General features: G+C 55.8%; 49 protein-coding genes, 1 pseudogene and 1 riboswitch (2 of these 51 running past the window's edge). Of the genes and pseudogenes, 33 read left to right on the top strand and 17 right to left on the bottom strand.

Annotation, left to right across the window (positions count from 1 at the left end; all coding sequences use genetic code 11):
- Both O3C79_RS16215 and O3C79_RS16220 read right to left on the bottom strand, forming a co-directional pair.
- On the bottom strand, positions 1-889 hold the 5' portion of the coding sequence (locus tag O3C79_RS16215) for a nitrite/sulfite reductase (RefSeq protein ID WP_494383940.1). It extends 791 nt beyond the left edge of the window; only the first 889 of its 1680 coding nucleotides appear in the window; it begins with the start codon at positions 887-889; the stop codon falls past the left edge of the window.
- Between the two features lie 94 nt (positions 890-983).
- Positions 984-2390 carry an aminotransferase-like domain-containing protein gene (locus tag O3C79_RS16220; protein WP_494383941.1) on the bottom strand — a complete coding sequence of 469 codons (1407 nt, stop codon included), beginning with the start codon at positions 2388-2390 and terminating at the stop codon, positions 984-986.
- A 215-nt stretch (positions 2391-2605) separates the two neighbouring features.
- Between O3C79_RS16220 and O3C79_RS16225 the strand changes: the two genes are divergently transcribed.
- The 5 genes from O3C79_RS16225 to O3C79_RS16245 all read left to right on the top strand — a co-directional run bounded on the left by O3C79_RS16225 (position 2606) and on the right by O3C79_RS16245 (position 8967).
- Entirely contained in the window at positions 2606-3988 is a 1383-nt protein-coding gene (locus O3C79_RS16225; protein ID WP_494383942.1) for a cytochrome ubiquinol oxidase subunit I, read from the top strand.
- A 1-nt stretch (position 3989) separates the two neighbouring features.
- Entirely contained in the window at positions 3990-4994 is a 1005-nt protein-coding gene (gene cydB, locus O3C79_RS16230) for a cytochrome d ubiquinol oxidase subunit II (RefSeq protein ID WP_494383943.1), read from the top strand.
- Positions 4995-5168: 174 nt separating this feature from the next.
- Positions 5169-6557, top strand: coding sequence for a cytochrome c oxidase accessory protein CcoG (ccoG, locus tag O3C79_RS16235; RefSeq protein WP_494383944.1), 1389 nt, complete (start codon positions 5169-5171; stop codon positions 6555-6557).
- A 302-nt stretch (positions 6558-6859) separates the two neighbouring features.
- Entirely contained in the window at positions 6860-7465 is a 606-nt protein-coding gene (locus O3C79_RS16240) for a DUF6436 domain-containing protein (protein WP_494383945.1), read from the top strand.
- A complete protein-coding gene (locus O3C79_RS16245; protein WP_494383946.1) occupies positions 7462-8967 on the top strand; it encodes a methyl-accepting chemotaxis protein in 1506 nt (501 codons plus the stop codon). Before O3C79_RS16240 ends, O3C79_RS16245 begins: the two co-directional genes overlap by 4 nt.
- A 59-nt stretch (positions 8968-9026) precedes the next feature.
- Here the strand turns inward: O3C79_RS16245 and O3C79_RS16250 are convergent, their stop codons facing one another.
- From O3C79_RS16250 to pdxR, 4 genes are all read right to left on the bottom strand, one after another.
- Entirely contained in the window at positions 9027-10406 is a 1380-nt protein-coding gene (locus tag O3C79_RS16250) for an aminotransferase family protein (protein ID WP_494383947.1), read from the bottom strand.
- A gap of 28 nt (positions 10407-10434) precedes the next feature.
- Positions 10435-11196: an SDR family NAD(P)-dependent oxidoreductase gene (locus O3C79_RS16255; RefSeq protein ID WP_494383948.1), complete on the bottom strand. Its 762-nt coding sequence runs from the start codon at positions 11194-11196 to the stop codon at positions 10435-10437.
- A 23-nt stretch (positions 11197-11219) separates the two neighbouring features.
- Positions 11220-11981, bottom strand: coding sequence for a sulfite exporter TauE/SafE family protein (locus O3C79_RS16260; RefSeq protein ID WP_494383949.1), 762 nt, complete (start codon positions 11979-11981; stop codon positions 11220-11222).
- A 113-nt stretch (positions 11982-12094) separates the two neighbouring features.
- A complete protein-coding gene (pdxR, locus tag O3C79_RS16265) occupies positions 12095-13573 on the bottom strand; it encodes a MocR-like pyridoxine biosynthesis transcription factor PdxR (protein ID WP_494383950.1) in 1479 nt (492 codons plus the stop codon).
- A 191-nt stretch (positions 13574-13764) separates the two neighbouring features.
- Here pdxR and tauA point away from each other — a divergent pair, with 191 nt between their 5' ends.
- The 6 genes and pseudogenes from tauA (at position 13765) to O3C79_RS16295 (ending at position 20168) form a co-directional block, all read left to right on the top strand.
- Positions 13765-14796 carry a taurine ABC transporter substrate-binding protein gene (gene tauA / locus O3C79_RS16270; RefSeq protein WP_494383951.1) on the top strand — a complete coding sequence of 344 codons (1032 nt, stop codon included), beginning with the start codon at positions 13765-13767 and terminating at the stop codon, positions 14794-14796.
- A 133-nt stretch (positions 14797-14929) separates the two neighbouring features.
- Positions 14930-15775, top strand: a complete 846-nt coding sequence (locus tag O3C79_RS16275; RefSeq protein ID WP_494383952.1) for a taurine ABC transporter ATP-binding protein — start codon at positions 14930-14932, stop codon at positions 15773-15775.
- Positions 15775-16749, top strand: coding sequence for an ABC transporter permease subunit (locus O3C79_RS16280; RefSeq protein WP_494383953.1), 975 nt, complete (start codon positions 15775-15777; stop codon positions 16747-16749). The genes O3C79_RS16275 and O3C79_RS16280 overlap by 1 nt, the downstream gene beginning before the upstream one ends.
- Positions 16750-17173: 424 nt before the next feature.
- Positions 17174-17461 (top strand): hypothetical protein, encoded by a 288-nt coding sequence (locus tag O3C79_RS16285; RefSeq protein ID WP_010324110.1) that lies wholly within the window; start codon positions 17174-17176, stop codon positions 17459-17461.
- 215 nt (positions 17462-17676) lie between these two features.
- A pseudogene (hglS, locus tag O3C79_RS16290) lies at positions 17677-18963 on the top strand (2-oxoadipate dioxygenase/decarboxylase HglS); the annotation flags it as partial.
- A 662-nt stretch (positions 18964-19625) separates the two neighbouring features.
- A complete protein-coding gene (locus O3C79_RS16295) occupies positions 19626-20168 on the top strand; it encodes a hypothetical protein (RefSeq protein WP_494383954.1) in 543 nt (180 codons plus the stop codon).
- A 117-nt stretch (positions 20169-20285) separates the two neighbouring features.
- Here O3C79_RS16295 and O3C79_RS16300 read toward each other — a convergent pair whose 3' ends face one another.
- Together O3C79_RS16300 and O3C79_RS16305 are read right to left on the bottom strand one after the other, a co-directional pair.
- Positions 20286-20804: a DUF411 domain-containing protein gene (locus O3C79_RS16300; RefSeq protein ID WP_076460590.1), complete on the bottom strand. Its 519-nt coding sequence runs from the start codon at positions 20802-20804 to the stop codon at positions 20286-20288.
- 74 nt (positions 20805-20878) lie between these two features.
- Positions 20879-21262, bottom strand: a complete 384-nt coding sequence (locus tag O3C79_RS16305; RefSeq protein ID WP_139044302.1) for a hypothetical protein — start codon at positions 21260-21262, stop codon at positions 20879-20881.
- Positions 21263-21407: 145 nt separating this feature from the next.
- Here O3C79_RS16305 and O3C79_RS16310 point away from each other — a divergent pair, with 145 nt between their 5' ends.
- The 5 genes from O3C79_RS16310 to O3C79_RS16330 all read left to right on the top strand — a co-directional run bounded on the left by O3C79_RS16310 (position 21408) and on the right by O3C79_RS16330 (position 26729).
- Positions 21408-22061, top strand: a complete 654-nt coding sequence (locus tag O3C79_RS16310; RefSeq protein WP_494383955.1) for a cupin domain-containing protein — start codon at positions 21408-21410, stop codon at positions 22059-22061.
- Between the two features lie 245 nt (positions 22062-22306).
- The gene (locus O3C79_RS16315) at positions 22307-24136 is read left to right on the top strand and encodes a sensor domain-containing phosphodiesterase (protein WP_494383956.1); all 1830 of its coding nucleotides are present in this window, start codon (positions 22307-22309) and stop codon (positions 24134-24136) included.
- A 343-nt stretch (positions 24137-24479) separates the two neighbouring features.
- Positions 24480-25238 (top strand): transporter substrate-binding domain-containing protein, encoded by a 759-nt coding sequence (locus tag O3C79_RS16320; protein ID WP_010323250.1) that lies wholly within the window; start codon positions 24480-24482, stop codon positions 25236-25238.
- Between the two features lie 60 nt (positions 25239-25298).
- Positions 25299-25970: an amino acid ABC transporter permease gene (locus tag O3C79_RS16325; protein ID WP_029511104.1), complete on the top strand. Its 672-nt coding sequence runs from the start codon at positions 25299-25301 to the stop codon at positions 25968-25970.
- Positions 25971-25982: 12 nt separating this feature from the next.
- Positions 25983-26729: an amino acid ABC transporter ATP-binding protein gene (locus O3C79_RS16330; protein ID WP_010323248.1), complete on the top strand. Its 747-nt coding sequence runs from the start codon at positions 25983-25985 to the stop codon at positions 26727-26729.
- Positions 26730-27254: 525 nt separating this feature from the next.
- Here the strand turns inward: O3C79_RS16330 and O3C79_RS16335 are convergent.
- The 4 genes from O3C79_RS16335 to O3C79_RS16350 all read right to left on the bottom strand — a co-directional run bounded on the left by O3C79_RS16335 (position 27255) and on the right by O3C79_RS16350 (position 33214).
- Positions 27255-27566 (bottom strand): hypothetical protein, encoded by a 312-nt coding sequence (locus O3C79_RS16335; protein ID WP_494383957.1) that lies wholly within the window; start codon positions 27564-27566, stop codon positions 27255-27257.
- Between the two features lie 10 nt (positions 27567-27576).
- Positions 27577-28902, bottom strand: a complete 1326-nt coding sequence (locus O3C79_RS16340; protein WP_494383958.1) for an NAD(P)/FAD-dependent oxidoreductase — start codon at positions 28900-28902, stop codon at positions 27577-27579.
- Between the two features lie 78 nt (positions 28903-28980).
- On the bottom strand, positions 28981-29874 hold the full coding sequence (locus tag O3C79_RS16345) for a response regulator (protein ID WP_158217769.1): 894 nt from the start codon (positions 29872-29874) through the stop codon (positions 28981-28983).
- A gap of 4 nt (positions 29875-29878) precedes the next feature.
- Positions 29879-33214 carry an ATP-binding protein gene (locus O3C79_RS16350; protein ID WP_494383959.1) on the bottom strand — a complete coding sequence of 1112 codons (3336 nt, stop codon included), beginning with the start codon at positions 33212-33214 and terminating at the stop codon, positions 29879-29881.
- A 286-nt stretch (positions 33215-33500) separates the two neighbouring features.
- On the opposite strand from O3C79_RS16350, the gene urtA reads away from it, so the two are divergent.
- From urtA to O3C79_RS16395, 9 genes are all read left to right on the top strand, one after another.
- Positions 33501-34760 carry an urea ABC transporter substrate-binding protein gene (gene urtA / locus O3C79_RS16355; RefSeq protein WP_494383960.1) on the top strand — a complete coding sequence of 420 codons (1260 nt, stop codon included), beginning with the start codon at positions 33501-33503 and terminating at the stop codon, positions 34758-34760.
- A 79-nt stretch (positions 34761-34839) separates the two neighbouring features.
- On the top strand, positions 34840-35766 hold the full coding sequence (gene urtB / locus O3C79_RS16360) for an urea ABC transporter permease subunit UrtB (RefSeq protein ID WP_494383961.1): 927 nt from the start codon (positions 34840-34842) through the stop codon (positions 35764-35766).
- 10 nt (positions 35767-35776) lie between these two features.
- On the top strand, positions 35777-36946 hold the full coding sequence (gene urtC / locus O3C79_RS16365) for an urea ABC transporter permease subunit UrtC (RefSeq protein WP_494383962.1): 1170 nt from the start codon (positions 35777-35779) through the stop codon (positions 36944-36946).
- A 10-nt stretch (positions 36947-36956) separates the two neighbouring features.
- Positions 36957-37700 carry an urea ABC transporter ATP-binding protein UrtD gene (urtD, locus tag O3C79_RS16370; protein WP_175611955.1) on the top strand — a complete coding sequence of 248 codons (744 nt, stop codon included), beginning with the start codon at positions 36957-36959 and terminating at the stop codon, positions 37698-37700.
- A gap of 10 nt (positions 37701-37710) precedes the next feature.
- Positions 37711-38400, top strand: coding sequence for an urea ABC transporter ATP-binding subunit UrtE (gene urtE / locus O3C79_RS16375; RefSeq protein WP_076460606.1), 690 nt, complete (start codon positions 37711-37713; stop codon positions 38398-38400).
- An 18-nt stretch (positions 38401-38418) separates the two neighbouring features.
- Positions 38419-39462 (top strand): aliphatic amidase, encoded by a 1044-nt coding sequence (locus O3C79_RS16380; protein WP_494383963.1) that lies wholly within the window; start codon positions 38419-38421, stop codon positions 39460-39462.
- A gap of 23 nt (positions 39463-39485) precedes the next feature.
- Positions 39486-40646 (top strand): AAA family ATPase, encoded by a 1161-nt coding sequence (locus O3C79_RS16385; protein ID WP_494383964.1) that lies wholly within the window; start codon positions 39486-39488, stop codon positions 40644-40646.
- 2 nt (positions 40647-40648) lie between these two features.
- Positions 40649-41881, top strand: a complete 1233-nt coding sequence (gene fmdA / locus O3C79_RS16390; protein ID WP_010323235.1) for a formamidase — start codon at positions 40649-40651, stop codon at positions 41879-41881.
- Between the two features lie 10 nt (positions 41882-41891).
- Positions 41892-42266 (top strand): FmdB family zinc ribbon protein, encoded by a 375-nt coding sequence (locus tag O3C79_RS16395; RefSeq protein ID WP_010323234.1) that lies wholly within the window; start codon positions 41892-41894, stop codon positions 42264-42266.
- A 73-nt stretch (positions 42267-42339) separates the two neighbouring features.
- Here the strand turns inward: O3C79_RS16395 and putA are convergent, their stop codons facing one another.
- Positions 42340-45969 carry a bifunctional proline dehydrogenase/L-glutamate gamma-semialdehyde dehydrogenase PutA gene (gene putA / locus O3C79_RS16400; protein ID WP_494383965.1) on the bottom strand — a complete coding sequence of 1210 codons (3630 nt, stop codon included), beginning with the start codon at positions 45967-45969 and terminating at the stop codon, positions 42340-42342.
- A gap of 294 nt (positions 45970-46263) precedes the next feature.
- Complete coding sequence (locus O3C79_RS16405) at positions 46264-49740, bottom strand: NAD-glutamate dehydrogenase (RefSeq protein ID WP_494383966.1); 3477 nt, start codon at positions 49738-49740, stop codon at positions 46264-46266.
- Between the two features lie 284 nt (positions 49741-50024).
- Between O3C79_RS16405 and O3C79_RS16410 the strand changes: the two genes are divergently transcribed.
- From O3C79_RS16410 to O3C79_RS16420, 3 genes are all read left to right on the top strand, one after another.
- Positions 50025-50486, top strand: a complete 462-nt coding sequence (locus O3C79_RS16410; RefSeq protein ID WP_494383967.1) for an Lrp/AsnC family transcriptional regulator — start codon at positions 50025-50027, stop codon at positions 50484-50486.
- 33 nt (positions 50487-50519) lie between these two features.
- Positions 50520-50990 (top strand): Cd(II)/Pb(II)-responsive transcriptional regulator, encoded by a 471-nt coding sequence (gene cadR / locus O3C79_RS16415; RefSeq protein WP_494383968.1) that lies wholly within the window; start codon positions 50520-50522, stop codon positions 50988-50990.
- An 83-nt stretch (positions 50991-51073) separates the two neighbouring features.
- Entirely contained in the window at positions 51074-51712 is a 639-nt protein-coding gene (locus O3C79_RS16420; RefSeq protein WP_494383969.1) for a cation efflux transmembrane domain-containing protein, read from the top strand.
- Here the strand turns inward: O3C79_RS16420 and O3C79_RS16425 are convergent.
- A complete protein-coding gene (locus tag O3C79_RS16425) occupies positions 51698-52255 on the bottom strand; it encodes an HD-GYP domain-containing protein (RefSeq protein WP_494383970.1) in 558 nt (185 codons plus the stop codon). The genes O3C79_RS16420 and O3C79_RS16425 overlap by 15 nt on opposite strands.
- Before the next feature lie 267 nt (positions 52256-52522).
- Positions 52523-52622: riboswitch (purine riboswitch) on the top strand.
- An 81-nt stretch (positions 52623-52703) separates the two neighbouring features.
- Between O3C79_RS16425 and O3C79_RS16430 the strand changes: the two genes are divergently transcribed.
- Complete coding sequence (locus O3C79_RS16430) at positions 52704-53708, top strand: adenosine deaminase (protein WP_494383971.1); 1005 nt, start codon at positions 52704-52706, stop codon at positions 53706-53708.
- A 434-nt stretch (positions 53709-54142) separates the two neighbouring features.
- Here O3C79_RS16430 and O3C79_RS16435 read toward each other — a convergent pair whose 3' ends face one another.
- Positions 54143-54673, bottom strand: a complete 531-nt coding sequence (locus tag O3C79_RS16435) for a TetR/AcrR family transcriptional regulator (RefSeq protein WP_494383972.1) — start codon at positions 54671-54673, stop codon at positions 54143-54145.
- Between the two features lie 120 nt (positions 54674-54793).
- Between O3C79_RS16435 and O3C79_RS16440 the strand changes: the two genes are divergently transcribed.
- The 4 genes from O3C79_RS16440 (at position 54794) to O3C79_RS16455 (ending at position 57135) form a co-directional block, all read left to right on the top strand.
- Positions 54794-55876: an alcohol dehydrogenase family protein gene (locus O3C79_RS16440; RefSeq protein ID WP_494383973.1), complete on the top strand. Its 1083-nt coding sequence runs from the start codon at positions 54794-54796 to the stop codon at positions 55874-55876.
- Between the two features lie 130 nt (positions 55877-56006).
- The gene (locus O3C79_RS16445) at positions 56007-56243 is read left to right on the top strand and encodes a helix-hairpin-helix domain-containing protein (RefSeq protein ID WP_494383974.1); all 237 of its coding nucleotides are present in this window, start codon (positions 56007-56009) and stop codon (positions 56241-56243) included.
- Positions 56244-56292: 49 nt separating this feature from the next.
- Positions 56293-56721 (top strand): N-acetyltransferase, encoded by a 429-nt coding sequence (locus tag O3C79_RS16450; protein ID WP_494383975.1) that lies wholly within the window; start codon positions 56293-56295, stop codon positions 56719-56721.
- Positions 56722-56739: 18 nt separating this feature from the next.
- A complete protein-coding gene (locus O3C79_RS16455; RefSeq protein WP_494383976.1) occupies positions 56740-57135 on the top strand; it encodes a hypothetical protein in 396 nt (131 codons plus the stop codon).
- Between the two features lie 91 nt (positions 57136-57226).
- On the opposite strand, the gene codB is transcribed toward O3C79_RS16455, so the two are convergent.
- Positions 57227-57671 carry the final stretch of a cytosine permease gene (gene codB, locus O3C79_RS16460; RefSeq protein ID WP_494383977.1) on the bottom strand. The gene runs 857 nt beyond the window's last position, so the window shows 445 of its 1302 coding nt (coding positions 858-1302); its start codon lies beyond the right edge, outside the window — the gene reads right to left on this strand; the stop codon is at positions 57227-57229.

The raw sequence follows: 57671 nt of genomic DNA on the forward strand, positions 1-57671 counted from the left end.
CAGGCGGTGCAAAGGCAGCCGATACCCGTTCCAGCTCGGCCAGGGTCAGCTCCGCCGCGCCTTCGCGGATCTGCTCCCATTCACGCTCCACTTCACTGGCAAAGGCTTCGATCCCCAGGGCTTTGACGAGAATCTTGATACGGGCCTTGTACTTGTTGTCACGACGACCGTGGCGGTTATACACCCGCAACACGGCTTCGACGTACGTCAGCAGGTGTTGCCAGGGCAGATCCTCTCGTAATGTCTGGTTGAGGATAGGCGTTCGTCCCAAGCCACCACCGACCATCACTCGAAGCAAGGGCTCGCCCTGTGCGCCCGGATACAGATACAGGCCGATATCGTGCGCACGCACGGCGGCACGATCCTGCTCAGACGACGAGATGGCAATCTTGAATTTGCGCGGCAAAAACAGGAACTCGGGATTCACGGTAGACCACTGACGCAGAATCTCCGCCAGCGGGCGCGGGTCAATCAGCTCATCGGCGGCAACACCAGCATAGGCTTCCGTGGTGATATTGCGCACGCAGTTGCCTGAGGTCTGGATGGCATGCATCTCGTTGTCGGCCAACAACTGGAGTATATCCACTACCTGTTCCAGCTGAATCCAGTTGAACTGGATGTTCTGACGCGTGGTGAAATGGCCATAGCCCCGATCAAACTGGTCCGCGATTCTGGCCAGGGTTCGTAACTGCTGCGACGACAGGGTGCCATAGGGAATGGCCACCCTCAGCATATAGGCGTGCTTTTGCAGATAGAGCCCATTCTGCAGACGCAGGGGCAAAAACTCCTCTTCACTCAGCTCGCCGCTGAGAAGGCGCGCCACCTGATCCCGAAATTGCGCCACTCGCGCCTGCACCAGAGCATGGTCATATTCATCGTATCGATACACGCATCTGCCTCGTCAGTTTCAACAAATGACAGAGGTTAGCGGTGCCGGCCCTCGCTGAGGCAGGCTCAATTCCGAGAATATGGATAGGGACAGATCAGTCGCGCAGCAGCAACTCGGGCAACTGGTTCAAGGCGCGGGTACGACGTTCATCCCAGGGGTGAGCAAAACTGAGCCGCAGGCAGTTACTGAACTGACCCGATACGGAAAACAGTGGCCCGGGCGTAATCACTACTCCCTGTTCCAGCGCTTTCGGATAGCTGGCAAGGGTATCCACCCCCTCGGGTAGCTCTACCCAGACAGCCAGCCCACCGGCAGGGACACTCACCCGCAGTTCGGTGGACCAGGCTTGCAGAAAAGCGATCAACCGATCCCGTCGGTCCCGCAACTCATGCCGCTGGCGGCGCAGATGGGTGGCAAAGCTACCATCCTGGATGAAGTCCGCCACTCCCTGCTGCAGGTACCGACTGCTGGCCAGCTGCGAGACCAGCTTCAGGTGCAAAATGCGCTGATGCCAACGCGCCCCGGCGATCCAGCCCAGGCGCAGATCTCGCGACAGACTTTTGGAGAAGGAGCTGCAGAGAATGACCCGCTCGTTGCGATCCAGTGCCTTCAACGGATCGGGCAAAGCCCCCAGTGCAGTATCGGCGTAGATATCATCTTCTATCACGGCCAGATCATGCTGCTCTGCCAACGCCAGGAGTTGTTGCCGTGACTCCAGCGGCATCAATGCTCCACTGGGCGTGGCAAAAGCCGGCGAAACGATACAGGCACGCACCGGCCAGCGCGCCAGCACTTCCTCCAGTGCCGCCATATCCATGCCAGTATCAGGCGAGGTCGGTACCTCAACCACCTGCAATTCCAGTTGCTCCAGCAACTGCAGCACACCATAGAAGCCGGGAGATTCCACCGCCACTACATCGCCTCGCTTACAACAGGCCTGGAGCGCCAGAAACAGGGCGTGCTGACAGCCGGATGTGATACACAACTGCTCGGGCACGGCTGCCCAGCCACGCCGTGCCAGGTGCAGCGATAACTGTTCACGCAAGCCTGCATCCCCGGCGGGCTCATCGTAGTAGAGGTAGTCTTCACCGCGCTGACGCCTCAGCGCCCGTCCAATCGAGCGGTTCAGCGCCAGAATTCCGGCCGGCAGATCCCCGGCACGAAACTCGGGAATCAAATCAAAGGCGGCGCTGCGGCGCATGATATCCAGCAGCACCTCGCTGACATTCACCGGGCGTGGCGCTTCTATACTCACCCGGCTTTGTGGCTGTCGCACGGTGCGCGGCTGCAGGGAAACGAAATACCCAGCCTTGGGCCGGGCTTCCAGCAGCCCCTGAGCCTCCAGCCGTTGCAAGGCATGCTGAACCGTGGCCTTAGAAAGGCCGTGCCCTTTGCACAAGGCCCTGATAGAGGGCAAACGCTCACCCAGTCGCCAGCGCTGTTCTTCTATTCCACGCAGCAACCACTGCTCCAGTTGTTGATACCTATATTCCGAACTCAAACTGTGCCCCTGACCCATCTGTACCTATTACTTATTACTTTTTTATACCTGAACCCATCGTTTGTACAGGCGTAATCTGCGTCCCACACAGCACCAGCCTCCCTCTTCCTGGCTAACCGCCCTGACACCAATGGCCCGTCCAGTTCGAATGAGACCCGGCTTCTTGTGCTGTTAATCCGATACCTGAACACACTGATTTCACCTCGAGGTGTCCCATGTATGACACGGCCCTGATGCTGGCTCGGATACAGTTTGGCTTTACTGTCTCCTTCCACATCATATTTCCCGCAATCACCATCGGCCTGGCCAGCTACCTGGCCGTTCTGGAAGGTTGCTGGCTGCGCAGTCGCAACCCGGTCTTCAAGCAACTTTACGAATTCTGGAGCCGCATTTTTGCCCTTAACTTTGGCATGGGCGTGGTCTCCGGCGTGGTGATGGCCTATGAATTCGGCACCAACTGGCCCGAGTTTTCGCGCTTTGCCGGCAGCATCACCGGCCCACTGCTGACCTATGAAGTGCTGACCGCGTTCTTCCTCGAAGCCGGCTTTCTGGGTGTCATGCTGTTCGGCTGGAAACGCGTGGGCGACCGCCTGCACTTTTTTGCCACGGTCATGGTCGCATTGGGCACGCTGGTGTCAGCCACCTGGATTCTGGCATCCAACAGCTGGATGCAAACACCTGCCGGATACGAAATTGTGGACAACCACGTCATCCCCACCGACTGGATGGCGATCATATTCAATCCATCCTTTCCCTACCGGTTGGTGCATATGGTGCTGGCCGCTTTTCTCAGTACCGCTTTGATGGTCGCCGCCAGCGCCGCCTGGCATTTGCTCAAGGGCAACGACACCCCAGCCATTCGCAAGATGCTGACCATGGCCATCGGCATGCTGGTGGCCACCGCACCACTGCAGATGCTGGCCGGAGATGTTCATGGCCTGAACACGCTGGAGCATCAACCAGCCAAGGTCGCCGCCATGGAAGGGCACTGGCGTAACGATGAGCCGGGCGCAGGCGTTCCCCTGTTACTCTTTGGCTGGCCGGATAACGACGCCGAAACCACCCACTTTGCCGTTGGCATTCCTCGGTTGGCCAGCCTGATCCTGACTCACAGCTGGGACGGCACCTTTCCCGGTCTGTCGGAGTTTCCACCTGACGAACGCCCCAATGCCGCTGCCGTTTTCTGGTCTTTCCGCATCATGGTCGGGCTGGGCTTGTTGATGTTTGTGCTGGGTATATGGGGTATCTGGGCCTGGTTACGAGGGCAACTGTTTCACAACCGTACTCTGCTTCGCTTTGCTCTCCTGATGGGCCCCTCCGGCCTGATGGCACTGCTGGCCGGTTGGTTCACTACCGAACTGGGGCGCCAGCCCTGGGTGATCTACGGCCTGATGAAAACCGCCGATGCCGGCAGCAATCACAGCACCTCAACCATGGTGTTCTCGCTGGTATTGCTGGTAGTCGTATACGGCCTGGTCTTCGGAACCGGCATCCGCTACCTGCTCCGCCTGATCAGCCAAGGCCCTGATCAGAACATTGATACAACCCTTTCCACTATCCGTCCGACCTCCCCGTCGGATATGCATCCGGGAGACTGACATGGGTATCGATACTGCTTTGATTTGGGCCGTCATCATCCTGTTTGGCGTGCTGCTTTATGTAATGGCGGATGGTTTTGACCTGGGCGTGGGGCTGCTGTTTCCATTGGCGCCCGCCAAAGAAGACCGCGATCGCATGATGGCCAGCATCGCCCCCGTCTGGGATGGCAACGAAACCTGGCTGATTCTGGGTGGTGCCGGGCTGATGGCGGCATTTCCATTGGCCTATGCCGTTATTCTGAACGCCCTGTATATACCGGTGCTGATGATGCTGATCGGACTGATTTTGCGCGGTGTGGCCTTTGAAGCCCGCGCCAAGGCCAGCAGCAACAGCCGGCACTGGTGGGACAAGGCGTTTTTCACAGGCTCGCTTTTGGCTACGTTTTTCCAGGGCGTCATTTTGGGCGCGTATATTTCGGGATTACCGGTAGAAAACGGAACATTCAGTGGCCACGCTCTCAGCTGGGTGAGCCCCTTCGCACTCTTTTGTGGCCTCTCGCTGACTCCGGCTTACGCCTTGCTGGGCAGCACCTGGCTGATCATGAAATCCGAAAACTCGTTACAGCAAGAGATGCGCCGACTCAGTAAGCCTTTGATCTGGCTATTGATGGGCTTCATCCTGCTGGTATCCCTGTGGACACCGCTGGCCCATGAGTCCATTGCCGAGCGCTGGTTCAGCCTGCCGAACCTGTTTTGGCTGGCACCCTTGCCGATCTTTACCGCCCTGGCATGTCTTGGCCTGCTGAAAATGGTTGATCGTGGAGAAGCCGGGCCATTCGTGATGACCCTGATCATAATGTCACTGGGTTTTCTGGGACTGGGCATCAGCCTCTGGCCCAATGTAATTCCACCGGCCATCAGCATCTGGCAAGCATCGGCACCTGTCGCCAGCCAGGGCTTTGCCCTGGTCGGAGCCCTACTCATCATTCCGGTCATCCTGACCTACTCGGCTTGGTCCTACTATGTATTTCGGGGCAAGGTCGATATGGAAGACGGCTACCATTGATCTCGATACAGGCAGGCGCTTCTTACCCGGGAGCAGCCTGCTTGCCCCTTCTGTTGTCCGCGCCGCCCTCAATCTGTCCCTATTAATATTTATTTTTTTAGACCTGAACCGATATTGGCGACAGGCGTAATCTGCCGGCATCAAAAACCAGCAGAACCCCCAGCGGAAAATGCCATGGAAAAAATACCTGTCGCCCAGATCCCCGATGAGCAATCTCCCATTGTGGAGGAGTACATCCCCTTTGCCCGTGAGGGCAAGTTTCACGTTCGCTTGACTACTGGCCTGTTTCAAAACCTGAGACGCCTGACCACCTGGCCCCTGATCGCCCTGTTTTTCGGCCTGGTCTGGGTTCAGGTCGATGGCCAGCCCTGGCTGCTGTTTTCCTTCTCTCAACGCAGCATCTTCCTGTTTGGCCATACCCTGTCCTGGCACGACCTGCCGCTGCTGGCCGGCTTGATGATCGCTGGTGCCTGCCTGCTGTTTTTCATGGCCGTCGCCTGGGGCCGGGTCTGGTGCGGCTTTGCCTGCCCACAGAGCATCTGGACCTGGCTGTTTATCCGCATTGAAGACCTGACGGAAGGCCGCGCCAGCCTGCGTGCCCGTCAGGAAGGTAAAGCCCTGCGGGGGCTGCCGTTGATGCGACGCCTGCTCAAGCACCTGCTGTGGATACTGCTGGCTACAGTGACCGCGCTGACGTTTACCGGTTATTTCATCCCCATTCGCGACATTCTGGGCGATGCCAGTCAATTACAGCTGTCTGCCGGCATTACCGGCTGGATTGTGATTATGGCCGGGCTGACATACGCCAATGCCGGTCTGGTGCGGGAGAAAATTTGCCTGCACGCCTGTCCCTACTCCCGTTTCCAGGGCGTGATGTTTGATCGCGATACGCTGACGGTCAGCTACGACAAGGCCCGTGGCGAACCTCGCGCCAACCGTCGCAATGCCGATGCCAACAGCGGTGACTGTGTGGACTGTGGTCTCTGTGTTCAGGTGTGCCCGACCGGTATCGATATCCGTGATGGCCTTCAAGCTGCATGCATTGACTGCGGCGCCTGTATCGACGCCTGCGACGGGGTGATGAAAAAACTGGACCGGGATACCGGACTCATCCGCTTTGCCTCCGAAGCCCAGTTGCAAAAACAGCCCTCCCGCCTGCTGCGCCCACGCCTTGCGGGCTATGCCGCCGTGATGGCCTGCGCCTTTGGCGCGGTACTCTTTGGCTTTACCCAGACCACCGACCTGCTGGTGGAAATCCGCCGTGACCGGGGCGCCCTGTTCGTACAGCTGGATGAAGAAACCTACTGCAACAACTATCGCGTCAAGGTGGAAGGCTTTGCTGATACCGCTGCGCTGATCCGGGTTGCCGTATCCGGCCTGGCAGACTACCAGCTGTTTGGCCCTGCGCAGCTGGACTTGAACGAGCATAACTCCACCTGGTTACCCTACCGTGTGTGTACGCAAAGCCCGGATCAGCCTCGTGCAGACCTCAGCTTCCAGTTCTTTGCCGGAGGCATACAGCAGGCCGAAAAACACACAACCTTTATTACCCAGTCATTCTGACAGGAGCAAAACCCAAAAGCTGGCATGGAACCTGCTATGAATTAATCAGGTGACCACTCTGTCCGGTGGTTGCTTGCATAGCTCTAACATGAGGCTTTAGCGCCTGAACCCCGCAGCTCCCGTAGCTTTAAAGGTCAGGCGCATTTTTTTACCCTGCCTTTACACCCGCACGAATCCTGTGCAGATGCACCAAAAAAGATCGTATAATCCCCCTGCCCCCTCCTGTGCCATCGCTTTCGGCCGATAACACGTACATCTGATATCAAGTTTCGCCCTATACCCGGTACTGCCTGATGCCAATCATGGCTCCTCGACTAAAACGCTTTCTTCCCCCACTGCTGGTCGTGATCTGGGCGCTGGCCATGGGCTTTGCCTTCTGGTGGTTTCAGCTGCGCTGGTATCAGCCGCTGAAAGACCTCACCGGTGATGCCCTGTTCAGCGCTGAGCAGCTGACACTCAGTCAAACAACACCAGAAACTCCAATTGAAGTTATCCACTTCTATGATGCCAATTGCCCCTGTACGCGCTTCAATACACCCCATGTGCAGGAATTGATTGCCAATTATCAGAGCAATACCATCCGCTTTCGCATTCTGGTGCCGGAGTCCGCTCAACTCTCAGACGCCCGTCAAAAGTTTCCCGGCATTCAGGTCAGCGTGGCGACTCAAGATAACCAGCCTGTAGCCAGCCCGGCCGCGTTGGTGCGGACTCAACAACTGGGTGCCCAATACTTGGGCCCCTGGAGTCCTGGCGCTGTATGCAGCACCCGAAGTGGCGACTATGTCGCTCAGGTGCTAGACCAACTGTTAGGCGGCGAACAACGTAATCAAACATTTCAAATTGCCCGTGGGTGTTTGTGCCCCTGGGCAGGTCAATCGTCCGCTGCCCATGATGGAGTTTCGACATGACAGCTCAAAGCCAACATTTTTCCATGCTCGGGCTGTACCAGCATGGTGACCGCCTGATGACCGGAGTGCAGTGGTTTCTGCTGCTGGTCGCACTGAGCATGGCCAACTGGTACAACACCTGGGCCGAAGCTCTGGTAATCGGCCTGCCCACCACTTTACTCTGTACTCTGTTGCTTAAAGTTCAGCCGGGCAGCCGCCTCACCCGTGTGACTCAGGGATTGGCCTTTATGGTCTATTCAGCGCTTCTGATCCACCAAAGCCACGGCATGATCGAGTTCCATTTCTCCATTTTCGTGTTGCTGGCGTTTCTGCTGTTTTACCGTGACTGGCTCCCCATTCTGGCCGCCGCAGGCCTGATTGCCGTGCATCACATGCTGTTCAACTACCTTCAGGAAAGCGACACGGGCATATACATCTTCGAGTTCCGTACCGGCTGGAATATCGTCTTTATCCACGCGGCCTTTGTCGTGTTCGAGGCAGCATTGCTGATTTATATGGCCCACCTGTTGAGCCGGGAAGCACGACAATCCGAATCACTGTCGCAGCTGGTCGCCCATATGGTGGTGAATGATGGTCAGATTGATCTGCGTGCCGACCTCAAGGAGGACGGATCTCAACTGGAGCGGGAACTGCGTAACTATGTATTCCAGATTCGCCAGGCGGTAAGCCAGACTCAGGATGGCAGCCAGCGGCTGAGCACCGAGCTGCAACACGCCACTCAACGCACCCAGGATGCCAGTGAGAAATCGCGCCAACAGCGCAATAAAACCGACGAACTGGCTTCCGCAGTGCAGGAATTGGCCAACTCCTTCCATGATGTCAGTGCACACGCCCAGCACACCGCCGATACCACCCAGGAAGCGGGCAGCAAGGCTCAAGCGAGTAGCCAGACCCTTAGCCAGGTCAGTCGCCTGATTGAGGAACTGGCGGGTGAAATTACCAGTGCCGATCAACTTATGCAGGCACTGGAGCAGGACAGCCGTGAAATTGGTGAAGTGACCGAGCTGATTAGCAATATTGCCGAGCAAACCAACCTGCTGGCCCTCAATGCCGCCATTGAAGCCGCACGCGCCGGTGATGCAGGACGGGGCTTTGCCGTGGTGGCCGATGAGGTACGCCAGCTGGCCCAGAATACCGCGGCCTCAACCGAGCGCATCAAGAATACCGCTCAACAGTTACGCAGCCGTACCGGCGACGCCAGCAACTCCATGCAAAACTGCACCTTGAAAGCGGGTGACAGCGTACAGGGGATGCAGGAAGCCGTGCGGATGCTGAGTGATATCACCGATGCCGTTATGCAGATTAACGACATGAACACCCAGATTGCGTCCGCTGCGGAGGAACAGTCGGCGGTCGCCGAAGAGGTGAATCAGAATGTCACCCAGATCAGCGACCTGGCACAGGAAGTGGATACCGTGGTCACGGAAACCAGCCACAGCGCCGATGAACTGGCTCAACTGAGCAAGCGCCTGTCGACTCAGGTAGAACGCTTTAAAACCTGACCCGTGGATATCCGGGCAGAGCGCACCCAGTAGACGTGCGCCCTGCCCGATCAGCAGGCTTAGAGCGTCGCGCTGACGCTGGCAATCGCCTCATCGACCACTGCAACAATATGATCGATCTGCTCAGCCGTGGCCGTCAACGCCGGGCTGAAGTTGAGAATGTTATTGAACCCTTCCAGGCTGCGGTTGGTTCTGCCGATCAGTACCCCGCGTTGCTTGCAGGCTCCGGCAATGGCAATGGCCACCGACTCATCGACGGGCGCCTTGCTGTCGCGATCCACCACCAGCTCGATCCCCGCGAATAGCCCCTTGCCTCGCACATCACCCATGATTGTGTGCTTGTCCTGCAAGGCCTTCAGCCCATCCAGCAGGCGCTCGCCCATAAGACGGGAGTTCTCAATCAGGCCTTCATCCTCGATGATTTTCATATTGGCCAGCCCCGCTGCCGCGCCCGCCAGGCAACCGCCAAAGGTGGAAATATCGCGGAAGAACCCCAGGGTATCGCCACTCTCTTCCTGCAGCAGTTCATATACACGTTCGGTGGTGACGGTGCAGGAGATGGCGGCGTAGCCGGAGGCAACCCCCTTGGCCATGGTGACGATGTCCGGCTGAATGCCGTAATGCTGGTAGCCAAACCATTTACCGGTGCGGCCTACGCCACAGACCACTTCATCCATGATCAGCAAAACATTGTACTTGTCACAGATCTCACGCACCTTCTCCCAGTAGCCCTCCGGCGGGGTAATGACACCACCACCGGCGGTAATCGGTTCCAGAATCATGGCGCCGACGGTATCCGCCCCCTCGCGCAGAATCACCTCTTCAATGGCTTCGGCCGCCTTCACGCCATAGTCCGCAGCCTCCGGGTACTGGTTGCGATATTCCATGCAGTGCGGGACTTCCACAAAACCGGGGACAAAGGGTCCGAATTGAGCCCGGCGCTCAGCCTGCCCGGTAGCACTCAGGGCAGCGATGGTGGTGCCGTGGTAGTCACGCTCACGGTAGAGAATTTTGTATTTTTTACCCTCGTAGTGTTTGTGTGCGATCTGGCGCACCATTTTGAACGCTTTCTCGTTCGCTTCAGACCCGGAGTTGGAATAATAAACCCGGTTCAGCCCCGGCATCTTGTCGAGCAGCTTTTGTGCAAAAGCCGCAGCAGGCTTGTTGCCCATGGAGCCGGCAAAGAAGTTCAGCTCCGCCAACTGGTCACGCACGGCATCGGCTATTTCAGTACGGCCGTAGCCTACATTGGTTACCCAAACGCCACCGGCAGAGGCATCCAGGTACTCATTGCCCTCGCTGTCCCAGAGACTCAGACCCTTGCCACGCACAAACATGGGCAGGCCATTGCTGGCCGCCGCCCCCGGCGTCAGGTGGTGCCATACATGGTCACGGTCAACGGTTTTCAATAGATCCAGTTCATTCAGACGGCTGTTCATGGTTTAAATCCTGTATTCGGTAAAGGGCTCAGGCTTCACGATGAATGGAGAAAGGTGACCAGGCCTGGGACACAGGCATCAGTTCCAGCTGGTTCACATTCAGGTGCGGCGGCAGGCTCGCAAGCCAGAACACGGTATCGGCCACATCTTCGGGCTGAATCGGGTCGGCACCCTTGTAGAGGTTGTCGTAGGCGTCCTGATTACCGCCGGTACGCACCAGGGTGAATTCACTTTCCGACAACCCCGGCGCCAGGTTGGTGACGCGCACGCCGGTGCCCGACAAGTCACAGCGCAGGCCGTAGGAGAACTGCTCGACAAACGCCTTGGTGCCGCAATAAACATTGCCGCCCGGGTAGGGCCAATGGCCGGCGATGGACCCCAGATTGATGATGCTGCTGCCCTTGCCCTGCTTGATCAGGGTTGGCAACAGGGCATGGGTGACTGTCACCAGACCACCCACATTGGTATCGATCATCTGTTGCCATTCGCTCAGATCACAGTTCTGTGCAGCCTCGGTGCCCAGCGCCAGACCGGCGTTGTTGAGCAGCAGGTCCACCTGCGCAAAGGGCTCGGGCAATGCGTCGACAGCCGCTTTGACAGCCTCAGCATCGGTCACATCCAGCGTCAGTGTTAGCACCTGGCACTGGGCTGAAAGCTCATCCTGGATAGCGGCAAGGCGCTCTTCACGGCGACCGGTCAGCACCAGATTCCAGCCGTCAGCGGCAAACCGCCGGGCACAGGCCAGACCAAATCCGGAAGTAGCACCGGTAATAAATGCGGTTTTGGACATAGTGTCTCTCCTGTTCAGATCCATCAGAAAATCGAGTAAACGCCCATGCCCAGACCGCTGACCGACAACAAGGCCAGTACCGGCAGAGCAACAGGGTGAAAGGAAGCGGGTCGCAGGCGATGGAACCCCCACTGACCCAGCTGTACGCCCACCAGAGTCGGCAGCAGCAGGATCAGAACAGGGCCCAGCAGACTGGCATCAAATACATCGTTCAAATACAGCATCAGCAGCGCCAGCAGGTCGGTGGCTGCGAGAAACAGCACCATGGACGCGCGCTGTAGCGCCGGTTTCATCGGTGTGGTCAGCAGGTAGCACACCACCGGCAGGCCACCCACGGAAGCCGCAGCGGTAAAGGCGCCGGACAGGATGCCAACCAGACGGGTCAACAATGGGTATTCACGCGGCGTAACCGCAGGCCGGCGAATCAACAGCAGGGTCATCAACAAAACGCCTGCACTGATGATCAGTTTGAGCCAGGTCTCCGGTACCTGGATCAGAACGGTTAAGCCCAGCGGGATACCCAGCAGAGCCCCCTGCCCCAGGCGCAGGCACAGCCCCTTGTCGGCCTGGCGCAGAGCCGGCTTCAACAGACCGGCGGTACCTATAAGGTCCAGCAATAGAATGACCGGCACACTCAGCTGCGGTGGCCAGATCAGATTCAGACCGGTAATGGCGATGGCGGCAAAACCGAACCCGGTATAGCCCCGCACCAGCGCGGCCAGGGCCACCAGCAGCGCAGCCCATTCCAGGTGATCAATTGATGTGAGGGAGGTAAGTTCAGCCACAGTCCAGTCCGTTCAGCAGGTGCTGGCGGAAGTGCCAGCACTCAGCCGTACGTTAGGAGGTGGCTGGTCTGAGGTGATAGATCCAGTTACAGGAGTTTGTTGGTCCAGCGGCGTTAATGGCGCGCCGCATACTGCTCCAGAATATGACTGAGCAGCTCGATTCCGGGCTCAATCTTGTGGGTCGCGATGGCGGAAAATCCCAGGCGAAAGTAGTTGTGCGGTGGATGCTGCTCCAGACAGTGCACAGCACCCGGCTCAATCAAAATACCTTCTCGCGCAGCCATCCAGGACAGTTCTTCGGTGTCCACATAGTCAGGCGCACGCAGCCAGATAGAGGACGCCCCCGAGCTGACCGGCACTGTCATCATGTCGGGCAAATAGCGCTCGATAGCACCCTGCATACGCTGGAGCTTACTGGAATAAAGCTCTCGGATTTTGCGTAAATAGGCATCGTAATGCCCCTGCGCCAGAAAGAGTGCAGCCTGACGCTGGTTGTTTGCAGCTGGATGGCGGTACATCAGCCGTCGCAGCGCCCTTGCCTCGGCAATCAGCGTTTCATCCGCCACCATAAAGCCGATGCGCAGCCCCGGTGAAATCGACTTGGACAGGCTGCCCATGTAGATCACCCGTTTATCCTGGTCATAGGCTTTCAAGGCCGGAATGGGGTTGGCCTGCATATTGATATCGGCGTCGTAGTCATCTTCGATCAGAACAGCGTCATGCTCCGAGGCCAATGTCATCAATTCACGCCGGCGCTGCACCGACAGCTCTGCGCCAGTGGGCACCTGATGGCTGGGCGTCACGTAGATATAGTCAGCCCCCTGCAGGCGCTCATCCACCAGGATGCCCTCAGCATCCACCGGCTGCAGATGGATATCCGCATCGAACATTTTGAAAATGTTAAAGGCATCCCTGAAGCCGGGGTTTTCCAGCGCAACCCGCGTGCGGGCATCACACAGCAGGTTGGCCAACAGGTATAGCGAGTTCTGGGTGCCGATGGTGATCAGAATCTCATTCGGTTCAACGTAGATGCCGCGCTTGGGCAGCAGCCGGGTACGCACCTGCTCCACCAGTGCCGCATCATCTGAATCCACACTGTCATGAATCCAGTCTCGGGCGCCGCTGCCGGAGAGGGATTTACGCGCACATTCGCGCCACTGCTCGATGGGAAAAAACTCGTGCTGTACCTGGCCATATATAAACGGGTACTCAAACGAGCGCCAGTTATTGGGCTTGATGATGGAAGGCTGTTCACTGGGCTGACGACGAAAACGTTGCTGCCACAACGGCGCTCCACCCTCGTCATCCTGCACCACCTCGGTGCAAAGATCCTCCGGCTGATGAAACGCAGGCGCAATGAAATAGCCGCGTCGCTTCATTGCCACCAGGTAGCCAGCGTCCACCATGCTTTCGTAAATCAGCACGATGGTATTGCGGGAAACGCCCAGCTGCTCAGCCAGGCGACGAGACGATGGCATGGGCTCATCTACCGGCAGATGACCGCTGAGAATGGTGGCCACCAGGCGCTCGCGGATTTGATCCTGGAGTGTACGGTCAGGCTCGAAATCGACTTTCAAATAATGCTCATTCATGGGCGGACACTGTCTTCAATATCGTTAACTGCACCAAAATCATGCACAAAATATGCCATACCGATCAACTGGACCCATAGCCGATCAAGACTGGCTCTATGGCCACGGCCAGCCCCGGTTCTAATGTGGACTCAGGCGCAAAAACGCACAGCCGCTAGCACGGCACCCATTATCGAAATCGGAGCACCATCATGAAAAAGACCAGCACCAAAACGCTTGTGGGTCGTATTGCGAACAAACTGGCTATTGGCGTGGGCGCCAGCGTCCTCTGCTCACAAATGGCCTTTGCCGACACCCTGACGATTGGCTACCAGGGCATGATGAACCCCTGGAAGTCCGTCATTGCCGATAAGGCACTTGAAGCTGCAACCGGTATGGATGTGGAATGGCGCCGCTTCGACTCCGGTGCCAAGGTCATCACCGCCATGGCCTCAGGCGATGTGGACATCGCCACCGCCGGTTCCAGCCCGATTGCAGCCGCCATCAGCCGTGGCGTCGATATCGAGCTGGTCTGGATTCTGGAGAACATCAACGAAGCCGAAGCCCTGGTCGTTCGTGATGGCAGCGGCATCACCGCTCCTCAGGATCTCAAGGGCAAAACACTGGGTGTACCCTTTGTATCCACAACACACTTCCACACCCTGTTCGCACTGGAGCAGTTTGGCCTGACAGAGAAGGATGTGAAAGTCCTCAACCTCCAGCCCAATGCAATTTCTGCCTCCTGGCAGCGTGGTGACATTGATGCCGCCTTCATCTGGGACCCGGTACTGGGCCAGATCAAGCAGGACGGCCAGGTTCTGCTGAGCTCCGGCGAGCTGAGCCGCTGGGGCAAGGCGACCTTCGACGGCATGGTGGTCAGCAAGGAGTACGGCAAGGCCAACCCTGAAGTGGTCACCACCCTGATCGAGCTGATGGCCCAGGCCGACAACGAATACCGCGCCAACAAGGAAAGCCTGACAGCAGAATCTCCCATGGTGAAGAAAATTGCCCAGATGACCGGTGGCGATGCCGCCAGCGTGCCGGGCGTGCTGGCGCTGTATCAGTTCCCGACCCTGGAAGAACAGAAAGGCTGTGCCTGGCTGGGCTGCGGTGAAGACGGCGGAGCGGCCAAGGCGCTGCGCTTTACCTCAGAGTTCCTCAAGGATCAGGGCAAGATTCCTGGCCTGAAAGAACGCTACAGCGATTACGTGAATCCTTCATACGCCGAAAAAGCCAAGTCCTGACCCAACCACGGCCCCCATTCGTGGGGGCCCACTGATAGCTGGAAACCTGTGCCGAAGCCGCTGCAGCCTTGTTATTGCAGCCTCAGCAACGCGGACAGGTTTTCGAAAGCCTGCCAGGCAGGAGTAAGAGATTATGAGCAGATTGCAGATTCATGATGTGTCGGTTGTATATCCCGGCCTGAACAACGGCGAAGAAGTCCGTGCCCTTTCCAATATCAATTTCAGTATTGAGCCGGGCGAATTCGTAGTGGCACTGGGCGCTTCCGGCTGCGGCAAAACCACATTGCTGAGCCTGATGGCCGGCTTCATCTCCCCATCCGATGGCTACCTCACACTGGGTGACAATCCGGTGTCCGGCCTGCCTCGGGTTGCTTGCGGGGTGGATCTGCAGGACCAGATCGCCGGCCCCGGCAAGGAACGCGGCGTCGTGTTCCAGAAACACGCTCTACTGCCATGGCTGAATGTACTGGAAAACACTGAATTTGGTCTGAAACTTCAGGGCATTGGCAAAAGCGAACGTCGCGAGCGGGCCGCAGCATTTCTCAAGCTGGTCGGCCTGGAAGATTTCCACAATCACCCGGTGTACCAGCTGTCCGGTGGCATGCAGCAGCGTGTCGGCATCGCACGTGCACTCACCAACGATCCTGAAATGCTGTTACTGGACGAACCCCTGGGTGCCCTGGACGCACTGACACGTGAGGTGTTGCAGGAGTTGCTGCTGGATGTGTGGAAAGAGACCGAGAAAATGATGTTCTTCATCACCCACAGTGTAGAGGAAGCTCTGTTCATGGCCTCGCGTTTGATCATCATGTCCCCGCGCCCGGGGCGTATTACCCATGAGTTCAAACTCGATTTCAACGAACGCTTCCTCGAATGTCGCGATGCCCGCAAGGTCAAATCCATGCCCGAATTCATCGAGATGCGCGAGAAAGTCCTCAGCATCATTCATGGTGACGAGCAATCCGGAGGAATGCACTGATGATGGCGAACAAAACACTGGATAGCGCCGACCTGATGGCCGATGACACCACCGAGCCCCCTGCGCGCACGACAGCAGAGTCCAAATCTGCCGAAGCCCCGGTAACCAAACCGGCCGTGACTCAAACTCAATCCGTAACGCTGCTGCAAAAACTGGGCAAGCTGTTTGCCGCCGGCCCGGTCAAACCCGGTGATTCATTTGGCGCACCCGGACAGGGCCGCAGCCTGGCCATTAGCATTGTCACCGCACTGTCCCTGATCGGACTCTGGTTTGTGGCCACCTCGGCCGGTTGGGTTAAACCGTTGTTCCTGCCCTCCCCCGTCGCCGTGGTCGAACGCTTCTGGGAAGTGCTGACCGAAGGCTTTGCCAACGCCACCCTGCTGGAACATACAGGGTGGAGCATGCTCAGGGTCTTTGGCGCCTTTGCCCTGGCGCTGGTAACCGCTGTCCCCATCGGTATTTTCATGGGTGTTAACCGTGTCGCTCGAGGGCTGTTTGACCCTATTATCGAGTTCTACCGCCCGCTGCCGCCGCTGGCCTACCTGCCGCTAGTCATAATCTGGCTGGGCATCGGTGAGACTTCAAAAATCGTATTGATCTACATGGCGATTTTCGCCCCCATGGCACTGAGTGCTCGCGCCGGTGTAAAGTCCGTCGCCATCGAACAGATCCACGCCGCCTACTCCATGGGTGCCTCTCGCTGGCAGGTGGTACGTCACATCATTCTGAAAAGCGCCCTGCCCGAGATCCTCACCGGCATGCGGATCGGGATCGGCTTCGGCTGGACCACACTGGTAGCCGCTGAAATGGTTGCCGCCCAGGCGGGTCTTGGCTTCATGGTGCTGAACGCCGCCGAGTTCCTGGTCACCGACGTGGTTATCATGGGCATCATCGTCATCGGCGTGATCGCCTACCTGTTCGACCTGCTGATGCGCTACGCCGAACGCAAGCTGGTGCCCTGGAAAGGCCGTTAACAGAGACGAAAACCACTCTTTCTCGTCCCCTCAAAAGCCGCCTTGTGCGGCTTTTTTCTGGCTGAAGTCAGCTGACGCGTTTTGAATTACACATGTTACTTAGGTTGAGTAGTCAACAATGCCTGAGCTGGTTATAGTGCCGTGCTCGGACACAAGGAATAGCCTAAAGGATGTAAGACGGCCCTCGGCAGTGTTCGGTATTCATTAAAAACACAGGGATGGTCACACCATGAAAACGTCACTTCTGACAGTTTCCTTTTTGCTTTTCTGCCAGCGCCCACGCGGCCTTTCTGATTCAGATACAGGCAAGATTTAAGACTCACCTTCAGGCACTAACCGCTATTTATCTAATATGTATTAGTCGCCATACAAGCTTAGATCTGTGCAACTTCAATAAACTGAAAACATCCTGGTTAAAGTATAAATGGAAATATCAGATTCAAAAATCCTGATTTTAGCAATCGCTCTCTGGTGCCCGGTCGGATGGGTTCTATTTAAAAAGTGGTTCGGAAACCCCAAGCGCTTTTTGAAATCCGCCAAAAAGGCTCGTGGCTCAGAAGCCTATAAGCTCCTGGAAAAAGGCTTTGCAAGCGCACTTGAAGGCCAGGCATTTGAGTTTGCCGTCGGAATATTTATTGGTATTAACGTACTGCTGGTTTTAGCCATTGCAGCTATATTAAATACGTTACAGAGTACAGTTGCCAGCCTCTAGAGTAGGTATGAAGCCACTTTACACAATCAGGCTTACAGACTCGCCGGTCTCAAATACCGCCCAGTTCACAGCTACACTCTAATAAAAAGAATCTGTTTTCGGGAGACGTCATCATCATGAGCACGCACACATCATCGTTCATTGAACCTGCCGAAATCCGCGCCCGGTTTTCCAGGTTCATGTCCGATATGTATCAGGCTTAAGTCCCCCTCTATGGTGACTTGCTTGATCTAGTGGCTGAAGTGAATCAGGAAGTGCTGGCCGAATACCCAGACGTTGAGCGCCACCTGCAGCGCACGGGTGAGTTTGAACGTTTAGCGATGGAACGCCACGGCGCCATCCGCTTGGGCACCGCTGCCGAGCTGGCAACCATCCGGCGGTTATTTGCCGTTATGGGCATGCAGCCTGTTGGCTATTATGACCTGAGTCCTGCTGGCGTGCCTGTTCACTCCACTGCTTTTAGAGCGATACATGAAAAGGATCTTCAGAAGAGTCCCTTTCGCGTGTTCACATCCCTGTTACGCCTGGAACTGATTGATGATCCGGCTTTGCGGAAAATGGCGTCTGATATCCTCACCAAGCGCAAAATTTTTACGCCACGGGTCATGGAGCTGATCGAGCAGCACGAGGCAGAGGGAGGACTCAATGAAGCAGACTCAAACCAGTTTATTCAGGAGGCTCTTGAGACCTTCAGGTGGCACAAGGAAGCCACCGTCACTGCAGCCGAATACACAAGGCTGCATGAACAACACCGTCTCATTGCCGATGTGGTGGCCTTCAAAGGGCCTCATATCAATCACCTTACCCCGCGCACCCTCGATATCGACCGTATTCAAGCCGAAATGCCAAAACAAGGGATTACGCCCAAAGCGGTTGTAGAAGGCCCTCCTCGTCGCAAATGCCCTATCCTCTTGCGCCAGACCAGTTTCAAGGCGCTGCAGGAAAAAGTGGCTTTCACTGATCAGGCCAATGGTAGCCATACCGCTCGATTTGGTGAGATCGAACAGCGCGGTGCAGCGCTTACCCCAAAGGGGCGCGCACTCTATGACCAACTGCTGGCTAATACCCGCAAAGAGCTTAACGCCTTGCCAAATGAGGAAAATGCAGAGCGCTATATCGAACTGCTGGAGCAACACTTCCAGGCATTCCCGGATAGCCACGCAGCGATGCACGATCAGCAACTGGCGTACTTTCGCTACTTCGTCACCAGTAAAGGACTTGATGCTGCAGCTGAAAAGGCATTACCCGGTACGCTCAATGAGCTGATGACCGCAGGCTGTATCGACTACGAACCGCTGGTGTATGAAGACTTTTTGCCGGTCAGCGCTGCGGGCATTTTCCAGTCAAACTTGGGAGACAGCGCCCAGGCTCATTATGATGCCTCCTCCAGCCAGGCAGAGTTTCAAAACGCGCTGGGGCAACCCGTTATGAACGAACTGGCACTTTATGCCGAAACACAGCAGCACTCTATCGATGAATGCTTGGCCATCTTGAAAGCCTGACCTAAGCCTCTTGATAACGAAGCGGAATTGAAACAGCTGTTTGCCAGTTCGCTCATCCTTTGAGCGACTTTGTGCGGCTTTTTGTTATTTTCCCGCTGTTCAATATCATGAAGCACCAGATTTTTCTGCAGGTTTTACTTAGGTTGGATGGCCAGCTCAGGAGCGAATGGATATAGTGCGGTGCATGAATGCAGAGAATGCCGGCGGATAGGAATAAGCCATGGCAGCATTCGTCTTTTGATCAGGTACTATCAAGGAATGAACGAAAATGAAGAAAGTCTTTTTAAGAATACTGATAGCCTGGATTGCATTTGAGGCAATACAGTTAATCATAGCTCCCATATTTGGCATTATTTTAGGCTATATCACTCCATTCTTTATAGATCGTGGAGCCAGCTCCGCCGAAGACATGAAGTGGATGGTTCATTTCTTACACTACAGCAATATAGTCCTTGCGTATCTTTTTTCATTTATCGCTTTCATATCCGTTTCGTACGTAATCGTTTTAAAGAATAAAAATCTGGAGCCAAAACAAGGTCAGTGATTTTTACATCAGAAGTCATATCTGGCATCTTTTTTCGCCTTGAAAATAAAACGCCAAAAAATCCACTTTAAAAAGCACTCCCCATCGTAACTGGACATATAGAGTAAGGAATACGAATATGTTTGCGAACATATATTTTCTAAATGTAATAGCCCTGATAGAAAAGTTGCAGGACGGCAGCTTTGGAGAGGTTGATGCACTCAAACACTTAATCATTGCAAGCATTATTGCGGGCATTGGCCTTGAAATGCCTGTAACAGTGGGTTTTTACGGTTCTGAGCCTAACGGAACAGGAGGCTCTTTGGAGATATCCATGTACGTATCCTCAAGCCTTGTGGATATAGTGACATTCATTGTTACAGGCGTAATAATATACTACGGCACTTGGCTGTTATATCAAGCCAACTCAAAAGGCGACGGAAAAAATTTCTTTCTTAGAATCAATGCTTTAATGTTACCAGTATCCATAAGAATACTCATAATCGCCATCATCATGGGATTATTGCTGGGTTTACTTACACCTTATTTATCAGATAGCACTCCAACTATTGCCACTGCCATTTATTCTATTATTTATTCTGTATTAGATGTAGCGATTGTAATTGCGTACTTTATCATGATGAGGAATCATATTAGAGAAGTAGCATCTTGTAAGATCTAATTGGAACAGCAACGCTCGCCTTTACCTCACCCCATTGTTAACCCTGAAACAGCAACATAAAGGGCCGATCCAAAAAGCCCCGGCACTAAGCCGGGGCTCCTCCTCCCAACAGATGAATCAGTACTGCTCAGATTGCTTATCAATCGTGGCATACACTTCAGAGCTGCCATCCCTGTTCATCTGCAGAATCTGGTAAGGCTGGAAACGGTCGCCCATTTCCATGCCCGGGCTACCCATCGGCATACCCGGCGCCGTCAGTCCCAAAGCATCTTCAGGCGGGTTGGCAAGAAACTGCTTCACCAGTCGTGCCGGCACATGCCCCTCAAACAGATATCCAGATTCGGATACCGCTGTGTGGCAGGATTTCCACTGCCCGCGGATACCCATTTCCTGCTTCATCTGATCCAGGTTTCGCGGATGGAATGCCTTGGTATCAAAACCATTATCCTCGGCATGCTCAATCCAGTCCTCACAACAGCCACAGGTCGGGCTTTTATACACGTTCAGGTGCTCGGTTTTGGCGGCTCTCAGCAGCACACTGGCAGGTGCCTCTTCTGCCATGCTCATTTGCGAACCCGCCAACAGTGCCAAGCCCGATACCAAAGACACAATATTTTTCTTGCTTACGAAAGACATGAGAATCTCCTGATCCCGACGTGCCTGTTCTCGTTTTACAGGCAGCCAATTAAACGCGTTGCTGAATAGACGGCTCAAACAGAATAAGTACGCCTTGGAGGCTGATATGGCAGCTCCGTCAGTGGGTCAGGTAATTGAATGGGCAAAGGTGGCGGCAAGGCGCGAACCTGTTTCAAATGGAGCTGCTTCAGGGTCGCCGGCAGCCAGGCGGTTCCCTGAGCACAGTCCAGTGCGCACTGTAGCAGCTGATCATCACAGCAATCCGCCACCGCTGGCGAATGACAACCATCCGGATCATTGCCATCACAATGCATGGCAACAGCATCTGGTACCAGGCCGGGGTCGGCAGCATGGACTGCTTTTGTGCCCTGAGCAAACAGCAACAACAGGCACAGCAGCACCAGAGGCAAAGCCTGATACACTTTTGACTGATAGGGTGCTGATAGCTGCTTTAACACGTGAATGACCGGCCCAAAACCATAAAATGTGAAACTAATGCCTGTACGGTACGGGTACAACTCGTACACGCACTCATTATGAGCCTTAAGGTGAAATATGGTTCCTGATCCCAAGCAACAAAATACCTTGCCTGAAAACCTGAACATGGATTTTAGCAAACGTCTGATCGTTGAGACTGCAGAAATGGACTGGCTACCCAGTCCGGCGCCAGGCGTTCGCCGCAAGCCACTGGAGCGCCTGCAAAAGGAATCAGGTCACACCACCAGTATCGTCAAATATGCACCGGACACCTCCTTCGCCAGCCACTCACACCCACTGGGTGAAGAGATATTTGTTCTGGAAGGTGTATTCTCGGATGAAAGCGGTGATTACCCGGTGGGCAGCTATCTCCGTAACCCGCCCGGCAGCCGCCATGCCCCTTTCAGCAAGGACGGCTGTGTCATTTTCGTCAAACTGAACCAGTTTGCCTCGACCGACCTGACCCAGGTACGCCTGCAAACAGAACTGAAAGCCAGCCAGGACAACCCCGACGCCAAACTGCTGCACGAGTACCAGAATCCCGAGACAGGCATTCGAGAACACACCTGGCTGCTGTCCTTTACGCCTGGCGAGATAGAACTCCCAAGCGGAAACGCTGTACCCGCCGAGCTATTGGTTATCGAAGGAAGGCTGCAAATCGGGCAAGTTTCTTTGCATCCCGGCAGCTGGTTTCGCACGCCGAGCCTTGCCTCAGAGGCCGTTTGTGCAGAAGGCAAGGGACTGATTCTGATTAAAGCCGGGCATTTACCACTAAAATAACCGGGCAGATCTCATCAATGCTTGCGAGCGGCCGGTCAGCGGCGTTACATTCAGACACTGACCTCAGGTGTTGCTGGCCAGCCACATTTTGGCCTGAATCTGAGGCGATTCCTGAATCAAGCACCTATACTGGATTCTGGAATCAGCTTTTTAATTCATGCTAGATTAAACGTTACACCTGTAATGTAGAAATATTTTCCTGCATTTATCCTGCAACAGCAGGGTTGCAATGCCGAGAACTGTCCATGCCGACCAGCAATGACCTGATTCAGTCGCACAAAGCCCTGCTGAGCCTTACGCACGATGCGGACTATGTTGCTCTACCACGGGGTCGAAAGCTGGCACTACTGGCAGACTTCTGCATTGAACATATCGGCATCAACCGCACCAGCATCTGGGCGTTTAATCACGATGATAACTCCATCGTCTGTGAACGCCTGCGTGACACTCAAGACGAAGGCACGCTTAAGGATGCCTCCTGCGGTATAACCCTCAGCGCTGATGACCACCCTGAATATTTCAACACTCTGCTGGAAGAAAAGGTACTGGATGCTCGGGACGCTCTGACAGACCCACGCACGGCTTCCTTTACGGCTGACTACTTCCCTCATACGGGTGTAAAGGCAATGTTGGATGTGCCGATTTTCGATGGCGACTGCCTGGCTGGGGTAATCTGCCTGGAAGACAGAAAGCCCAGGGACTGGAGCCTGTCAGAAATATCACTGGCCGTAGCTGTCGCAAACACACTTAGCCTGATCCACACCCACGAAGCCTGGCTGAGATCGAAGCGGGCGCTGGAGTTTGTCACTCACTATGATGCCATGACCGGGCTGGCCAACCTGGCCTCGCTAAAACAGCGGGTGCAGGACTTGATCGATGCTCAGACGTGCAGCTTTTCCCTCGTCTGGATCGATATCGACCGCATCAAGACCGTTAACGAGGGCCTTGGCACTCATGCGGGCGACCAGGTTATTACCGAACTGGGGAGCAGGCTGGATCAGTTCCACCTGAGAGGTAAGGATCTGTTGGCCCGCGTGGGGGGCGATGAGTTCGTTATGGTCGTTCAGCACCAGCCCTCTGAAGAGACTCTCACTCAACTGGCAACCAGCCTGCAAGAGCTCATCTCCGAGCCGGTCATGCTGGACCAGCACCAGCTGGCCATGAGCGCTAGTATCGGTATCTGCTGCTGCCCGGATGACTTTGAATATACCGAAGAGCTGATGCGTGGTGCTGAAACGGCCATGTACACAGCCAAAGCCATTGGCCCGGCCAACTTTGCCCTGTTCAACCACGACCACCAAAGCTCGGCACGCTCACGATTTCGGCTGGAGAGTGCACTGCGCACTGCCATCGAGAGCAACCAGCTCGATGTGTTTTATCAGCCGATAATCGATGGCAGTGACCATCACATCGACACTATCGAAGCCCTGGTGCGCTGGAACCACCCTGAAAATGGCTGGATGTCTCCCATAGAATTCCTTGATGTCGCCCGTTCTGCCGGCCTGATGTATGGCTTGGGTGCTGCCGTGCTGAGACGCGTTTGTGAAGACTGGCGCCATTGCCAGGATGAGGGCACCCCTCTACCGGTGGTCTCGGTCAACCTGTCTGCCGAGCAGGTGCTCGCGCCAAGGTTGCCTGAGCTGGTGCAGGCACTTTGCAGCGAATATGCCATGCCTCCTCAAGCGCTCCAGTTTGAGGTTACTGAAGATGCCATTCAGGGTGATATGGATACCGTTCAATCAGTGCTTCAGGCACTGGTAGACTTGGGCGCCCGCCTGGCCATTGACGACTTTGGTACCGGTTACTCTTCTCTTTCTCGCCTGAAAAGCCTGCCGGTCACCCGTATCAAAATCGACCGTTCCTTTGTCAGCGGCCTGCCCTACGACCCTGATGATCGTGCCATTGCCCTGTCTATTCTGGGCCTTGCCCGTGGCCTGGGGCTGACCGTTGTCGCCGAAGGCGTCGAACTGCAGGAACATGAGACCTGGCTGCACGAGCGCGGCTGTAACTACTTCCAGGGCTACTTCTACAGCAGGCCAGTCCCGCTGGAAGACTGCCTGAAACTGCTGCAATAAAATCCTTAGTGTCACGAACCGGGTGATAGTGATTATCGCCGTTTCCGTCCTGCGCTCGCCCCATTCCGGGGCACTCGCATCTTTCCGTTCACCTTGGCACATCTCGACTTAAATAGCGTATTTTCTCCGAAATTCGTGATCTAAAGCCTGAAAAATCTCGTTTAAACTTCACTTTGGCCATAATCGCCAAGCCACTGAATTTCCGATAGATTTGATTTTTTATGCCAGTATGAACCATAGTAATGCGATGGAACTTCTGGCATGCCGAATCGCATAGCCTCAAATTCCCCCACAATTCAACGACGCATACGTGCGTCGGCTACTGGCATTTTAAGGAGTGATCATGAAGATCAAATGGCTCAAGACACTGGGTATGGGACTGGCTTTTTCTGCTGCAGCAACCACTGCGCAGGCCGACACGCTGCGCGTGGTAACTGACCCCAGCTTCGTGCCTTTCGAGATGATGGACCAGGCCACCGGCAAGATGATCGGCTTTGACATGGACATCCTCGCTGAAGTATCCAAGCGTGCAGGGTTTGAATACGACCTCAACACCATGGACTTCAACGGCATCATCCCCGCCCTGCAGACCGGCAATGTAGACATGGCCCTCGCCGGTATCACCATCACCGAAGAACGTGAAAAGATCGTCGACTTCTCTGACCCCTACTACGACTCAGGTCTGCGTATTCTGGTCCGTGCCGACAACGACCAGGTTGAAGAGATCACTGACCTGGAAGGCGCCAAGATCGGTACCAAGATCGGCAGCACCAGCTACAACTTCCTGATGGAAACCCTGGAAAAAGACGGCAACGTAACGCCGTACCCGGGCAGCTCTGACATGTATATGGCACTGATGTCTGGCGCTGTAGATGCGGTTTTCTACGATGCACCCAACGTCGGCTATTTCTCCAGCACCCGTGGCCAGGGCCGCACCAAAACCGTCGGTCCGCTGTATGAAGGCCAGCAGTACGGTATCGCGCTCAAACAGGGCAGCGAGTGGATTGATGAAGTCAATGCAGCGCTGGCTGAAATCAAGGCTGACGGCACCTATAAGAGCATTTACGAGAAGTGGTTCGGCAAAATGCCGGACAGCCAGTAAGGCCCCCAGGACCGGCCAGCAATGGCCGGTCATGTCCTGCACACTACGGAGCACTCTTTAGTGGAATTCCAGTTTCAATTCGACTGGCAAGCAGCCATTGACGCTATTCCCTTTCTGTTGAAAGGGTTGCCTTACACCCTGATGATCTCATTCGGCGGCCTGGTTATCGGTTTCCTGCTGGGTATTATATTTGGCCTGCTTAGCATCAACCGGCGCTGGTATCTGCGCTGGCCTGCCACCGCCTATATCGAAATCTTTCGCGGCACCCCGATTCTGGTGCAAGTGCTGTTTATCTTTTACGGTTTGCCCGACCTGGTGGGCTCGCCCATCGACCCCGTGACTGCGGCCATTGCCGCCATCGCCTTCAACTCCGGTGCCTATATTTCCGAAGTTGTGCGTGGTGGGGTTCAGTCTATTGCCAAGGGACAACGTGAAGCCGGCCTGTCACTGGGCCTATCTCTGACCCAGACCTTCCGCTACATCATCTGGCCGCAGGCTTTCCGACGCATGATTCCGCCGCTGGGCAACCAGGCGATTGTCAGTATCAAGGATACTTCGCTGTTCTCAGTCATCGGCGTAGGCGAGCTGGTACGCCAGGGGCAGGTCTATATCGCCAATACCTTCACCGCCTTTGAAGTGTATTTTGCGGTGGCCATCCTTTACCTGATCATCACCCTGTCACTTTCCTTCCTGCTGCGCATGTTCGAGCGCCGCGGAGCAGCAGCAGTCTGAGGATCGGAAATCATGTCGTATATTGTTGAAATCAATCAACTGAACAAATATTTCGGCCAGCACCACGTACTCAAGGACATCGACCTGCAGGTCGAAACCGGTGAGGTGGTGGTTATTATCGGTGCCAGTGGCTCAGGCAAATCGACCCTGATTCGCTGTATCAATGGCCTGGAAGAATACAATTCCGGCCAGCTGGTCGTGGATGAGCGTTCGCTGGCCCCACACGGGGGTAACCAGAAAGCCCTGAACAGTATCCGCAAGGAAGTGGGCATGGTGTTCCAGCAGTTTAACCTGTTCCCACACCTGAGCGTACGCCGCAACATCATGTTGGCGCCCATGAAGGTGCGTAACTCCAACAAGGATGACGCCACGGATACGGCTGACCGGCTGCTTGACCGTGTCGGCATCGGCAACCAGGCCGACAAGTTCCCTGGCCAGTTGTCCGGTGGTCAGCAGCAGCGTGTTGCGATTGCACGTGCGCTGGCAATGGAACCTCGCCTGATGTTGTTTGATGAACCCACATCAGCGCTGGACCCGGAAATGGTCGGCGAGGTGCTGGACGTCATGCGTGAACTGGCGCGTGAAGGGATGACCATGATGGTCGTGACCCACGAGATGGGCTTCGCCCGCGAAGTGGCCGATCGTGTTATTTATATCCACGAAGGCCGCATCGTCGAGCAGGGCCCGCCGGATCAGGTGTTCGACAACCCGCAGAACGAACGCACCCAGGCATTCCTGTCCCGCGTGCTGTCACACTGAAAAAAGAGCCCGGCCGTTTCAAGGCCGGGCTCTTTTTCCACTTCGGGCGCTCGCCATTCTGCGCATTTCCAGAACCTTACGCGATGCCAGGTCATGTGCAACTCTGACCGGCAAGTCAGTTATCCGTCGCCCCAATCCCCATGCAGCACCATCTGCTACACGCTGGCGTTTGGCATGGTTGGTTCTGCGGTCGAAAATTGAACGTCTCCGCTCCTTTCCCTGGTATCGCCCAAAGAGATAACGTTTCCACCACTCCTCAGCATCCTGGAACGTTGCAAATCGAGGGCTCACCAGCCCACCGGACTGATCCGACCAATAAAAGCAGATCCGGTCATCAATATAATCTTTTAGCAATTGCATAGGGATCACCGCTCGTTAAAACAGCCGATGCCGACAACCCGGCCGTTTAACGCTTAGCTACATAACGTACGACATCCCTTTCAAGACTTTGTTGCTTAATTATTGACCAGAATACGCCAGAAAACAGGCACCGGTTCATAATGGGGCCTGCGTGATATGGATGGGCTAGCGCTTGCGCCACAGCGGACGCAGCAGCAGGTAGGCGTACAGAGCCGCTCCGATGCCAACCGCCATCAGCGCCAGCCAATCGGTTGTCGTGACCACATAAGCCAGTTGAGAGCCAGTCAGCACGGGAGCCGCCAGTGCTGCAGCAAGCCCCAGCGCACCTGATACCGGCCAGATCATGGCAGACTGGGGGCCACGTTTTTTCCGTCCCAGTACAAGGCTGACCAGCAACAACAGGATCGCAAGCCCAAGTAGCCAGAGGTAGGGTTTAAGGGTGTACAGCATCACCACAAGAATCTGTTGAATCGACATGTTGACCTCCTCAGACCCGGCCATTGAGCATGGCGTAGTACGCCGGCTGCAGCATTTTTTCCTTCATCACCCATACGGCCCAGGACTCTTCCGTCGGACTGATAAAGGGGAACGAAGGCATAAGCTCACCGCCATATCCGAACTCGGCCAACATGGCACGGCCAATACTGGTGATTAACGGGCAGGAGGTATAGCCGTTGTAGCGGGCCTTGAGAGGTTGATCCGCCAGATAGGCCAGTATGTTTTCTTCCACCACCGGCGCCTGCTTTTTGACGCTGGCGGCCGTCTTGCCAAAGGGCGTCCCGGCTACATCGCCAATGCCAAAAATATTGGGGTAGCGGCGGTGCTGCAGGCTGTACTGATCAACCTCCATCCACTGCTGCGCCATACTGCCTTCCTGCCAGGCCAGCTCACTGTGACGAACCACATCCGGCGCGCTCATGGGCGGTACGACATGGATGAAGTCGTACGACTCCTGGTCCGTTTCACCGCTGGCATGACTGAACAGTGCCGTACGTGCTCCCGGATCAATGGCCACCAGACGGCGCTGGCCGTAAAGCCCGACCTGCTGCTCACGCCAGCGGTTGAGAACAAAGTCGTTGTACACGGGAACGGAAAACACCTTTTCCTTGAATGGCGTGAAGAAGTCCACCTGAAAGCGCTCACGCTGCCCGCTATCTTCCAGCCGGCTCAGGGTGGTGAATGTCATTTTCAGGGGCGCACCGGCACACTTGATGGGCGTATGTGGAAGGGTAAACAGTGCTCGCCCTTCGCCGCGATCAATCAACGCCTGAATCGCATTATTGGTCGCACGCGCCGCCTCGGGGCCTGCATACACACTGCCGATTCCCTGCTGACCAATCAACTCTGGTGACATGCCTTCTATGTCTGTGTAGTTCAGCTGACACCCCGTGGCGACTACCAGAAGGTCATACGACAGCGTTTGCTGATTGGTCAATGTGACCTTGTTGTTGTCAGGGTTGAATGAAGCGGCATCTGATTCTATCCAGCTCACATTTTTCGGGACCCACTCCTGTGTCGAAGTGAGCACACGCTCCATCTGCCACAAGCCAGATGCAATTAAGGTAAAACCGGGCTGGTAGTAATGCTGCTGACGTGCGCCCACCAGGGTAATGCGGGCACCCTCCAGTGAACGCTGCAGACGGCTGGCAATATCCAGCCCTGCTGCACCGGCACCGATAATGACAATATGTGCATTGCTGGACTGACGCGCCAACAGATCTGAAGCAGGAACAGCAGACAGGATACCGGCTGCAGCTCCGAATTTAAGTAAGCGGCGCCTTTGGGAATCGTGCCCACCTTTGGGGTTGTGCATGGCACACCTCCGAGAACAAACATTAGAGTTATTTAATATAATAACTCAAGGTCATTCCTCCGGAGGTGTGACAAATGGTCACATCGCTTCGCTGACATCCAGTCGCTGGCTGATACATTGCAGCGCAGTGAATGCAGCCGAGGTGCGGTTGTCGACCTGCATTTTGCGAAACACCTGCTCCAGGTGCTTATTGATGGTTCTTGGACTCAGCCCCAGAATCTGGGCTATTTCCTTATTGGTTTTACCGTGCACAATCCACAACAGTACTTCGGCCTCGCGCTCGGTCAGGCCGAAACTGTGCACCAGCTTGGTACTGTCATCCGGCTGGCGGGGGTCATCCACCTTGAGCAGACAGCGGCCGCTCTCATCCTGATCAATCAGATGACACCTGACCTGGTCGTCATTGACCTGAACCATTACGGGCTCATCACCAGGCGCTCGCCCCTGCAAAGATGCCTGCAAACGCGTACCCAGTTGCTCGACCTGATCTCCAAAGATGCGATAGATCTGCGGTGTGGCCCACTCAACTTCACCACTACTGGCGATACACAGGGTCATCAGGCCCTGCCCGTCCATCACCTGGTGGGCGTGGGCGGCACGCTTGGCGTTGCCCAGATGAGAGCGCATCCTCACCAGTAATTCCTCATGACGAATCGGCTTGGTGATGTAATCCACGCCACCGGCATCGAACCCTTTGACGATGTCTTCGGTGTCACTGAGACCGGTCATGAAGATCACCGGTATATTCATCAGCTCCGGTGAAGCCTTCAGTTGTTCACAGGCTTCGAAACCGGACATGCCGGGCATCATGGCGTCCATCAGAATCATATCCGGTGTGATTTGAGCACTGATACTCAGGGCCTGCTCACCACCCAACGCAATGAAAACCTGAAAGCCATTCAGGGTCAGCATCTCGTTGAGCATGCTGATCACTTCAGGAGAGTCATCTACAACCAGAACTTTGGCACTCATCGCATCAACCATTATTTCCTGCGTACGCCTGCAAACGCTCAAGTACGCCATTGAAATTGAAGTTGCCGACCAGCGCCTGCAATTGCGCCTGCTCATCGGTCGAGATACCTGCCTCGGCCGACAACCGGTCAACTTCATGTTTGATCCCTTCCAAAAACCCTTGATCGACGAACTGCTGCAAACGCGTCGTATCAAGTGCTGGCCGGTCCATGGCTGTTTCGCTGACTCCGGAAACGACTCCAGAGCTCTGTCGTGTTTTCCACTGTAATCGCAGCAGGCTGCCCACTTGCTCCAGCAGCTCTGCAACCCGTACCGGCTTGACCAGATAATGATCAAAGCGATGCTGTTCCGTGCTTTGCGCCCATTCGGTAGCGTCCGCCGACAGCATCACCACCGGCACCTGATAATTGCGATCTCGCAGTGCATCAAGCAGGGTCCAGCCGTTCATACCCGGCATGGAGACATCCAGTACAAACAGATCGGGAAGGTCCTGCTGGCAGAGTTCCAGGCAGCTGTGTCCATCCGGCACCGCGATAACGTTGAAACCGACCGGGTGCAGAATGTCACGAATCAGATCGCGGTGGGTCGGATCATCATCCACCACCATGATAGTGCGCCGGCGCCCCTCATAACCGCCCTGCCAGATATCATTGACCGGTATCGGTGTTGGCCGGCTCAGGCTAGACATCATCAGCATCAGTTTGAAGCGGGTACCCTTGCCCGGCACGCTTTCATACTGCAGATCGCCGCCCATAATGTCGGTCAGCAGACGTGTGATCGTCAGCCCCAGCCCGGTGCCCGGCCGCCCCTGAGTAACACGTTCAAAGGGCTTAAAAATCCGTTCCAGATCATCTTCGGCAATGCCTATGCCGGTATCGCTGATAACAAACTCCGCCACTTCGTTGCGGTAGGTCAGGCTCAGGGAAACACCTCCATGGTCAGTGAACTTGATGGCATTGGAGAGCAGGTTGATCAGAATCTGGCGCAGCCGTTTTTCATCCGTGGCGACAAACTCCGGTATACGTTGTTGGCGGGTGTAATCGAAGGAAATGCCCTTGGCTTCTGCCTGCAGCCGGAACATGTACACCAGCTGTTCCATAAAGCTGACCAACCCGACCTCATTGCGGTTCAACTCCAGCCGGCCGGCCTCAATACGGGATATATCCAGCAGTTCTTCAATCAGGTTGGCCAGGTGCTCACTGCTGCGTTTGATCACATTGATGGCGGGGCGGCGCTGAGTTGGAATGTCAGCCGCCACATCCAGCAGCTGGGCATAACCAAGGACCGCATTCAGCGGCGTGCGCAGCTCATGGCTGATGCCGGTCAGATAGCGGCTTTTCGCCAGGCTGGCCGCTTCCGCCAGCTCCTTGGCTTCCTGCAACTCTCGGTCGGTCAGTTCGTGCGCCTGAATCTCGGCCATTAAACGTTCAGTCTGCTGCTGGCTCTCGTTTTGCGCCATCACACGGCTCTCATAGGCAAGCAGAAACAGCCAGGCCGCAACGCCAATCACGATCTGCAGCAGGAAAAAGACTTTCCAGAGGACCGTGCCGACCAGCTCGGCACTGCCCACGTCCGAGCCCACCATCTGGAAATAAATGAGTGCCAGAAATGCACCAACAATGATGTTGAACACCAGCATCAAGCCGAGAAAATACCCGGTTCGCGAGCTGGCTCCCTGCAACATGCCGGAGGGCAGCAAGACATGCAATAAGGCTGACAACTGGTCACTGAAACGGCTTTTATCTTTGCAGCCATCGTTACAGCGTGCATCCAGCGAGCAGCACAACGAACAGATATTGCTGCCATAGAGCGGGCAGTAGGTCATGTCATCCAGCTCGAAGCTGTGTTCACAAATGGAGCATTCAGAGTCGGAGGCGGCAATGGGATCGCGGGCAATGTAATAGCGGCTGCGTGTCAGCATCGCAATCAGTGGCGCCAGCAGCAGCGTCAGCCCCAGTGTTATAAAAGGCGCCCAGGCCTGCACCAGTGGATAGTCCTGATTCACCATGGCCAGCAGGCCGACCAGTGACGACAGGGTCATGGAGCCCACACCCACCGGGTTGATGTCATAAAGGTGCGCACGCTTGAACTCTATCCCCGGCGGGCTCAGCCCCAGCGGCTTGTTGATAACCAGGTCTGCCACCAGCGAACCCACCCAGGCCGCAACCAGAATGGCAAACACCCCGAGAATGCTGGCAAAAGCTTCGTAGATCCCCAGCTCCATGAGCAACCAGGCAATGATCACATTGAAGACGAGCCAGACCACTCGACCGGGATGCGTATGTGTCAGGCGGGAGAAGAAGTTGGACCAGGCCAGGGAGCCGGCATAGGCGTTGGTCAGGTTGATTTTCACCTGCGACAGGATAACAAACACCCCGGCCAGTAAAAGTGCCAGCTCCGCAGTCCCGGTCAAGTGACCAAAGGCGGTGAGGTACATCATATTGGGCTCGGAAGCATCTGCCAGGCTGCCGCCATTATTGAGCACAACCACTGCCAGAAAGGAGCCGGCCAGTATTTTCAGAGTACCCGGAATCACCCAGCCGGGGCCTCCCAGCATGACAGCACCCAGCCAGCGCATACGATTCTCCGGTGTCTGTTTGGGCATGAAGCGCAGGAAGTCCACCTGCTCACCGATCTGCGCCAGCAGTGACATGACAACCGTTGCCGCCGCTCCCAGCAGCACCCAATCAAGCCCGCCACTTTCTTGCAAGCTGCCTTTATAGGCAGTCCATTCCTCCACGTAGCTTTCACCACTGAACAGAATCACCAGGAACGGCAATAACTGGAGCGCAATCCACAGGGGCTGACTGAACATCTGGAAACGGCTGATAAAGGTGAAGCCGTAGGTCACCATGGGAATGACCACCACCGCACTGAGAAAGTACCCCAACGACAGGGGCACATCAAAAATCAGCTCCAGTGCCTTGGCCATAATGGCCGCTTCCAGCGCCAGAAATATAAAAGTAAAAGAGGCATAAATCAGCGATGTCAGCGTTGAGCCGATATAGCCGAATCCGGCCCCGCGGGTGAGCAGGTCGATATCAACCCCGTAGCGGGCAGCGTAATAACTGATGGGAGCGGCCGTGGCCACGATCAGCACGGCAACCAACAGTGTGGCTATCAGTGCATGCTCGAACCCGTAGCTGAGTGTGAGGGCTCCGCCGATGGCTTCCAGCGCCAGAAAGGAGATACCACCAAGCGCCGTATTGGCGACACGGGATAACGACCAGCGCCGCGCCTGCTTGGCAGTAAAACGCAGTGAATAGTCTTCCAGCGTCTGGTTGGCAACCCACTTGTTGTACTGGCGCCGGGTAGTGAATATTTGCTGACGAATGGTCATCGGTCATAGCCCCATACTGCAGTCTTGAGAGCGCCTGAAGACCAACTGCGCACCCTATCGGGGCATAGCCACTCAGATTCGGGCTGCCCTCGCCGTCTGGTACACAATCCTGCACTCCCTATGCAATTTATGTACCCCGATACTTACGCAGTTTTCCGCACTGCACCATGGGGTAAATGACGTATGCCCTTTGGAGCATTTTCCGAATGTTTTTTCGCCTGCCCTCTCCTGATACTGACATCCACCCTGAAGCTCAAATTCGAGTCAATAACCCAGGAGAACAACCATGCGAAAGAGTGACCGCGTTGCCAAGAAACACTCGCCCATGCGCCGTAGATTGATGAAGGGCCTGATGGCTCTGCCTGCCGCCGCCCTTTTGAGCAGCAGTATTCAGCTGGCGAACGCCGCCGAGGTGAACACCACGGGTCTGGCCGTGACCGAAGACACCGTCAAGGTCGGCGTTCTGCACTCCATCACCGGCACCATGGCCATAAGTGAGACCGGCTCAGTACAGGCTGAAAAGCTGGCGATCGACCAGATCAACGCCATGGGCGGTGTACTGGGTCGCAAGATCGAATACGTACAGGAAGATGGCGCCAGTGACTGGCCGACCTTCGCCGAAAAAGCCAAGAAGCTGCTGGTCAACGACAAGGTTGCGGCGGTCTTCGGCTGCTGGACCTCCGCCTCGCGTAAAGCGGTACTGCCAGTCTTCGAACAGTACAACGGCATGCTCTATTACCCCACTTTCTATGAAGGTCTGGAGCAGTCACCCAACGTGGTCTACACCGGCCAGGAAGCGACCCAGCAGATCCTCGCGGGTCTGGACTGGGTAACCAAGGAGAAAGGCGCCAAGAGCTTCTACCTGCTGGGGTCTGACTATATCTGGCCTCGTACCTCCAACAAGATTGCCCGCAAGCACATCGAAATGAAGGGCATGAAAGTGGTGGGCGAGGAGTACTACCCGCTGGGCCACACCCAGTTCAACTCCGTGATCAACAAGATCAAACTGAAAAAGCCGGATGTCGTATTTATCTCGGTTGTGGGTGGTTCCAACGTGGCCTTCTACAAGCAGCTGAAAGCCGCCGGTATCGACATGGGCAAGGAGAAGCCGTTGTTCCTGACCATCTCCGTTACCGAGGATGAAATTCTGGGTATCGGTGGCGAGAACATCGACGGCATCTACGCCTCCATGAAGTACTTCCAGAGCCTGCCAAACGACAACAACAAAGGGTTTGTTGATGCCTTCAAGGCCGCCTATGGCGACGACATCGTGATCGGTGACGTCACCCAGGCCGCCTACCTCGGCCCCTGGCTGTGGAAAGCTGCGGTTGAGAAAGCCGGTTCCTTCGACATTGACAAGGTCCGTGCCGCTACACCGGGTATCGAGCTGAATACGGCACCGGAAGGCTATGTGCGTGTGCATGAGAACCACCACCTCTGGTCCCGTACCCGTATCGGCCAGGCCCAGCCTGACGGCCAGTACAAGGTTGTCTTCGAAACCGACGACCTGATCGAGCCGGATCCCTTCCCGGCCGGTTACCAGTAAGTCCTGATGCGGGGCCCGGCAACGGGCCTCGCCCCTGATCCACGCGCTACCTTCCCTGAATAGCTAGAGGGCTGTCATCATGTTTGCTGATTACACCTCTTCCGAGTTGTTGGCCATCTTCGCCATGCAAGGATTCGCAGGATTGAGCCTGTTCTCGATCTTCGTCCTGATGGCACTCGGCCTGGCCATCATCTTCGGACAGATGGGCGTGATTAACATGGCGCACGGCGAGTTCATGATACTCGGTGCCTACATGACCTATATTACGTCCCACATTTTTGCCGACTACCTGCCCAGCCTGTACGGCTCCTATTTTATCTTCGCCATGGTGTTTGCCTTCATCGCCGCCGGTGCCCTCGGGGCGCTTGTGGAATGGGCATTAATACGGCGTCTCTACCACCGTCCTTTGGATACCCTGCTGGCAACCTGGGGCCTGAGCCTCATCCTGCAGCAGTGCTACCGCTCCATCTTTGGCGCCCGTGAAGTGGGTGTAACCCTGCCGGATTGGCTGATGGGGTCCGTGCCCATGTCCGATATGGTGGATATCCCGATCAACGGCCTGTTCGTGATGGTACTTACGCTGGCGATTGCCGCAGCCGTTTACTACCTGATGTACCGCTCCAACTGGGGTGGCCAGGTGCGTGCGGTGGTACAAAACCGCCCAATGGCCGGTGCCGTGGGCATCAACACCGAGAAGGTGGACCGCATGACCTTCGCCCTTGGCTGCGGCATTGCCGGTGTTGCCGGCAGCGCTTTCACCATGATCGGCTCCACCGGCCCGACCTCCGGTCAGCTGTATATCGTCGACACCTTCCTGGTGGTCGTATTTGGCGGCGCATCCAGCCTGCTGGGCACCATCGCCTCCGCGTTCACCATCTCCCAGGCACAGTCCACCATGGAATTCTTCCTCAGCGGCTCAATGGCGAAAGTCCTCACGCTGCTGGTGGTCGTCGGCATCCTGATGCTGCGTCCGCAGGGTCTGTTTGCTCTGAAGATCCGTCGCTAAGGAGACGCTCATGTTTGCATCCAATCATTTCTTCAAGCGTCGGGATCTGATCAACTACGGCCTGCTGGCTATCCTGCTGGTCGTCATCCTGCCGCTAAGCATGGATATCTTCCGCCTCAATCTGGTCGGCAAGTATCTCAGCTACGCCTTCGTCGCCATGGGCCTGGTCCTGTGCTGGGGCTACGGCGGTATTCTCAGCCTCGGACAGGGGGTGTTCTTTGGCCTGGGCGGCTACGCCATGGCCATGTTCCTGAAGCTTGAGTCTTCGTCACCTGAAGCCACGGCGATTCAGTCCACCCCGGGTATCCCCGACTTCATGGACTGGAACCAGCTCACTGCCCTGCCCTGGTTCTGGGAGCCGTTCCACTCTCTCACCTTTACCATTCTGGCGATCCTGTTTGTGGCACCGCTGTTTGCCTATCTGATCGGGGTAGCCATGTTCAAACGCCGCGTGGGTGGCGTCTACTTCGCCATTATCACTCAGGCGGTGGCCGCCATCCTGACCATTCTGATCATCGGTCAGCAGGGCTACACCGGTGGCGTGAACGGCATCACCGATCTGCGTACCCTGCTGGGCTGGGATATCCGCACCGACGAAGCCAAATACGTTCTCTACTTCGTCTGCGTCGCCGTGCTCTTTGCCTGCCTGCTGCTGTCGCACTTTGTGCTCAAGAGCAAGCTGGGTCGACTGCTGGTGGCGATTCGTGATCGCGAAGACCGCGTCCGCTTCTCCGGCTACGACGTGTCCAACTTCAAGATCTTCGTGTTCTGCTTCGCCGCCATGCTTTCCGCTATCGGCGGTGCCATGTTCACCCTGCAGGTGGGCTTCATGTCACCCACACTGGTCGGCATCGTACCTTCCATCGAAATGGTGATCTTCTGTGCCCTCGGCGGACGCCTGTCGATTATCGGTGCGGTCTACGGCGCCCTGATCGTCAACGCTGCCAAAACCACCATGTCCGAAGCCTTCCCGGAACTCTGGCTATTCGCTATGGGTGCCCTGTTTATCGGTGTGGTTCTGGCCTTCCCCAACGGCCTGGCCGGCCTGGTGGAAAGCCTGAAAGACCGCCTGCTGGCGTCCCGCAAGTCGGAAGCCCCGGCACCGCTGCCAACGCCCCAACCGGAGCAGGATGACGTGGACAGTCTCGACACCAACACCCGTGCGGTTAGCCAGTCATAAGGAGCCCATCATGTCTCAGCAGGATTTTGTACTCGCAGTGGAAGGCCTGACCGTTTCCTTTGATGGCTTCAAGGCGGTGAACGACCTGTCCTTCTACGTCGACGAAGGTGAAATCCGCGTGATTATCGGCCCCAACGGGGCCGGTAAGACCACGGTACTCGACCTGATCTGCGGTCGCACCAAAACCACGGAAGGCTCCATCAAGTTCCGCAACAAGGAACTGACCAAAATGAAGGAGCACCAGATCGTTCACGCCGGTGTCGGCCGCAAGTTCCAGAACCCGTCGATCTATGAAGACCTGACCGTGTTCGAAAACCTGGAGCTGTCCTTCCCCCGCGGACACGGTGTGTTCGGCGCCCTCGCCTTCCGCCGTGATGCGGAGGTGATGGCCAAGGTGCAGGAGATCGCCGAAATCATCTTCCTCGATGACCAGCTGGACCAGCGCGCCGATCTGCTCAGTCACGGCCAGAAACAATGGCTTGAGATCGGCATGCTGCTGATCCAGGACCCTGCCTTGCTGATGCTGGACGAGCCTGTCGCCGGCATGTCCGTGGCCGAACGCAAGAAAACCGCCGAGCTGCTCAATCGCATCACCCAGGACCGCTCGGTACTGGTGATCGAGCACGACATGCAGTTCGTCGAGGATATTGCCCACCGCGTCACCGTACTGCATCAGGGCAAGATGCTGTCCGAAGGTACGCTGGAGCACGTCAAAAACGACCCCAAAGTGGTTGAAGTCTATCTGGGCCATTAAGGAGACAGCCATGCTCAATGTATCCGAGTACAACGTGGCCTACGGCCAGAGCCGTGTCATCAACGACATGGATCTGAACCTGGGCGACAACGAAATCGTGGCCATTCTGGGCCGCAACGGCATGGGCAAAACCACGCTGATGAAATCCCTGATCGGCATGATTCCCTCCAGCGGCGGGTCGGCCCAGCTCAACGACACCGAACTGGCCGGCCTGAAAAGCCATCAGCGCGTGGCGGCTGGCGTCGGCTTTGTGCCTCAGGGCCGCATGATTTTCTCCACCATGACAGTGGAAGAGAACATCCGCACCGGCCTGACCAGCACCGGTTCCAGCACCATTCCAGAGCACCTCTACACGCTGTTTCCGGTGCTGGAGGAGATGAAGCATCGACGCGGCGGCAACCTGTCCGGTGGTCAGCAACAGCAGCTGGCCATCGCCCGCGCCCTGGCCAGCAATCCCAAGCTGTTGCTGCTGGATGAGCCCACCGAAGGTATCCAGCCTTCCATCATCCGCGAGATGGCACGCACCCTGCGCAAAATCCGTGATGAGCATGGCCTGTCGATCCTGGTGTCGGAGCAGGTGCTCAGCTTCGCGCTGGATGTGGCCGACCGCATTCTGGTGATCGAGAAAGGCAACATCGTCCATGACGTCCCGGTGGCCGAGGCCGACGAAGCCACCATCACCCGTTATCTGTCTGTTTGATCAAAGAGGAGAAACACCATGCGACACGGTGATATTTCCAGCAGTGATGACACGGTCGGCGTTGCCGTCGTGAACTACAAGATGCCTCGCCTGCACACCAAGGGCGAAGTACTCGATAACGCACGCAAAATCGCCGACATGATTCAGGGGATCAAACAGGGCCTGCCCGGCATGGATCTGATCATCTTCCCCGAGTACAGCACCATGGGGATCATGTACGACCACGACGAAATGATGGCAACCGCCACAACCATTCCCGGTGATGAAACCGCCATCTTTTCTGAAGCCTGCCGCCAGGCCGACACCTGGGGTGTGTTCTCCCTCACCGGCGAGCGGCACGAAGAACATCCGGCCAAGGCGCCCTACAACACTCTGGTGCTGATCAACAACCAGGGCGAGATTGTGCAGAAGTACCGCAAGTGCCTGCCCTGGTGCCCCATTGAAGGCTGGTACCCCGGTGATCGCACCTACGTCAGCGAAGGCCCCAAGGGTATGAAGCTGAGCCTGATCATCTGCGATGACGGCAACTATCCCGAGATCTGGCGCGACTGCGCCATGCGAGGCGCCGAGTTGATTGTGCGCTGCCAGGGCTACATGTACCCGGCCAAGGAACAGCAGGTGATGATGTCCAAGTCCATGGCCTGGGCCAACAACACCTATGTTGCCGTTGCCAATGCAGCCGGTTTTGATGGCGTCTACTCCTACTTCGGCCACTCCGCCATTGTCGGCTTCGATGGCCGCACCCTGGGTGAATGCGGCGAAGAAGAGATGGGCGTGCAGTATGCCCAGCTGTCACTGAGCCAGATCCGCGATGCACGCAAAAATGACCAATCCCAAAATCACCTGTTCAAACTGCTACATCGTGGCTACGCTGGTATTCATGCCTCCGGGGATGGTGACAAGGGCGTAGCCGATTGCCCGTTCGAATTTTACCGAAGTTGGGTAATGGACGCGGAGCGTACCCAAGCCCAGGTGGAAGCCATGACAAGGGACACCATTGGTGTTGCCGAGTGTCCGGTGGGTGATCTGCCGGTGGCTGAGCGCGAATGGGAGGCAGGCTAAGGCCTGCTTGCAAGGAGAGTCCCATGCCTTTCATCAATGATCTGCTCGAACAAAACCGCAACCACAGCCGTGTTACCGGGCCAGCTGCGGGCGCGGTTCATACCCCTGCTCTGCAATCCCGCTTCCGCTTTGATCCTGACGCCATTACGGATCTGCTGAAACAGCGCCTGGCAGGCCAACGTGAGATCATTGAAGCCCTCGGCGCTCAACTGCGCATTGTTAAAGCCGATCTGTGCGACCCCGACCGCCCGCTGTATGTGACACTGTTTATTGGTGACACCGGCGTGGGCAAGACCGAGATCGTACGCCTGCTGGCCCAGGCCATTCACGGCACCGCCGACAGTTTCTGTCGCCTGGATATGAACACCTTGTCACAAAGCCATTACAGCGCTGCCGTCACCGGCGCGCCTCCGGGCTATGTGGGCAGCAAGGAAGGCACCACGCTATTTAATGAGGACCTGATCAAGGGCAGCTTTGATCGCCCCGGCATTGTGCTCTTCGACGAGATTGAGAAAGCCAGCAACGATGTGGCACGCGCACTGATGAACGTGCTGGATACTGGCAAGCTGAAACTGGCGTCCGGCAACCGGGAACTGGATTTCAGTAACTGCCTGATCTTCATGACCAGCAACGTCGGTTCAAAAGCCTGGATGGCCGCTCAGCGCCGAACCCGGGGCCATTGGCACCACCGCCTCCTGAGCCGTCTGCGCCCGCCAGGACACTCACGCTCGGCCCTGATCGAAAATGCTCTGCATGAGCGCTTCGACCCCGAATTTCTCAACCGTATCGACCGCATCGAACTGTTCGAATCGCTCTCCGGCGAGCACCTGGAAACCATCGTGCAACTGGAGCTGGAACGCACTAACCGCTTACTCAAACGCAAAGGCATCGAAGTGCAGCTGGCCGCAGGCGCCATCAGCTTGCTGTGCGAACTGGGCTTCGATGCCGAATTCGGCGCCCGCGCCATTCGCCGCAATTTCCGCCAACGGGTGATGCAGCCCCTGGCCGATTGCCTGCTGAATTTGCCGGCTTCCATACCGGCGACAACGAGCACGCCCCCTCTGACCATTCTGCGCGGCAATGCCGTCGATGGTCAGATCTTGTTCAAACGGGTTCCTGACGAACCCACTTCTCATACTTTACCCAAAGATCGCAGCCCTCAGGGGACTGCACAGGAGATGTAGCCATGACCGATACCATCATCAAAATCGATCTGAACAAGTCCGCCTATGAACATGACAATGTGCATAACCGCTGGCACCCGGATATTCCGATGGTTGCCAAGGTCAAACCCGGTGATGACTTCATTATCGAGTGTTTCGACTGGACCGGCGGACAGATCGAGAACAATGACGATGCCTCCGATGTACGCGACGTTGACCTGACCCAGGTGCACTTCCTGTCCGGTCCTGTAGCAGTGGAAGGCGCCGAACCGGGCGACCTGCTGGAAGTGGATATTCTCGATATCGGCACCTTCGCCGACCAGCAGTGGGGCTTTAACGGCTTCTTCTCCAAGAAGAACGGCGGCGGCTTCCTCACCGATGAATTCCCGAACGCACAGAAATCGATCTGGGACTTCAACGGCATGTTCACCAAATCCCGCCACGTACCGGGCGTTGAGTTCGCCGGTATACTGCACCCGGGCCTGATCGGCTGCCTGCCCTCCGAGGACATGCTCAACCAGTGGAACAGCCGTGAGAAAGAGCTGTTCGACACCGACCCCGAGCGCGAACCGGCGCTGGCCTGCCTGCCGTATGGCGAAACCGCCCACATGGGCCGCATGAAAGGCGATGATCGTGACAAGGCTGCAGCCGAAGGTGCCCGTACCGTTCCGCCCCGTGAACACGGCGGTAACTGTGACATCAAGGACCTGACCCGTGGTGCCAAAGTGTACTTCCCGGTATATGTGGACGGTGCCGGCCTGTCAGTAGGCGACCTGCACTTCAGCCAGGGTGACGGTGAGATCACCTTCTGTGGCGCAATCGAGATGGCGGGCTGGATTCACCTGCGTGTAAACCTGATCAAGGGCGGCATGGAAAAATATGCCATCAAGAACCCGATCTTCAAACCCAGCCCGATGGTACCCAAGTACGACGATTACATGATCTTCGAGGGTATCTCTGTCGACGACAGCGGCAAGCAGCACTATCTGGATACAAGCCTGGCCTACAAGCAGGCCTGTCTGAATGCCATCAACTACCTGGAGAAATTCGGCTACTCACCGGCACAGGGCTACGCCATCCTGGGTTGTGCGCCGGTGCAGGGTCATATCAGTGGTGTGGTGGATATTCCAAACGCCTGCGCCACCCTGTGGCTGCCCACGGATATCTTTGACTTCGACGTTAAACCCAACGCCGATGGACCGAAGAAAATGCTCGATGGCAGCGTCGATATCCCGCTTGCACCTGACCTGAAGTAAGGAGACTGCTATGCCACTCTACGATTACAAATGCCCCGAGCATGGTGTTTTCTCCGAGCTGGCAACCATGGCAGAGCACGACAAGCCCTGCGCTTGTCCCACCTGCGGCACGCAAGCGCCGCGGGTGGTGGTGCTCCCGCCACAGATGTTGGCCATGCTGAAAGAAAAACGCGAAGCGATGGAACGTCACGAAAAGTCCAAGGAAGGGCCGGCAATTTTGACTGCCACGCAGTTCAGAGAACGGGAAGCCGAGAAGGAAGCCCGCGCCGCCCACGACCACAAGGGCTGTGGCTGTAATTCGAACAAGCGTAAAAGCAACCTGTTCTACACCGCCAACGGCGAGAAATTCTTTCCCTCCATGCGGCCCTGGATGATCAGTCACTGATCTGTGACTGTCGTGAAGGCACAAAAAAGGCCTGGTCCGCAAAGCGGGCCAGGCCTTTTCAGTTTCTATCCGCTTACTCGGAAGCCGCGATCAGGCTGGCGTTACCACCGGCAGCAGTAGTATCCACACAGAGGTGACGTTCGATCACAAAACGCTCCGGCAGAGTGTACTCGGTGATCACCGGCAGCAGCGCCCCCGTGCGAACGGCCAGCGCCTTGCGGTAGGCACGCAGCAGCTCTTCATCACCGGCGCTGGCGACGGCTTCAAAGCCGTCAACACTGCTCAGTGCTTCAGCCTGCAGCAGGCCATCAATGGCCACCACCGGCAGACCTGCCTGCATGGCAGCCGCCAACGCGGGCTCAACACCCGGTGCGATCACAACAACCTTGTTACCCTGAGACAGCGCCACCTTGGCCTGTTCCAGTGCAGAAGCCTTGTCTGGACCCAGGCAGAGCACCAGACCACGTGCGCAGTTGCTCAAACGGTTCAACTCACCGGTCGGGCCCGGCATGAACTCGGGCTCGGCATCCATCGGTGCCGGCACATCGTTAAACAGGCGCTGCAGTTCAGTAGCACGGGCTTCCGGCGCCAGTACTGCAACCGCTTCCAGCGTGTCCAGCGCGGTTACCAGCGAGCCGGCACTGATGGCGGCAGCGCTTGCGTCTGCAGACAGCTGAGGAGCCGCGGCTGTTTTGAAGCGACGCACGTAGTGCGGACCACCCGCTTTCGGGCCGGTGCCGGACAGGCCTTCGCCACCAAACGGCTGGGAGCCAACGATCGCACCGATCTGGTTACGGTTGACGTAGGCGTTACCCACTTTGATACGCTTGATGATGCGTTCAACGCGGTTATCCACACGGGTGTGCAGGCCGAACGTCAGACCAAAGCCCTTGGCATTGATCGCATCCACCACCTGATCCAGTTCGCTGGCTTCGAATGTCACCACATGCAGAACCGGGCCAAAGATCTCTTCGTCCAGTTCTTCAATGCCGTTCAGACGAATCACGGTCGGTGCCACAAAGGTACCTTCAGACGGAACGTCCAGTTTCTTCAGTACACGGCCCATGCTTTCAAACTTGTCACAGTGCGCCTGGATACCGGCCTGAGCATTCTTGTCGATAACCGGGCCCACATCGGTGGACAGCAACCAAGGGTTACCCACGCTCAGTTCATCCATGGCACCGAACAGCATTTCCAACAGGTGATCGGCGATATCCTTCTGCACATAGAGCACACGCAGTGCAGAACAGCGCTGACCGGCACTCTGGAAGGAGGACGCCAGCACATCACGTACCACCTGCTCCGGCAGTGCCGTGGAGTCCACGATCATGGCGTTCAGACCACCGGTTTCTGCCACCAGCGGCGCATTGGGGTCCAGGTTTTCCGCCATCACCTTGTTGATACGCTGAGCGGTTGCGGTGGAACCGGTGAAGCAGACACCGGCGATACGCGGATCAGAGGTCAGCGCAGCACCCACGATAGAGCCCTGGCCCGGCAGCAGCTGAACCGCTTCCTTGGGAATACCGGCTTCGTGCATCAGCTCGACAGCGCGTGTCGCCATCAGCGAGGTGGTTTCTGCCGGCTTGGCCAGTACGGTGTTACCGGCCGCCAGCGCAGCCAGAATCTGGCCGGTGAAGATTGCCAGCGGGAAGTTCCACGGCGAGATACAGGTGATCACACCACGGGCTTCACCTTCCTCGGCAATGCGCACACCTTCAGTGGCGTAGTAACGGGCAAAATCCACCGCCTCACGCACTTCTGCAATACCGTCCAGCAGTGTTTTACCGGCTTCACGAGTAGCCAGTGCAAACAACTCATGGGTGTTGGCTTCATACAGATCACCCACGCGGGCAATGCGCTCGGCGCGTTCTTCAGCAGACAGCGCAGACCAGGCGGTGAAGCCCTGCTGTGCAGCGGCAATGGCCTGATCAACATCAGCAACAGACGCCTGGGTTACCTGACCTACCAGATCGGTCGGATCAGCCGGGTTACGCACTTCCAGTACTTCGTTACCCAGCACTTCGCCCGCCAGTACCGGACCACCGGCCCAGGTCTGCTGACGGAAAGCACCGCGTGCCTGTTCCATAAACTCAACTTCTACCGGGTCGGTGATATCCCAGCCCCGTGAGTTGTCACGGTCTTCGCCGAAGATGCGCTCAGGACGCACAATCGCCTTGCTGGAAATTTCGGTACCGAAGGCCTCAACCTGATCAATCGGGTCTTCCGCGATCTGCTCCGGCGTGATGCGGGTATCCACAATCTGGTTAACGAAGGAGCTGTTGGCACCGTTTTCCAGCAGGCGGCGAACCAGGTAAGCCAGCAGGTCCTGGTGCGCACCCACCGGTGCATAGATACGGCAGCGGCCGTTGCCTTCTTCCATCACCGCTTCGTGCAGGGATTCACCCATGCCGTGCAGGCGCTGGAATTCGAAGCAGTCACGTCCCTTGGCCAGTTCCATGATGGCGGATACGGAGTGTGCGTTATGGGTCGCAAACTGCGGGTAGATGCGATCAGTCATGCCCAGCAGCTTCTCGGCGCAGACCAGGTAAGATACGTCACTGCAGGCTTTGCGGGTGAACACCGGGAAACCATTCAGGCCCATGACCTGGGCACGCTTGATCTCGGCATCCCAGTAGGCGCCTTTTACCAGACGTACCATGATGCGACGGTCCAGTTTCTGAGCCAGGGCGTAAAGCCAGTCCAGCACGTGTGCGGCACGCTTGCCGAACGCCTGAACAACCACGCCGAAACCATCCCAGCCGGCCAGTTCAGGGTCAGACAGAATCGCTTCGATCACATCCAGTGACAGGTCCAGACGATCCGCTTCTTCCGCGTCGATGTTGAAGCCCATGTTGGCGCGCTTGGCCTGCTTGGCCAGCTCCAGTGCTCGCGGCACCAGTTCGCTCATGACGCGGTCGCGCTGACCAAATTCATAGCGTGCATGCAGCGCCGACAGCTTCACGGAGATACCGGGGTTGTCACGGATATCCGCATGCTTGCAGTTGTCTGCCAGGGCGCTGATGGCGCTGGCGTAGTCACGCTTGTAACGCTCGGCATCGGCGTCGGTACGCGCCGCTTCGCCCAGCATGTCGTAAGAGTAGGTGTAGCCCTTGGCTTCGTACTTCTTGGCACGGGTCTGGGCTTCATCGATGGTACGGCCCAGTACGAACTGACGGCCCATCTCTTTCATTGCCTGGTGGGCAACGGTACGGATCATCGGCTCGCCCATACGCTTGGCCAGGCCACGCAGGGTTTCCATCAGGTTTTTCTGGTCAGACGGGCTGATCAGCTTGCCGGCGACCATCAAGCCCCAGGTGGTGGTGTTGATCAGGGAAGACTTGGCCTTGCCGCGGTGATCAGACCACTTGCCAGAGGCGATCTTGTCTTCGATCAGGTCATGGATGGTGATGTTATCGGGCACACGCAGCAGGGCTTCGGCCAGACACATCAGGGCCACGCCTTCTTTGGTGGTGAGGCCGTATTCCGCCAGGAATTTTTCCATCATGGTCGGCTTGGAGTTGTCACGCACCTTGCGTACCAGCTCCGCCGCGCGGGCAGAAATCGCCTGACGAACCTGTTTCGATAGCTCTGCAGAGGCGATCAGGCCACTAATAACCTGGTACTCATCGGCCAGATAGTGCTCTTGCACCGCCTGACGGCATGTGTCCAATGACAGGGATTCAGTTCGCTGTTGTTGGGCCATTTTATTCTCCTCTACAGTAAGCTTTTGGCTCATTCTACACAGCTACGCATTACCAATTTTCCTATATTAGCCCTGCATAACTGCGCCATAGATTCATAATCTATTCATTTTTTTTAAACATAGACTACGAATCAGAGATAAATAGAGATTTTGCCTAGAAGCCACCTTCAAGCGCCCATATAAAAAGCCCCGGCACGGGGCCGGGGAACGAAGGTCGGCACAGCGAACATTCGCTGTAACCAGGCAAAAGACTCCGCTCCTGCGAGCAGGAGCAAAGGAAAGGTCAGAACAGCATCAACTGGCCAGCTCGCGCAGTACCCCTTGAGCCACAGACAGGACAGCACAGTCGATTACGGCCGTCCCCTGAATATCCGCCAGCGTCTTGCGCCAGCGGGTTACGCGGCGCTCGTTACGCTCACACCACTGCTCAACGCGCACGGCCGGTGGTCCCTGTTCGGTTTCCACTTGCTCGCACACCCGTGTTGTAAGACAGCGTAGCTGATGATCCAGTTCATTGCGGAAACTGATCACGGCCATCGCCTGCCAGTGACTCTCCGGTCGCAGGGCTCGCATCTGCCCATCCAGCCAGGTCAGGTTGAGTCCCTCACCCAACGAGAAGTAAACACCGGCCACCTCTTTCACCGGACAATCCAGCTGCAGACTGATATCGATAATATCCATCAGCCAGTAACGGCTCTCGGTGGAGGAGCAGTAGAGCGCCAACTGCTCCGGCGCACCGTCGGCCAGCAGTTGCTTGAAGCCCTTTTCCCAGCGTGAACGGGGGATGATTTCGGCCAGTGCATCCGGCGATGCCATCACCTGATTCAATGCGGGCTGATAGGCCTCTACCAGTCCTTCTGGATCCAGTGTTTGACGGCGGTACTGCAGCAACCAGTGGCTGCCACGCGCCAGCAGGCTGGTCAGGTCCTTGAGCATGCGGACCTGCACACCGGTGCTGACCTGACCATCCAATGCTTCAATATCCATCCAGCGCTCTTCCACCCCGAACAGGTGACGTGCCACCAGATAGGCGGCGGCAATATCTGCCGGCTGCGCACCGCTGGCAGCTCGCATCTTGTCGATGTAGGTGATGCCCATGTGGTTGATCAGATCATTGGCGATCTGGGTCGCACTGATCTCGGCACGCAGGCGGTGCTGCTCTACGGCACCCGGGAAGCGTGCCAGCAAGGAGGCCGGGAAAGCCGAATACAGCGGGCTGGTGTAACGCTCATCCCGGGTAATCCAGGCACTGATCAACGCCTGTTTCAGCTCGATCTTGGCATAGGAAATCAGCACCGACAGCTCCGGACGACTCAGCCCCAACCCCTGACCGCGACGATGCTGCAATTCGTCATCGGTGGGCAGGTATTCCAGCGCACGATCCAGCTTGCCGGCATCTTCCAAACGCTTGATAAAACGCAGATGGTCATCCAGCGACGCCGACGCAGTGGCCGTTGCCACCGTGAGCGCGAACGCCTGACGGTAGTTGTTCTGAAGTACCAGCTCCGCCACTTCAGAGGTCATGTCGCGCAGCAGCTGGTTACGTTCTTCCAGCGTAATATCGCCCTGCTGCACCCGCTCGTTGAGCAGAATTTTGATGTTCACCTCGTGGTCGGAGCAATCCACACCACCGGCGTTATCAATAAAGTCGGTATTGGCGGCACCGCCGTTCAGCGCGTACTCGATACGGCCACGCTGAGTCGCTCCCAGGTTGCCGCCTTCCCCCAGTACCCGACAGCGCAACTGTTCGGCATTGACCCTGAGGGCATCGTTGGACTTGTCACCCACTTCGTCGTGGGTTTCCTGACGTGCCTTGATATAGGTGCCGATGCCACCGTTCCAGAGCAGATCCACCGGCGCTGTCAGCAGTGCCTGAATCAATTCATTGGGCGGCAGGCGCTCGGCGTCGGTCTGCAACAGAGTGCGCATCTCGTCCGTCAGCGGAATCCATTTGGCAGAGCGGGAGAAAATACCGCCGCCCTTGCTGATCAGGCTGGCGTCGTAATCTTCCCAGGAAGAGCGCGGCAGCTCGAACAGGCGTTTGCGCTCCTGGAAGGACGCCGCAGCATCCGGCGCCGGGTCGATAAAGATGTGCAGATGGTTGAATGCCCCCACCAGCTGGATCTGATCCGACAACAGCATGCCGTTACCGAACACATCACCGGCCATGTCGCCGATACCCACGGCGGTAAACGGCTGGCTCTGGGTGTCGTGGCCCTTTTCGCGGAAGTGACGTTTGACCGACTCCCAGGCGCCACGAGCGGTGATACCCATCTTTTTGTGGTCATAACCTTCGCTGCCGCCGGAGGCAAAGGCGTCGCCCAGCCAGAAGCCATATTCAGCTGCAATGCTGTTGGCAATATCCGAGAAGGTAGCGGTGCCCTTGTCTGCCGCTACCACCAGATAGGGGTCGTCCTCATCATGACGCACCACGTCATGCGGCGGCACCACATCACCCGCCACCAGATTATCGGCCAGATCCAGCAGGCCACGGATAAAAGTCTGATAACAGGCCACACCCTCGGCGTGGAAGGCTTCACGGCCACCGGTCTGCGGCGGCTGCTTGACGATAAAGCCACCCTTGGCGCCCACCGGAACAATCACCGAATTTTTCACCTGCTGAGCCTTCACCAGCCCTAGCACCTCGGTGCGGTAGTCTTCGACACGGTCCGACCAGCGCAAACCACCACGGGCGATACGACCGGCCCGCAAGTGCACCCCTTCAACACGGGGCGAATAAACAAAGATCTCAAAACGCGGGCGTGGCTGGGGAATATCCGGAATCACGCCGGGTTCCAGCTTGAACGAGAAGTAAGGCTTATGAGCACCGGCTTCCGTGCGCTGATAGAAATTGGTTCTCAGCGTTGCCTTGATGAGAACATAGAAGCGACGCAGGATACGGTCATCATCCAGAGTTTCCACCTGCTCCAGCTCACTCAAAATGTCCTGCTCGATGCGCTCGAAGACTGTCTGACGAGGCTCATCCTGAGGAAAGTCAGGCTCGAAGCGCGCACGGAAGTAGTCCAGCAGCAGACGGGCCAGTGTCAAATGACGGCTGAGCGTATCGGCAATAAAGTGCTGACTGAAACCAAACCGCAGCTGCTTCATATAGCGGCCATAGGCACGCAGCAATGCCACCTCACGCCAGTCCATACCGGCACGCGCGATCAACTGGTTGTAGGAATCATTGTCCGCAAGCCCCTGCCAGATTGGCGCGATCGCGCGCTGCAGCATCTGCTTGCCCTGCTCCTGTGTATCGGCGCAGCCCGGCAGGCTGACACGAAAATCACTGATACCGAAGGACTCTCCCTCAGCACATTGCAGGGTGTAAGGATGCTCGCCCAGTACCCGCATGCCCAGATGCTCCAGCATCGGAATCACATCGGACAATACCAGCGGCTCGCCGGGGCAGTAGAGTTTGAAGCGCAACTCACCGTCTTTGAGGTCATCGGTCTGATAAAAGGCCAGACGCACGCCTTCACTCTCGGACAGGGCAGCCAAATGCATCAGATCTGCTGCCGCCTGGGGCGCCGAGAAACGGGCACGATAGGCAATAGAGAAGGCACCACGGAAGTGCCGGGCCAGCTCGCCGCCGGCTTCGTCACCTAATTGGGAAAGTAATTGATTGCCGAGATCATCATCCCAGGAGCCGGACACTTCCAGCACCCTGGCTTCAATAGCAGCCAGATCCTGCGGTGAAGGTACTGCATCGGAATCGTTGGAAAATACAATTGCTGACTCGGCTTCCGCCTCATCGAGCTGGTCTCGCATGAGGTTCGCAAGCTGCTCAAGTACGGTTTTTTTTGTTGACGAGCAGATATAGGCCATGGCTCCCCCGGGTGCACTTCTTGGCGTGTTGGGTTGTTAGTCACACCCGCCCGAGACAGACGCTGGGGTTGCCATCACCACGATACCCGGCCGCCGTCTCGAACAGGATGTTCCAACTAGTATAGACACAGCAGAGAAGTCACATTCACTATATACTTAACAGGCAAAGACACTTGGCCTTTATTTCAACGCCAGCAAAGATAAAGTGAAGAACCAAAGATAACGTTATGGTCGATTTGGATAGACTTGATCACGCCATCCTCACCGAGTTGCAGCAGAATGCTCGCATCACCGTGACAGAGCTGGCTTCACGGGTAGGCTTGTCCAAGACACCCTGCCAGATTCGCATGAAACGACTGGAAGAACAGGGCTATATTCTCGGTTACACCGCGCTGGTTGATCAGACCAAGCTGGGGCTGAACCATGTCGCCTTTGCCCAGGTCACACTGAACGATACCAGCAGCAAGGCACTGGATGCGTTCAACAAGGCGGTGCGCAAGATCTCCGCGGTTGAAGAGTGTCACATGATTGCGGCCAACTTTGATTATCAGCTCAAGGTACGTACCCGCAATATGGAAGAGTACCGCGCCGTACTGGGTGAACAGATATCCTCCCTGCCCCATGTACTCCAGACCAGTACCTTTGTGGTGATGGAAAGCGTCCGTGACGCCGGCCATCAGGCCGAGTAGAGACTCTTATCAAGCTGCAACGGATACCCAGCCATGAAAATCGGGGAACTGGCCAAACAGACGGATGTTGCCGTCGAGACCATTCGCTATTACGAAAAGATCGGCCTGTTGCCGCCCCCCATCCGCAGCGCCAATGGCTATCGCCACTACAAGGCTGCACACCTGGATCGACTGGTGTTTATCCGCCGCTGTCGCAGCCTGGATATGGCTCAGGACGAAATCCGTGAGCTGATACGTCTGGCCGAGCAACCAGATGCCGACTGCAGTGACGTGGATGCCCTGCTGGAGCATCATCTGCAACATGTTCGTACACGCCTGCGGGAACTCGCCAGCCTGGAGCAGACCCTGACCTCACTGCAACAAGCCTGCAGCCAGGGCCGAACGGTACAGGAGTGTGGCATTCTCGGGTCGCTGACCGCCAACGAATTTGCCAGCCCTTTGCCGGACGAGTCACACAACCACGTACCCGGCACCCATGGAGCGCAGGATAAAAAAGCTGACTGAATTCGCCTCTTCCTGCGCTTGACTCTATAGTTACTACAGGGTTTTCAATAGGTCTAACACTAGACTGAATAAGGAGATCCATCATGGCATGCAGTTGCTCCGGTCCGACCCAGGCAGCTCCGTCAAAAGGCTTTCGCAAGGCGCTCTGGTTTGCCCTTGTCGTAAACGTAGTAATGTTCGCCGTAGAGGGCATTGCCAGTCTGCAGTCCGGCTCGGTATCGCTCATGGCCGACGCCATCGACTTCTTCGGCGACAGCGCCAACTACATCCTGTCTCTGAGCGTACTGTCCATGGGCATGCTATGGCGCAGCCGAGCGGCACTGGTTAAAGGCATAACCATGACGCTGTTTGGCCTGGTGGTCTGGGCGCGGGCACTCTGGCTGATGCAAACCGGCAACGTGCCTGAGCCTCTGACAATGGGGCTCATCGGTATACTGGCGCTGGTCGCCAACGTGAGCGTCGCAGTGGTGCTTTACCGTTTCCGTGAAGGTGATTCGGATATGCGTTCAGTGTGGTTATGCAGCCGTAATGATGCTATTGGTAACCTGGCAGTAATGGCCGCAGCGCTTGGCGTGTTTGGCACCGGCAGCGCCTGGCCTGACCTGGCCGTCGCCGCCATTATGGGCACTCTGGCCGTCACCGCTGGCATCAGCGTGATCCGCCATGCCCGCTCCGATATAGCACAGGCAAACGCCAGTTCAGCCGGTTCAGCTGCTCACTAGCCCTGAGGTATCCACCGCCTGGGGATCGTTATCCTGATAACGGTTGATGATCCCCAGCATCTCATCAAAGTGTTCCAGCGCCAACGCCACCAGCGCGGGATCAAACTGATCTCCAGCACTGTCCTTAAAGTACTGGTAAACCTTATCCTCAGGCCAGGGCTCCTTGTAGCAACGGCGCGAAATCAGCGCATCGAATACATCCGCTACCGCCACGATGCGGCCATAGATATGAATGTCCTCGCCCTTTAAGCCCTGCGGATAGCCCTTGCCATCCCAACGCTCATGGTGATGCAAGGCAATAATGCTTGCGGCCTGAAGCAAGGGCCGGCGCGAGTGACTGAAGACGTCATGCCCTTTCTGACTGTGCGTTTGCATCAGGGCAAACTCTTCATCTGTCAGCTTGCCGGGCTTGTTGAGAATACTGTCAGGTACACCGACTTTACCAATATCATGCATGGGCGAGGCATCATGTAATTCACCACAGGCCTGCTCATCCAGACCAAATTTGCGTCCCAGTAACAGGCTCAACTCCGCCACACGCACTACATGATTGGCCGTTTCTCGACCCTTTGCCCTTTCAGGAAGCGATCAACAAGTTGAACCTGTCTTGAAAAGCTTCTGCCCCTGCCAAGGCAGTCATTGAAGATAGCCAGTCAACGACTTACAAGGCAATTCCTGTTGGTTGGCTATACTTAATTAAAATACTGAAAGCCGTCGTCGACAACACTTCATCCGTAACGAAAAGAGCAATGGGATGTTGACATGATGGTCAAGCTGTGTGAACTTTCGCCCAAGTTTATTGGTGGCCTTATGCCAGCAAGCAACTCCCTTCGTATAACCCCAATAATATGGTTTGGGGGTCTCTACCAGGAACCGTTAACTCCTGCTTACGAAGAGTTGAGCGATTTTGCGCTTTTCTCTTTGTATGCTCGAATTATCGATTTACTCAGAAGAAAAGTGCTTTGTAATTTAAAATTATTGGAGCATGGTTATGAACGATTTCATTCGAGGCTTACCCAAAGTCGAACTTCATCTTCATATTGAAGGAACGCTTGAGCCTGAGCTCATGTTCAAACTTGCAAAGCGCAACAATATTGATATCCCTTTCAGTTCGACTGAAGAGGTCAGTAAAGCCTATAACTTCCATAACTTGCAATCATTTCTCGACATTTACTACCAGGGCGCAAATGTCCTGATTCACGAACAGGATTTCTTTGATTTAACCTGGGCCTACTTATTACGTTGCCAAGAAGATAATGTTCTGCACACGGAAATATTTTTTGATCCACAAACGCATACTTCGCGTGGTATTTCATTTGACACCACGGTTAATGGTATTCATCGTGCCCTTAAGAAAGGTACTGATGAGCTAGGTATCAGCAGCAAGCTGATAATGTGTTTCTTGCGCCACCTGGATGAAGCCTCTGCTTTTGAAACGCTGGAGCATGCAAAACATCATAAAGACAAAATCATTGGTGTTGGCCTTGATTCAGCAGAAATCGGCAACCCGGTGGACAAGTTTGAACGCGTCTTTAAGGAAGCCGTTAACCAAAGGTTCTTAACGGTAGCTCACGCAGGTGAAGAAGGGCCTGCAAGTAATATCCGTGATGCTTTAGGTTTACTGAAAGTGACCCGAATTGATCATGGCGTCAGTTGCTCCCAAGACCCGGCACTTGTAGAACAACTTCTGACACAACAGACCCCGCTTACCGTCTGCCCTTTATCAAATATAAAGTTGAAAGTGTTTGATAAAATGGAAGACCACAATATCGTTCACCTGCTTCGCCAGGGCCTATGTGTAACCATTAACTCCGATGACCCTGCTTACTTCGGAGGCTACATGACAGACAACTTTATGGCTGTGGCTGATGCTCACCCAATGAGTAAAAAGGAAATAGCTCAATTCACCTTTAATGCTATAGAAGCGAGTTTTATATCTGATAAAGATAAAATACGACTTAAAGATATGACTCAAAATTATTTAGAACAGCACTAAAATAAGAAAAGCCAGATAATAAAGTAAACCTTTTTAAGATCACTACAGCCTGGAAATCGATTGAAGCCAAGCTTGTCTACGGCTGCTGCAATCCTCGATTTCCATTTTTTTAATGTATTTACCTTATGAAGCCTACCCTGTCTAAAAACATAAATCATTAACCCCTTCAAAGGGGGTTAAGTTTAAAAAAACCAAATATTTTTAATATGATCGACTATGTCATCGAAAAAGATTACCGAAAGGCCTACCTGCTCCTTAGGGGTTGATCCTTTAGGTCAGAAGGCATAATAAGAGGCATGCTCGCCAATATCACTTCATATGCCAGGTATTGATGATTTTTCATAAGACTCCACTTCAGGCATTGGCCCAAAGCGGACCTTCAGACATTGCCAACAATAGGGTTCTGAGGAGTAGTTATTAACGCAAAACGCACATTATGAAGCTGCGCTTTCAGTCTCAATGACTTCTTTTAAAAGGAATTGGCCGAATTTTTTTGCACTAAAAACTGCCTGAGCCCCCATGATTGGCCAACTATGGGTAATGGCCTCGTGCAAAAACAGCAGTTCATCGTTGTAACTCGTTAGGCCCGTTGCACGAGCCAATCCAATGGATACTTCCAGTTTGTGCCTTTCCAGCATTTTATGCAGCACTGGACTATCGGGATGGGCAGCAACAGCACCATGGAACAAACAACCTTGAGGTGCATTCTCAACCATCCACTTACCGATGCGTTCAAAAACTTCATCCAGTCCCGCTTTCGGGGTGTTCGGCAGCTCATCAAGCAGGTAAGAAAGATACCTTCTATGCCTGTGCTCTAGGGCTGTTATCACCATATCTTCGCGCGAAGGGCAGTATTTGTAGAGGGTTCGTAAGCTGACCTGGCTAGCCTCGCGCAGACCATCGACCCCTATTTGTGCAAAGCCGTTCTCTGCAAATGCCTGCTCTAATCCGGCTGCAATTTTCATATGTGTATCATTCATGATTGACAGAGTAGAACGATCACTCTACATTGGCAAGTAGAACGATTGCTCTACCGGTTTCCCGAAAAGCTTTCAGTGTTTTGGAGTCTGCAAAGAGGAAAGATCATGACTATGAATTCAGCGACAATGCATGCGGTATACCTGACAGGTCACGGTGGCTTCGAAAAGCTCAGCTATACAACTGAGGCTCCTCGGCCGGTAGCGGGACCGGGAGAGGTGTCAATACGGGTAGGGGCAGCGGGTATCAATAATACCGATATCAATACCCGAATCGGTTGGTACTCGAAAAAGGTCACCGATGGCACCACCCTTGAGGGCAGCGAGCAAGGATTTGATGAAGCAGATGCTGCTGATGGAGGCTGGGGGGGAGCTATAAAATTCCCCCGGATACAAGGCGCGGACGTATGTGGCCGGATTGTGGCGGTGGGAGAAGGTGTTCCACCATCTCGTATTGGCGAGCGGGTTATCGTCGAGCCTTGCTTGCGTCAAAGCGAGGACGGTTTTTCCTATTTTGGTTCTGAGTGCGATGGTGGTTTTTCCCAGTATACCAAGGCCCCTGCTCGCTTTTGTCATACGGTAGATTGCAACTGGTCTGATGCAGAGTTAGCTAGTATCCCATGTTCTTACTCCACGGCTGAAAACCTGCTGACTCGTGCCAATCTTGCAGCAAGTGAAACGGTCGTAATTACGGGAGCCTCGGGCGGCGTCGGGTCGGCGGCAGTGCAGTTGGCTAAAAGACGGGGTGCCCGAGTCATTGCGATTGCAAGCGCCTCAAAAGCCGATGAGGTAATGACCTTAGGGGCTGACCGCGTCATCAATCGTGGAGCGAATCTGGTTGAAGCTCTGGGAGAAAAAAGTGTGCATGTGGTCGTCGATCTGGTGGCGGGCGAACAATGGGGGGAGCTTATTCAAATACTGAGAGCAGGAGGCCGCTATGCCGTATCCGGGGCTATCGGCGGCCCCTTAGTCCAGCTGGATGTTCGCACCCTGTATTTAAAAGATCTGAGTTTCTTCGGCTGCACCCTGTTGGAGAAAGAGGTGTTTGCCAATCTTGTTGGTTACATCGAACGGGGCGAAATTCGACCTGCTTTGGCCAAAACGTACCCGCTGAAAGAAATTGTTAATGCCCAAAAAGATTTTCTCAATAAGGCCCATACTGGAAAGTTAGTTCTGGTACCTGAGCATTGATTTCCTTGGGCTATCAGCCCTACGCAACCCGTTCATAAGCAATACCTAAAGGGCTGCTTTGTGCGCAAAGCAGCCATCACACCTCAATTACTGCTAACCTGTCACTCTCCCAACACCATGAGCTTTTCAAATGACATTCTCAGCCTCCGAGCGCAACGCCCTACTTGCCGTCAAAGGCCTAGGCCCCACCGTTATAAAACGTTTTGAAGAGATCGGTATCAATACCTTTGCCGAGCTGGCCACCTACAATGCTGACGAGATCGCCGAACGAGTTGCCTCCATGTTGTGCACCACCTGCTGGAAGAACAGCCCACAGGCCAAGTCTGCGATTGAATCGGCTATCGACCGAGCCAAAGAAGGCTTGTGATACTTAACTGTTTACACCAACACAACAGAAAATCAGAACAGGAAACACCATGATCAGACCACGCACGGATCGCGATATTGAAGCCATTCTGGATATTTGGCTGCAGGCCTCCATCAAGGCGCATGACTTTGTACCCGATGAGTTTTGGGAAGCTCAGGTCGATGACATGCGGACTCTCTATATCCCCGCCTCTGAAACCTTTGTGTTCGAGCAGAACGCGGATGTTGTCGGATTTTATTCTTTGCATGAGGACAGACTGGCGGCGATTTTTGTGTTGCCAGAACGGCAAGGCCAGGGCATCGGCAAGCAGTTGCTTGATCATGCCAAGGCTCAACGCCCCTCGCTTACATTATCTGTGTATACGGAAAATGAAACCGCCTGTGCGTTTTACCTGTCACAAGGGTTTGAAGTTGTCAGCGAACAGATCGATGAAGACACGGGCTGCCCTGAATACACTATGATTTCAGGAACTGCTTAATCACCAAGGGACTCCAGCATGCCAAGACGGCTCACGCAAACCAAACCCGGTACGCATCAGGCGATGAAGAACACCTCCTATGAAAGCATGGTAGTGAGCTGGCTGATGCAGGATGGCTGGCAGGTGTTCCTGCCGATACTGGATCATGGGCATCAGACCGATATTCTGATCTCGGACGGTCCTAGTTATTACCGCATTCAGGTGAAAACCGTTGAAGCCAGTGGCGAGGATCATGTGGTGCATAACGCCTGGCAAGGCAGCAATGTAGATGTGGTGGTGTACTTCGCCCGCAACTCCAACTGGGGTGTGATTGCGCCCGCCTTTGAGGACGATAAGCGCCCGCTGAATCACCCCGAGCACCGCAAGTTCGACCAGGATCGCAAGGAGTTCCTGCGCGAGTTTCATCAGCTTTAAGTCTTTTATTCGCTCTCCTCTGAATTCGCGTCCAATAACAAAAACCGGTGCCACAAGGGCACCGGTTTAAATGTCTAAAGTGAAGACTTGTTTACCCCGCCGTCACCTTATCCTTGCTCATTTCGCCCGCATACATCACCCGATACAGCACCACGTAGGCCAGCATGGCGGTGACGATCGCATTCAACGGTGCGATGCTCAGCAGGCCGGTATCCGGTGATGCAAAGGACACGGCAATCGCCAGGCCCCAGGCGATCATCGCCGCCCAGTTGATCTCCTTGAACTGGTGTTCAGCCGGCGCAGCATAGTTGGTTTTGCAGCGCAGGTAGAAGTCGCCGATGATCACACCACCAATGGGTGGCAGGGAGACGCTGAGGAACACCAGCCAGCTGACGAAGTTGTTGTAGAGGAAGTCGGCCAGAATGGTGCCCACGGCACCAGCGACAATAACCAGATGCACCCGCTTGAAGCCGGTGATGTTGGCCAGGCCCAGACTGGAGGCGTAGAGGGCGTTATCGTTAGTCGTCCAGATATTC

The organism is Marinobacterium sp. NO-S09 (assembly GCF_059179545.1).

What these genes read in the sequence shown, in the direction of transcription:
- O3C79_RS16310 (WP_494383955.1), top strand. Translation starts at nt 21,408, where the DNA reads ATGGATTTTAGCAAACGTCTGATCGTTGAGACTGCAGAAATGGACTGG.
- fmdA (WP_010323235.1), top strand. Translation starts at nt 40,649, where the DNA reads ATGACCGATACCATCATCAAAATCGATCTGAACAAGTCCGCCTATGAA.
- O3C79_RS16300 (WP_076460590.1), bottom strand. Translation starts at nt 20,804, where the DNA reads ATGTCTTTCGTAAGCAAGAAAAATATTGTGTCTTTGGTATCGGGCTTG.
- O3C79_RS16225 (WP_494383942.1), top strand. Translation starts at nt 2,606, where the DNA reads ATGTATGACACGGCCCTGATGCTGGCTCGGATACAGTTTGGCTTTACT.
- O3C79_RS16250 (WP_494383947.1), bottom strand. Translation starts at nt 10,406, where the DNA reads ATGAACAGCCGTCTGAATGAACTGGATCTATTGAAAACCGTTGACCGT.
- O3C79_RS16410 (WP_494383967.1), top strand. Translation starts at nt 50,025, where the DNA reads ATGGTCGATTTGGATAGACTTGATCACGCCATCCTCACCGAGTTGCAG.
- O3C79_RS16420 (WP_494383969.1), top strand. Translation starts at nt 51,074, where the DNA reads ATGGCATGCAGTTGCTCCGGTCCGACCCAGGCAGCTCCGTCAAAAGGC.
- O3C79_RS16255 (WP_494383948.1), bottom strand. Translation starts at nt 11,196, where the DNA reads ATGTCCAAAACCGCATTTATTACCGGTGCTACTTCCGGATTTGGTCTG.
- cadR (WP_494383968.1), top strand. Translation starts at nt 50,520, where the DNA reads ATGAAAATCGGGGAACTGGCCAAACAGACGGATGTTGCCGTCGAGACC.
- O3C79_RS16380 (WP_494383963.1), top strand. Translation starts at nt 38,419, where the DNA reads ATGCGACACGGTGATATTTCCAGCAGTGATGACACGGTCGGCGTTGCC.
- O3C79_RS16445 (WP_494383974.1), top strand. Translation starts at nt 56,007, where the DNA reads ATGACATTCTCAGCCTCCGAGCGCAACGCCCTACTTGCCGTCAAAGGC.
- O3C79_RS16280 (WP_494383953.1), top strand. Translation starts at nt 15,775, where the DNA reads ATGATGGCGAACAAAACACTGGATAGCGCCGACCTGATGGCCGATGAC.
- O3C79_RS16455 (WP_494383976.1), top strand. Translation starts at nt 56,740, where the DNA reads ATGCCAAGACGGCTCACGCAAACCAAACCCGGTACGCATCAGGCGATG.
- urtA (WP_494383960.1), top strand. Translation starts at nt 33,501, where the DNA reads ATGCGAAAGAGTGACCGCGTTGCCAAGAAACACTCGCCCATGCGCCGT.
- O3C79_RS16245 (WP_494383946.1), top strand. Translation starts at nt 7,462, where the DNA reads ATGACAGCTCAAAGCCAACATTTTTCCATGCTCGGGCTGTACCAGCAT.
- O3C79_RS16395 (WP_010323234.1), top strand. Translation starts at nt 41,892, where the DNA reads ATGCCACTCTACGATTACAAATGCCCCGAGCATGGTGTTTTCTCCGAG.
- tauA (WP_494383951.1), top strand. Translation starts at nt 13,765, where the DNA reads ATGAAAAAGACCAGCACCAAAACGCTTGTGGGTCGTATTGCGAACAAA.
- O3C79_RS16340 (WP_494383958.1), bottom strand. Translation starts at nt 28,902, where the DNA reads ATGCACAACCCCAAAGGTGGGCACGATTCCCAAAGGCGCCGCTTACTT.
- O3C79_RS16405 (WP_494383966.1), bottom strand. Translation starts at nt 49,740, where the DNA reads ATGCGAGACCAGCTCGATGAGGCGGAAGCCGAGTCAGCAATTGTATTT.
- O3C79_RS16315 (WP_494383956.1), top strand. Translation starts at nt 22,307, where the DNA reads ATGCCGACCAGCAATGACCTGATTCAGTCGCACAAAGCCCTGCTGAGC.
- O3C79_RS16285 (WP_010324110.1), top strand. Translation starts at nt 17,174, where the DNA reads ATGGAAATATCAGATTCAAAAATCCTGATTTTAGCAATCGCTCTCTGG.
- O3C79_RS16240 (WP_494383945.1), top strand. Translation starts at nt 6,860, where the DNA reads ATGGCTCCTCGACTAAAACGCTTTCTTCCCCCACTGCTGGTCGTGATC.
- ccoG (WP_494383944.1), top strand. Translation starts at nt 5,169, where the DNA reads ATGGAAAAAATACCTGTCGCCCAGATCCCCGATGAGCAATCTCCCATT.
- O3C79_RS16350 (WP_494383959.1), bottom strand. Translation starts at nt 33,214, where the DNA reads ATGACCATTCGTCAGCAAATATTCACTACCCGGCGCCAGTACAACAAG.
- O3C79_RS16275 (WP_494383952.1), top strand. Translation starts at nt 14,930, where the DNA reads ATGAGCAGATTGCAGATTCATGATGTGTCGGTTGTATATCCCGGCCTG.
- urtE (WP_076460606.1), top strand. Translation starts at nt 37,711, where the DNA reads ATGCTCAATGTATCCGAGTACAACGTGGCCTACGGCCAGAGCCGTGTC.
- O3C79_RS16330 (WP_010323248.1), top strand. Translation starts at nt 25,983, where the DNA reads ATGTCGTATATTGTTGAAATCAATCAACTGAACAAATATTTCGGCCAG.
- urtC (WP_494383962.1), top strand. Translation starts at nt 35,777, where the DNA reads ATGTTTGCATCCAATCATTTCTTCAAGCGTCGGGATCTGATCAACTAC.
- O3C79_RS16430 (WP_494383971.1), top strand. Translation starts at nt 52,704, where the DNA reads ATGAACGATTTCATTCGAGGCTTACCCAAAGTCGAACTTCATCTTCAT.
- cydB (WP_494383943.1), top strand. Translation starts at nt 3,990, where the DNA reads ATGGGTATCGATACTGCTTTGATTTGGGCCGTCATCATCCTGTTTGGC.
- putA (WP_494383965.1), bottom strand. Translation starts at nt 45,969, where the DNA reads ATGGCCCAACAACAGCGAACTGAATCCCTGTCATTGGACACATGCCGT.
- O3C79_RS16435 (WP_494383972.1), bottom strand. Translation starts at nt 54,673, where the DNA reads ATGAAAATTGCAGCCGGATTAGAGCAGGCATTTGCAGAGAACGGCTTT.
- O3C79_RS16320 (WP_010323250.1), top strand. Translation starts at nt 24,480, where the DNA reads ATGAAGATCAAATGGCTCAAGACACTGGGTATGGGACTGGCTTTTTCT.
- O3C79_RS16345 (WP_158217769.1), bottom strand. Translation starts at nt 29,874, where the DNA reads ATGAGTGCCAAAGTTCTGGTTGTAGATGACTCTCCTGAAGTGATCAGC.
- urtD (WP_175611955.1), top strand. Translation starts at nt 36,957, where the DNA reads ATGTCTCAGCAGGATTTTGTACTCGCAGTGGAAGGCCTGACCGTTTCC.
- O3C79_RS16440 (WP_494383973.1), top strand. Translation starts at nt 54,794, where the DNA reads ATGACTATGAATTCAGCGACAATGCATGCGGTATACCTGACAGGTCAC.
- urtB (WP_494383961.1), top strand. Translation starts at nt 34,840, where the DNA reads ATGTTTGCTGATTACACCTCTTCCGAGTTGTTGGCCATCTTCGCCATG.
- pdxR (WP_494383950.1), bottom strand. Translation starts at nt 13,573, where the DNA reads ATGAATGAGCATTATTTGAAAGTCGATTTCGAGCCTGACCGTACACTC.
- O3C79_RS16450 (WP_494383975.1), top strand. Translation starts at nt 56,293, where the DNA reads ATGATCAGACCACGCACGGATCGCGATATTGAAGCCATTCTGGATATT.
- O3C79_RS16335 (WP_494383957.1), bottom strand. Translation starts at nt 27,566, where the DNA reads ATGTCGATTCAACAGATTCTTGTGGTGATGCTGTACACCCTTAAACCC.
- O3C79_RS16385 (WP_494383964.1), top strand. Translation starts at nt 39,486, where the DNA reads ATGCCTTTCATCAATGATCTGCTCGAACAAAACCGCAACCACAGCCGT.
- O3C79_RS16295 (WP_494383954.1), top strand. Translation starts at nt 19,626, where the DNA reads ATGTTTGCGAACATATATTTTCTAAATGTAATAGCCCTGATAGAAAAG.